The following is a 57,671-nucleotide window of genomic DNA, read 5'->3' as shown; positions in this document are numbered from 1 at the left end:
AACCTCTGTATGTCCTGTGAAAGCTGAAGGGGCAGCGCGGCAGATGGAAGCGCTGAACCGGGGGCTTGTAGCGGTCAAGACGGACGGGGGCATTTTTGTCAGCTGGCGGTTTCTTGGAACCGAAAACGCATCTGTTTTGTTCAATGTGTACAGAGACGGGCAAAAACTGAATGCTGCGCCTGTCAAAACCACGAACTATGTGGATAAAAACGGATCGGCGGGCTCAACGTATACGGTTCGTGCTGTTGTAAACGGTACCGAACAGCCGGCTTCTGAAAAAGCCTCCGTATGGGCGCAGCCGTATCATTCCGTCCCGCTGGATAAACCGGCTGGCGGCACGACGCCAAAGGGTGAAGCTTACACGTACAGCGCTAATGACGCAAGTGTTGGCGATGTGGATGGTGACGGGCAATACGAGCTGATCCTGAAATGGGACCCGTCCAACTCAAAAGACAATTCACAGGATGGCTATACGGGTGACGTGCTGATTGACGCGTATAAACTGGACGGCACAAAGTTATGGCGGATCAATCTCGGCAAAAACATCAGAGCGGGCGCGCACTACACCCAGTTTATGGTGTATGACCTTGATGGTGACGGAAAAGCAGAAGTGGCAATGAAAACGGCAGACGGGACAAAAGACGGCACGGGCAAAGTAATTGGAAATGCCAATGCAGATTACAGAAATGAACAGGGGCGTGTGCTTTCAGGCCCTGAATATCTCACTGTGTTTCAAGGTTCAACCGGGAAAGAGCTTGTCACCGCAAATTTTGAACCGGCGCGCGGCAATGTGTCGGATTGGGGAGACAGCTACGGCAACCGTGTTGACCGTTTTCTCGCCGGCATTGCCTACCTTGATGGACAGCGGCCGAGCCTGATCATGACCAGAGGGTATTACGCTAAAACCATGCTAGTTGCCTATAACTTCAGGGACGGAAAGCTGTCAAAGCTTTGGACGCTGGACTCCTCAAAGTCAGGAAATGAAGCGTTTGCCGGACAGGGGAATCACAACCTGAGCATCGCGGACGTTGACGGGGATGGAAAAGATGAGATTATTTTCGGCTCAATGGCTGTTGATCATGACGGGAAAGGCATGTACTCGACCGGCTTAGGCCATGGGGATGCCCTCCATACAGGAGATCTTGATCCGGGCCGGCCGGGGCTTGAGGTGTTTCAAGTACATGAGGACAAAAATGCAAAATACGGCTTATCTTTCCGGGATGCTGCAACCGGAAAAATCCTTTGGGGCGTTTATGCCGGCAAGGATGTAGGCCGGGGAATGGCTGCTGATATTGACCCGCGTTATCCGGGACAGGAGGTGTGGGCAAACGGTTCTCTCTACTCAGCGAAAGGGGTCAAAATCGGAAGCGGGGTTCCGTCCTCGACCAACTTCGGCATCTGGTGGGACGGCGATCTGCTCCGGGAACAGCTGGACAGCAACCGAATTGATAAGTGGGATTATCAAAACGGCGTATCGAAAAATGTGCTGACTGCATCAGGCGCAGCGGCTAACAACGGCACAAAAGCAACACCGGCGCTTCAGGCTGATCTGCTCGGTGACTGGCGCGAGGAAGTCGTGTGGAGAACGGAGGACAGCAGTGCTCTGCGCATTTACACGACGACCATTCCGACTGAGCACAGGCTGTATACGTTGATGCACGATCCGGTGTACCGGCTTGGCATCGCCTGGCAAAATGTCGCCTATAACCAGCCGCCGCACACAAGATTCTTTTTAGGAGACGGCATGGCGGAACAGCCAAAACCAAATATGTATACGCCTTAACTGAAAGGGGGAAGGAACGGGCTGCGCGCAGCCCGTTCCCATCAAATGAAACCAAAAAAGAGGCAAATGGAATACTTGACCAGAGGTTTGATTGCGGTAAAGACAGATCAGGGCGTGTTTGTCAGCTGGCGTTTTCTCGGAACAGATCATGAGACGACGGCTTTTCACCTTTATCGGGATGGAAAGCGGATCACCCGCGATCCAATCGCTGAAAGCACTAATTTTCTCGATCAAAACGGAACGGCTGACTCTGTTTATCAAGTGGCGGCTGTCAATAAAGGACGGGAAGAAAAGCTTTCCAAGGAAGCTCGTGTTTGGCAGGAAAATGTTCTGGAGGTTCCGCTTACCAGACCGGAAGGCGGTGTGACGCCGGACGGAAAGCCGTACACTTACAGAGCCAATGATGCCAGTGTCGGGGATGTAGACGGGGATGGAGAATATGAAATGATCCTGAAGTGGGACCCATCCAATTCAAAAGACAACGCTCATGACGGTTATACCGGGGAGGTGCTCATAGATGCCTATAAACTGGACGGCACCTTTTTGTGGCGCATCAACCTCGGCAGAAACATCAGGGCGGGCGCTCATTACACGCAATTTATGGTGTATGACCTGGATGGTGACGGAAAAGCAGAAATCGCCATGAAAACAGCTGACGGCACAACAGACGGGAAAGGACATATCATCGGTGATGAGCATGCCGATTTTAGAAACGAACAGGGCAGAATTTTGTCCGGTCCGGAATATTTGACGGTGTTTAAAGGAGAAACCGGTGAGGCGCTCACAACCGTGGAATATGAACCGCCCCGCGGCAAGCTGGAGGATTGGGGAGACGGCTATGGAAACCGGATGGACCGTTTTCTCGCCGGGATCGCTTATTTGGATGGGGAGCGGCCGAGCCTTGTAATGGCACGCGGCTACTATACGAGAGCCGTGCTCGTGGCATACGATTTCAGAAACGGAAGGCTCAAAAAACGCTGGGTATTTGACTCCAACCAGCCGGGACATGAAGCGTACGCAGGACAGGGGAACCACAGCTTAAGCGTGGCGGATATCGACGGAGACGGAAAAGATGAAATCATATACGGCGCAATGGCTGTCGATCATGACGGAACCGGCCTGTACTCAACGGGGCTCGGGCACGGAGACGCGATGCATGTAGGGGATCTGGACCCGTCACGAAAAGGGCTTGAAGTGTTCCAGGTGCATGAGGACGCCACGAAGCCGTACGGACTGTCGCTGCGAGATGCCGGAACCGGTGAGATATTATGGGGCGTCCATGCTGGAACTGACGTTGGCCGGGGCATGGCGGCTCATATTGACCCAAGCTACAAAGGGTCGCTCGTCTGGGGAATTGATCCGCCGGGCAATGATGGCATGTCGTATGGGCTTTTTACGAGCAAAGGCGAAAAAATCAGCGACAAAGCGCCCTCTTCAGCCAATTTCGCCATCTGGTGGGACGGTGATTTGGTCAGAGAACTGCTTGATCATGACTGGGACGGAACGATCGGCAGGCCAAAGATTGAAAAATGGGATGCTGAAAACGGCTGTCTGAAGACGATATTTCAGCCGGCCGGCGTGCTGTCCAACAACGGCACGAAAGGAAACCCGGTTCTTCAGGCCAACCTGTTCGGAGACTGGCGGGAAGAAGTGATATGGAGAACGGAAGACAGCAGCGCGCTCCGTATCTATACAACGACACATCTCACCCGCCACCGCTTTTACACGCTGATGCATGATCCGGTTTACAGGCTCGGCATCGCCTGGCAGAATACCGCCTACAACCAGCCGCCGCACACGAGCTTTTACCTCGGAACGGGAATGAAAAAACCGCCGAAGCCCGCCCTGTACATAGCGGGAAGCAAAGCGGAGGCGCCGCTGTAGGAGGACTAAGGGATAAGACGTAAAGGCTGAACGCTACGACAAGATGATTAGAGAACGGGCAGGACGAACCAATGCACAAACGCTGTACGCACCGGTTTTTTCAAGGGAAGAGCTATCCGTGATGGAAGCTGTATAAAAACGAGGGGGAATGAAAAATGGCAAATCATATTTATCTTGCCGGCGATTCGACTGTTCAAACGTATGGAGACAGCACAAATCAAGGGGGCTGGGGGCAGTTTCTCGGCTCGCATCTGCCGGAGCATATTCAGGTGATCAACAGAGCGATCGGGGGAAGAAGCTCGAAAACATTTGTGGAAGAGGGCAGGCTTCAGGCAATCCTTGATGTGATCGAGCCGGATGATTGGCTGTTCGTGCAGATGGGCCATAATGACGCGTCGAAAAATAAGCCGGAGCGCTACACCGAGCCCTACACTACTTATAAACAATATTTAAAGCAGTATATCGCAGGCGCGCGGGAAAAAGGCGCCCATCCGCTTCTCATTACCCCCGTAGCCCGCTTTCATTACGAAAACGGCGTGTTTTTGAACGATTTTCCAGATTACTGCATTGCCATGAAGCAGACGGCTGAAGAGGAAAATGTCCAGCTCATTGATCTGATGGAGAAAAGCCTTGCTTTCTTTACTGAGAAGGGCGAGGAAAAAGTATACACCTATTTTATGATTTCAGAAGGGATTAACGATTACACGCATTTTACAAAAAAAGGCGCAAATGAAATGGCGAAACTTGTGGCAAAAGGCATAAAGGAGCTCGGCCTGCCATTGACAGAATCGATCATCAAAGAAAGGTGAAAATATGATGAGAAAACTGTATCATGGCGCTTGCTATTATCCGGAATTATGGGATGAAGAGACGATTCAGCAGGACATTGACATCATGCGTGAAGTTGGCGTAAATGTTGTGCGGATCGGCGAATTTGCCTGGTCTGTCATGGAACCTGAAGAAGGAAAAATTGACGTCGGTTTTTTCAAAGAAATCATCGCCCGGCTGTATGATAGCGGGATCGAAACGATTATGTGCACGCCGACGCCTACACCGCCGATTTGGTTCTCACATGGCCGGCCCGAACGCATGCATGCCAATGAAAAAAGAGAGATCATGGGGCATGGCTCCCGTCAGCATGCCTGTACGAACAACCCGTATTTCCGAAAAAAAGCCGCCATCATCACCACAGCCATCGCCAAGGAGCTTGGCCGGCTCCCGGGGCTGATCGGCTGGCAGCTAGACAATGAGTTTAAATGCCATGTTGCAGAATGCATGTGTGAGACATGCTTGCGCCTATGGCATGACTGGCTCAAAAATTGCTACGGGGTAATTGAGCGCTTGAATGAAGCTTGGGGAACCGATGTGTGGAGCGAGACCTATCAGACGTTTGAGCAAGTCCCGCAGCCGGGACCGGCCCCGTTTCTGCATCATGCCTCTCTACGCACTATGTATCAGATGTTTTCGATGGAGATGATCGCTTCGTTTGCGGATGAACAGGCCAAAATCATCCGCTGCTATTCAGATGCGCCGATCACGCATAACGGATCAGTCATGTTCAGCGTGGACAATGAGCGAATGTTTCAGAATCTCGATTTTGCCTCCTATGACACGTACGCTTCGCAGGAAAACGCCTCTGCCTTTTTATTGAACTGTGATTTATGGAGAAATCTGAAACAAGGGCGCCCGTTTTGGATTTTGGAAACGAGTCCGTCGTATGCCGCCTCGCTTGAAAGCTCCGCTTACCCGCACGCAGACGGGTATTTGCAGGCCGAAGCCGTATCGTCCTACGCCTTAGGGAGCCAGGGGTTTTGCTACTGGCTATGGCGACAGCAGCGTTCAGGCAGCGAGATTTCCCACGGTTCGGTTCTCAGTGCCTGGGGCGAACCCACCATCGGCTATCAAAATGTGCTGGCGGTTGAGCGGGCAAGAAAGGAAATCGAGCCTATTATTCTATCGACTGAACCCGTTCAAGCCGAGGCGGCGATGACTTACTCTGACAGAGCAAAAGCATTTATTAAAACTGAGCCTCACCGGGGACTCCGGCATCGTTCGCTTGTGACGCATTTTTATGAACGTATTCTCAACACGGGGATTCACCGTGACCTTATTCCGGAAGGCGCTCCACTGGACGGCTATCGCTTGCTGTTTACGCCATTTGTGCCGTATTTGTCTTCTGAATTTATCAAAAAAGCTTCGGCATTCGCTGAAGCGGGCGGCATCTGGATCACCGGGCCGCTGACAGGAGGGCGCACATGCGAGCATACCATTCATACCGATTGCGGACTTGGCGAACTTGAGAAAACGTCAGGGATCAAAACACTTTTTACCTTTCCGATGAATGAGAACGTGAATACAGGAAAAGCGTTTGGCATCACGGCGCCGCTCGGACTATGGAGCGCGGTGTTTGACACAGAGAGCGGAAACACCCTTGGCACGGTTGAATCAGGACCGGGGGCGGGCCATGCATTTCTGACGGAACGGAATTACGGCGAGGGGAAAATTGTCATGCTGGGCTCGCTTCCATCCGGGAAAGAAGGGGATGCGATGCTGGAGGCGCTTGTCAGGCATTACGCCGCTGAGGCAGCCATTTCTGTCCGCTCGGATGTAACACCCGGCACGATCGTTGCCCCGCGCAAAGGCGATAACGGCCTTGTGTGGATCATCGTGAATATGGATGGAAAAGGAGGAAGTGTGACACTGCCGGAAGCGGGAACAGATCTGTTGACGAACCGTTTGGAAAAGGCGGGGAGGCTGGCGGTCGGACCGCATGAATACCGTGTGATTCAATTTGACAATCACAGCTGATTCTTTGCATCGAATCAGCTTTTTTCTATGGAGGGAGAGACCGATGAAAAAGATCAAATGGTTATCAGAACAGCCAAAGTTGACAAGCGGCGTGACGTGGGGCGTGCCATGGAAAAAAGGAGAATTAAAAAAGGGAGACCGTCTGGCGCTTATGAATGAAAACGCGGAAACGCGATATGTGCAAAGCGAACCGTCGGCCTATTGGCCGGACGGGAGCATCAAGTGGACGAAGCACGCGGCGGTGTTTGGCGGTCAGGAAAACCAAAGCTTTACAGTTCGCAAAAGAGAAGTGCCGCAGCCAACTGAATCGCTCAGCATTCTTGAGACAGAGCATGACATCCAAGTGAATACAGGAGCACTCGTTTGTACCATTCATAAAACAGGATCTGATTTCATTCAATCATTGCAGATCAACGGAAAGCCGATCGCCGCAGGCGGGAGGCTCGTTGCAATAAGAGAAACGAGAAAAGAGTCGGCGGCGGAAACGGTTTTTTTGCATGAAAGGTCTGCCAGCTTTATCAAACGGGCGGCGATTGAGCAGAGTGGTCCTGTCAAAGCAGTAGTCAAAATCGAGGGAGTGCATGTGCTCCATAAAACGTATGAGGAATGGCTGCCGTTTGTCATCCGATTAACGTTTTATGCCGGGCTGTCTGAGATCGGCCTTGTGCACACGCAGCTGATTGACAGGAGCGGTAAACTAGAATTCGTTAAGGGGCTCGGCATCGAATTCGACCTTTTTTTGGAGGGAGAGCCGTACAACCGCCATTTCCGCTTTGCGGGAGAGAAAGGGATGTACAAAGAACCCGCCCAACTGTTTGGCACACGTAAATTCAATGAACGATATCCGCTTTATGAAAAACAAATCAATGGCGAAATGCTGTCTCCAGATGAAGAGCATAAGGAATGGTTTGCACATGGCACACAGAATGCGGTTTGGGACGATGTCAAGCTCGTGCAAGATTCCAGCGATCATTACAGCCTGTCAAAACGGACCGGAAAAGATTATGCGTGGGTTGGAATGCTGCATGGCAGCCGGGCGAAGGGGCTCTGCTATGCGGGCGGAAAAAATGGCGGTGTGGCTCTCGGCCTGCGGTATTTCTTTGAGAAATATCCTTCAGCACTGGAAATCACAGGTCTTGCCGGCAGCCGCCCCAAAATGACTATCTGGCTTTGGCCTCCGGACGGCGAAGCGATGGATTTGCGGCATTATACAGGAAACACCCACGTGGCCAGCGCGTATGAAGGCTTTGATGAAATGCGCTCTGATCCGACAGGCATTGCGAACACAAATGAAATCAGCCTGGCGTGCTTTTCGCACATGCCGTCTGACGAAGTCCTCAATGCGCTGGCTGACAAATGGCAGGCGCCGCCGCTTATTGTATGCGAGCCGGACGTCTATTACGAATCAAAAGCACTCGGAGTATGGAGCATCATTGACACATCCCATCCGCTCAAAAAAGAGCTGGAAGAACAGCTTGATGCGGCCTTTCTGTTTTATAAGAAGGAAGTAGAGCAACGCAGATGGTACGGTTTTTGGCATTATGGCGATGTCATGCATACGTATGACCCGATCCGGCATATGTGGCGGTACGATCTCGGCGGATACGCATGGCAAAACAATGAGCTCGTTCCGACCCTATGGCTGTGGCAGGCGTTTTTCCGCTCAGGCAGAGAGGATATCTTCCGAATGGCAGAAGCCATGACCCGCCATACGAGTGAAACGGACAGCTTTCACCTCGGTGAATATGCCGGGCTTGGCTCACGGCATAATGTTGTACACTGGGGATGCGGCTGCAAGGAAGCGAGAATCAGCATGGCCGGGCTTCATAAATTCTATTATTATCTGACGGGTGATGACCGGACGGGAGATCTTTTGACAGAAGTGAAGGATGCCGATTATGCCCTCGTCAAAACCGATCCGATGCGCGCTTTTTACGAGAAAGGCAAGCACCCGACTCACGCCAGAACGGGACCGGACTGGGCGGCGTTTTGCTCGAACTGGCTGGCGGAATGGGAGCGGACCGAAAATTCGGAATATCTCAAAAAAATCGAAACGGGAATCAACTGTCTGAAGCGGCTGCCGCTCCGCTTATTATCTGGCCCGACATTTGAATATGATCCGGCGACCTCGATGCTTCATCATATGGGAGACGGCATTGCGGGCGGATATCATATGATCATTGCCTTCGGCGCGCCGCAAGTGTGGATGGAGCTGGCTGAGCTTCTTGATGACTGGGAATGGGAGGATATGCTGAGTGAATTCGGCGAATTTTACACACTCAGTGATGAGGAAAAACGAAAAAAAAGCGGAGGCGCTCTTCATGACGGGCATTTTCACTGGCCGATGTTCGCCGCCGGTATGACAGCCTACGCCGCAAGAAAAAAACAAGATCCTCATCTCGCCGCCAAAGCGTGGAATCTTTTGCTAGAAGATAAGCTCAGCCATACGCCGCTTCCGATCAAACCGGAGCGCATCGAGACATGGACGCAGCTAGAGGAGCTTCCATGGGTGACAACGAACACTGTCTCTCAATGGTGTTTAAATGTCATAGCGGCGCTGGAACTGATCGGAGATTCCCTTCCGGCAAAAAAAGAAACATCGGGCAAAAAAGGATAACAGCCGGAATTTCATAGGAGAAATGGTGCAAAAAATGAAGATTGCAAGAATTTATGTAAGCGCTTTATATTGAGAGGGGCAAAGGGGAAATGCAAATTGAAAAAAGGGGGACTTACGCAACATGAAAATAAGAATGCGAAAAAAATGGATGGCCTTGCCGCTTGCTGCCATGATGATCGCCGGATGCAGCCATTCGGAAACATCCAATTCAGCAAGCGGTTCGAAAGATACGATCAAAATTATGGCGCCGCTTTTATCGCCGGAAAGCCCGAGTGATAAAAGCCCTTCATTAAAAGCGCTCGAAAAATACACAGGCAAAGAGATTAAGGTCACATGGGTGCCTGATTCATCCTACAACGACAAATTCAACATCGTCATGGCTTCAGGAGAGATGCCTCACGCGATTGTCATTAAAGATAAGTCAGCCGGCTTTATCAAGTCTGTCAAAGCAGGTGCGTTTTGGGAACTGTCTCCTTATTTAAAAGACTACAAGAATTTAAGCCAGGCAGATGAAAAGATTTTGAAGAACAGCTCGGTGAACGGCGAGGTGTACGGAATCTACAGAACGAGGGATCTGATCAGGGCGTGTATGATCATCAGAACCGACTGGCTGAAAAATGTCGGTCTGGATATGCCGGAAACGCTTGATGATTTCTATGAAGTGCTGAAAGCCTTTAAGGAAAAAGATCCTGACGGAAACGGCAAGGATGATACGTACGGCATGGTCGTGCCGAAATGGATGGGACTCGGCAACGGAAGCCCATGGGATGTTCTGCAAATCTGGTTCGGCGCTCCGAACCGCTACGGTGTTGAAAACGGAAAGCTGATTCCAGATTTTACAACGAAGGAATACATGAATGCGCTCACGTTTTTTAAAAAGCTCTATGATGAGGGATTGATCAATAAGGATTTTGCTGTCATGGATTCTGCGAAGTGGAATGATCCGGTTGTAAAAGGAAAAGCGGGTGTCATCGTTGATACAGGCTCAAGAGCGTCTCAAATCCAAAGCGCGATGGAGGAGGCGGATGAGTCGAACAAGGATATCATTGATATCGTCGGCTCGCTTGAGGGACCGAATGGCAAGCGCACTTTCCCGACATCTGGTTATTCAGGCATGATCACGATACCAAAATCAAGCGTCAAAACCGAAAAAGAGCTGAAAGAGGTGCTGTCCTTCCTCGATAAGATGAATGATAAGGAAGCGCAGATTCTCACGAACAACGGAGTGAAGGGCCGCAATTACGAGCTCAAGGACGGCGTATTCACCTCACTTGAAAAAAACAACAAATCTCTCCTGTATGAGCATGAAGGCTTGGCACAGTTCAGCATGTCGATTCCGAAAAGTGAGTATTACATCGAAGACCAGAAAACCAAGCTCTTCCAGCATCGCAAGGACATCATAACCGAAGGAGAAAAAATAGCCGTCTTTAACCCGGCTGAGTCGCTTGTATCTGATGTCTATACCCAAAAAGGAGCCCAGCTTGACAACATCATCCTCGACGCGAGAACACAATTTATCATTGGAGAAATTGATGAAAAAGGGTTCGCTGATGCAGTGGAGCTTTGGAAAAAAAGCGGCGGCAATGACCTGATGAAGGACTTGAACAAATTGTACCAATCGTCAAAATAAACCGATGCGCCTGCCTTTCGGCGGGCGCCCCGGTAACACGAAAGGAGAACAGATATGGAAACAGTGCCGAAGAAGGGAGATTCACCTGTTCTCACCGCTGGAAAAGGCATCAGCTGGATGGCTGCGCTCAAACGGGACAAATGGCTTTATCTTCTTCTTATTCCCGGTCTGCTTTATTTTTTGATTTTTAAATACTTGCCGATGTGGGGCGTGCTGATCGCTTTTAAAGACTACTCGCCATATCTTGGCTTCTGGAAAAGCGAATGGGTCGGCTTTGATTATTTCAAAGACTTTTTTATGAATCCGGATTTTTTCCGGCTGCTGCGCAACACCCTCATGCTGGCGAGCCTGGATCTTTTGTTTGCCTTTCCCGCGCCTCTCATTTTAGCCCTGCTTTTGAATGAGGTAAGAAAGGCCGTGTATAAAAGATGTATCCAAACCTTCATTTACGTACCCCATTTTGTATCATGGACAATTGTGGTCAGCATCACCTTCGTTTTCTTTACTGTCGATACAGGTGTGATCAACAAAATGATCATGAGCCTGACAGGTGAGCAGATTTCTTTCTTGTCGGATGCAGACTGGTTCCGGCCGATGATTGTGATGCAAAGCATTTGGAAGGAAACAGGCTGGGGAACGATTCTATTTTTGGCAGCGCTTGCTACGGTTGATCAAGAGCAGTATGAAGCGGCCATCATGGACGGAGCGGGGCGGTTCAGGAGAATGTGGCATATTACGCTGCCGGCGATCAGAAGCACCATTATCGTTTTGTTGATTTTAAGAATCGGCAGCTTTTTGAATCTTGGCTTTGAACAGGTGTATTTGATGACGAACTCACTCAACCGCAGTGTGGCTGACATCTTCGACACGTATGTGTACATGATGGGGATTACCCAAGGGGCGTATAGCTACAGCACGGCGGTCGGTTTGTTTAAATCAGTTGTCGGGATTATCTTGATTTTTGGCGCCAATTACATTGCGAAAAAGTTTGATCAGGAAGGATTGTTTTAGAGGAGGGAGAGGTATGGCTGAAATTCACACGATGCACAACACCAAAGCCGGACGGGTGTTTGACGTCTGCAACATTCTGTTTCTCGGCGGTGTCGGCGCGGTTACCATTTTGCCGTTTTTATATATTATCGCCGGTTCCTTTGCGACAGAAGCGGAACTCGCCCAGCGGAGCTTCTTTATTTTCCCGAAAACCTTTACACTTGATGCTTACAAGTATGTGTTTTCGACACCAACGTTCCTTCGAAGCATGGGTGTGTCCATCTTCATCACGGTGGTCGGGACGGCTGTACAGCTGTTTTTCACCTTCACGATGGCATATCCGCTGGCGAAGCGGCATGTGAAGGGACGGAATCTGCTGTTGAATCTGGTGATTTTCTCCATGCTGTTTTCAGGCGGCATGATTCCGACGTACCTTGTCGTAAAATCACTTGGCCTTTTAGATACGTATTGGGCATTGATTCTGCCGATGGCGATTAATCCGTTCAACCTTATTATTATCAAAAACTTCTTTCAGCAGCTGCCGCGCGAGCTGGAGGAATCAGCAAAAATTGACGGCTGTTCCGAAATCGGCGTCTTCTGGCGGATCGCCCTGCCACTGTCAAAGCCAGTTATTGCGACCTTTGCGCTGTTTTATGCGGTCGGGATTTGGAATGATTTCTTCCACGCTCTCTTATATATCAATGACAGTGCAAAATGGCCGCTGCAAATGGTGCTTCGCCAAGTCACAATTTTATCGGATTTAACGGCGACCAATGGTGATACGATGCAAAATGCAGTTCCGCCGGAGCAGGGAATTAAACTCGCTGTCATTGTCATTGCGACGCTGCCGATTTTGGCGGTCTATCCATTTTTACAAAAACACTTTGCAAAAGGAATGCTGATCGGTTCGGTGAAAGGCTGAGAAAGGGAGTGTTTCATATCAGTACATTAGATCAGATTAAGATTGCCTATATCGGCGGGGGGTCCCAAGGCTGGGCCAGAAGCCTGATGAGTGATTTGTCGATTGATGAACGGATGTCAGGCACGGTGGCGCTCTATGATCTTGATTTTGAAGCCGCTCAGAAAAATGAAGTGATCGGCAATCACAGCGGGAACGGCAGATGGAGATATGAGGCTGTTTCTACTTTGAAAAAGGCGTTATCAGCCGCTGATATCGTCATTATTTCCATTTTGCCGGGATCACTGGATGATATGGAAGTCGATGTCCACTTGCCTGAGCGCTGCGGTATTTATCAGTCTGTAGGTGATACTGTCGGGCCCGGAGGGATCATCAGGGGCTTGCGTGCTGTGCCGATATTTGCGGAAATTGCCCGGGCAATAAGAGACTACGCACCTGAATCATGGGTCATTAATTATACAAACCCGATGTCTGTCTGTACAAGAGTGCTGTATAAAGTGTTTCCCGGAATCAAAGCGATTGGCTGCTGCCACGAGGTATTCGGGACGCAAAAGCTATTGGCGGAAATGGTCACGGAAAGGCTGGGGATAGAGGTGCCGCGGCGTGAGGATATCCGCGTTAATGTGCTCGGCATTAACCATTTTACATGGATCACAAAAGCCTCTTACCGCCATATTGACCTGCTGCCTATATTCCGTGAATTCAGCGCGCACTATGGGGAATCAGGATATGAGCTGGAGGGAGAAAGCTGGAGGGACAGCGTCTTTTGTTCGGCACACCGTGTTGCGTTTGATTTATTTGAAACGTATGGCGCCATCCCTGCTGCGGGAGACAGGCATCTGGCAGAGTTTCTTCCCGGTCCATACCTCAAACAGCCTGAAGTATGGAAATTTCATCTCACACCTATATCATTCAGAAAACAAGACAGAGCAGAGAAACGACAAGAAACAGAACGGTTGATCGTGCAACAACGGGGCGTTGCTGAGAAAGCTTCGGGAGAAGAAGGCGTGAACATCATAGCGGCTCTTCTCGGATTGGGTGAACTCGTCACAAATGTAAATATGCCGAATCAAGGCCAGGTCTCAAACCTTCCTATACAAGCCATTGTCGAAACAAACGCATTCATCACAAGGAACCGTGTCCAGCCGATTTTTTCCGGAGCGCTTCCGAGAGGTGTGGAAATGCTGGCGGCTAGGCATATATCCAATCAAGAGGCAGTGTCGGAAGCAGGTCTAACAAAGGATACTGGCCTCGCGTTTCAAGCTTTCCTCAATGACCCGCTTGTCAGGATTGACCGCAGTGATGCAGAGCAGCTTTTCAATGACATGCTCCAATGCACCATGCAACGTTGAGCGGAGCTTTTCCGGTTTAGAAAAGAAACCATTGACCATACTGATAGTATAATCAAGAAGTAGGTGCTATCAATATGGGAGATTATTTAAGTGTTGCGGTAGAATTGGTCTGCGGTTTAGGCATTTTATTTATTATCTTAAAGCTTCTCGGGAAAACCCAATTTTCTCAAATTACGCCGTTTGACTTTATTTCTGCTTTAATTTTAGGAGAATTGGTCGGAAATGCCGTCTACGATCATGATATCAAAATCAAAGAAATCATTTTTGCTTCGCTGCTGTGGGGCGTGCTGATTTATGTTATTGAATTTATCACGCAAAAAATGAAATCATCGCGAAAGTTCTTGGAGGGTGAGCCGAATATCGTCATCCGCAAAGGAGAGCTTCAATATAAAGTAATGAAGAAAAATAAGATAGACATTAACCAGCTGCAAAGCCTATTGAGGCAAGCGGGGAGTTTTTCGATCCAAGAAGTAGAATATGCGATTCTTGAAACAAACGGGATGGTCAGCGTGCTTCCAAAATCAGACTTTGACAAACCGACAAATAAGGATTTGCAGATTCCTTCGAAGTCCGTTTCTCTGCCGATCACGTTAATCATAGATGGAGAGATTGTGCGGGATAATTTGAAGGAAGCAGGTGTGGATGAACAGTGGCTGAAACAAGAATTGAAAAAGAAGAACATTGATAAGACAGAGGACGTGTTATTTGCAGAATGGCATAAAAATAAGCCGCTGTATACTGTAACGTACGAACAAAGCAGATCAACATGACTCTTAGAAAAAAGCTTGCAGCAAGGCGCAAGCTTTTTATTGATTGTATGTCCCTTGTTTGACAGCACGTACATGGTACATGCTCACTTCAGTGCTGATCAGATAGTCAGGCTTTGGTTTGCCTTTGTTTGCTTTATGGCCGGCGATATGCGCATCGCTTTTTTCCCATTGCTTCCAGTGATCCTCTGATTCCCAGCGAATCATGACAACAACTTCTTCATCACCGCGGCGCACATTTTTCTCAAGCACTGTCACATCAATTAAACCTTCTTGTTTTTCAATGATTCCTTCAGCGCTGAAACGTTCTATGACTTTATCTGCAAAGCCTTCTTTAACCGTCATTTTTCTCAACTGTACAAACATTTGTCTCACTCCAATCATTCTCACATATGAATAATTGTAAATGAAATTCATTCTCAATGTCAAAGAAAGCGCAGGGCGGAATCGAACCGCCGTGCGCAACAGTTTATTCTTTTAATAAAAACACATTTCCGTCTTCGTCCTTAAATTGAACGAAGGTGCCCCACTCCATTTGATTGGGCTCACCGAGAAATTCTACACCGTTTGTCTTCATTTTCTCGTATGTACCAAAGATGTCTTCGCATTCAAACACAATAGAAGCCTTCATTTGCTCTGAGCCTTTCATCATGGCTTTCGGGTAAATGACTAAACGAGTCTCGGCCCCTTTTGGCGCAACCTCCAGCCAGCTTGCTTCAGGTCCCATTGGGTGGTCCGCTGCAATATCAAAGCCTACCTTCTCTGTCCAAAATTGCTTCGCTTTCTGCTGGTCCTCGACATATACAGCAACAGTGCCAATTTGTTTGATCATAGGGAAACCTCCAAGTTGAAAAGATAATAATACTATAACCTGTTTACGGCCGAAGTAACATAAAAAAATCAGCCGGGAAACCGGCTGATTTTTAAAATGAGCAGCTTACAACATCGATGTGATTTGTGTCTAAGGCGAAATAAACCCAGCGGCGCCGTGAGGAATCCCAATAAAAGCCGCCGACAGACCTTCTGCCAAGGATGATCGGGTAAAACCAAAAGGAGCGGCCATTGGTTAACCAAACATAGGTAAATCGGAAAAGGCAAGGACGAATGGTGATTGGTTCAACTAACAAAACGGCTCCTTGAGAACCCTGCGGTTTTGGGGGTTTCGCTGGTATTTGGGAAGGAGGAGGTCCCTGCGGCGCACCGCCGAAGCCTGGGCTAGCACCGCTGCCAATACCAGGGCCGGAGCCGCCGCCAAAGCCTGGAACAGCGCCACCGCCAATACCAGGGCCGGAGCCGCCGCCAAAGCCTGGAACAGCGCCACCGCCAATGCCAGGGCCGGAGCCGCCGCCAGAGCCCGGAACAGCGCCGCTGCCAATGCCAGGCCATGGATATCGGTATTCATATTCAAAAGCAGGCCAAGGCTCATAAAAATGCCCCGCAAACATATAAGGATCAACATAATACATGTGATAACGTCCTTTCTCATTGTAAACTGTACATTGCAGTTTATGCGGGCGGACTCTTATTGGTGCATTCGCCTAAGGATATGAAGCAGGAATGCTCTCAGAGAGCAGAATCAATTGATTTTTCTCTAGTCTTATTCACAATTCCGATTTATCATTTTATAATGAAAGTGCTTCTATTACGAAAAAGGAGACAGACCGTGAATATCGATCAATTATTATATCAATATATCATAGACAACACTGCGGATATTACTGAGAAATGGTTCAGTTTGCGTTGCCAGCTAAAAGGCGAGCTATATTCCGCCAGCCATTTAAGTGAAGAAACGAAAACACTTTTAACCGAGCAGCATACATTTACCAATATAACAATCGCAAGCGCATTTCTGGAGGATCAAACCGATTTTCAAGAAAACATGACAAAATGGGCGCAAAACGTTGCGAAAAACAGGGTAGAGCAGGATGTTCAAGTTCATGAGGTCGTAGAAGCCATATCCAATTCAAGAATCTCATTCTGGGACGCAGTCGTCACATTTATAAAAGAGAATCAGGAGATTGTGACAAATGAGGATGCAGACCGATGGAACCGCATTGTGAATCAGTCGTTCGATAAGCTGATTATTGAATTCTCCGAGCAGTACCAAAAATTCATGCTGATGAGGCTCACATCTCAGCAGGAATTGATCTCAGAGCTTGGCTGCCCGGTTATTTCCATTGCCGATGGAATCGGGATATTGCCGCTTATCGGCTCAATTGATACAAAACGGGCACAAGTCATTTTAGAAACAGTGCCGGTCCGCTGTGTCGAGAGAAAAATCACAAGCCTCGTCGTTGATCTTTCGGGTGTTCCGATTGTGGATACCATGGTGGCTCAGCAATTGTACAATCTGTCTAAAACGCTTTTCTTATTAGGCGTCAAAGCCGTATTTTCAGGGATTCGCCCGGATGTGGCCCAAACATCGATTCAATTGGGGCTTGATTTTAGTGAATATGAAACGTACGGTACGCTGAAGCAGGCATTAGAAAACATGGGTGTCCGCTGTATTGTTGAGGAATTGGAAGAAAACAAATAGGAAGTTTCCAGGCATATGATTGTCCGTCACCGGGTGATCATATGCCTTTTTGATTTGAACAGAAATCACCATTGATTTATCGAAAAAAACATAATATTATAATTCTTATAAGAATACTGTGAATTAAAACCTATTCAACAGGGGGGAAGGTCTTTTGGTTTCAAAATCAACGATTGATCCGGAAGTGATTGAAAAAATCATCAGCTCGCTGGAAACACTCGATTTCGGCACCGTTCAGATTACGGTTCATGATTCTCAGATTACCCAAATTGAGAAAATAGAAAAGCACCGTTTTTCGCTGAAAAGGAAAGAATCAAAATGATAATGTAAAGGGCGTTTGTTTTCATTAAATTCTCCTTAAAACATATACATATTTCATCCAATTTTTATATAATAGACCTTTAAGATCATTTTTTAGGAGGATTTTTGACATGCAAGCTACGGTTCACGAGAGTAAGCAATCGATCATGCAACGCATTTTGACAGTCTTTGTCTTCACATTGCTGATCGCGACTGTCGGCCTTTTTATCGGCCAATTTGTTCCTGTCGCTTTGATGCTGCCGCTTTCTATTCTTGAAGTGGCGATGATTATTCTGGCCTTCTGGATGCGCAGAAGAAAAGCGGTCGGGTATGCGTTTGTATATACATTCGCGTTCGTTTCCGGCATTACCTTATTTCCGATCGTCAGCCATTACGCTTCCATCGCCGGCGCCTATGTCGTGCTCGAAGCCTTTGGTTCTACATTTGTCATTTTTGCCGTCTTAGGCACAATCGGCGCAAAAATGAAGAAGGATTTATCCTTCCTGTGGTCGTTTCTGCTGGTTGCGGTGCTCGCACTCGCAGTGGTAGGGATTTTCAACATTTTCAGCCCGTTAAACTCAGCGGCGATGATGGCGTATTCCGTGATCGGAACCATCGTCTTTTCCCTTTACATTTTGTATGATTTGAACCAAATCAAACACCGCCACATTACGGAAGACTTGATTCCCGTTATGGCGTTATCGCTGTACCTTGACTTTATCAACTTATTCATCAACCTGCTCCGCTTCTTCGGCATTTTGAGCAGTGATGATTAATGAAAAAGCGCCTGTCTTTGGATAGGCGCTTTTTGCTATACATCAAAAAGGCAGGTGGAGTCGTGCGTCTGTCATGTTGTCAGGCGTGCTATTGAAGGAGCCGTTTGAGCTTGTGCACATTGCATGTGTCATCGGCGGCATATTTGTGACGGCCATAAAGAAAAAACAGCCAATGCGTATCCAGCTGCAGAAAGACGCTGTAGCCTGTCCAGATCGGACGGGTTTTTTAGTCTTTAAACACGCTCAGCCTTTCAAAAAGATCACCAAGCATCTTTACGAACATGCCTTTTTCCTCGTCGCTGTAGTTTTCCATGACCGCTGAGATTTTGCTGAAATGGCCGGGCAGAAATTCCTCAAGGCGTGCTTTGCCTTCCGTTGTCAGTTCAATGCTGATTTTTCGTTTATCCTCTGTGTGATGCCTGCGGCTGACAAAACCGTCCCTCGCCAGCCCGTCCAGCAGGCCTGTAATCGTCGCTTTCGTGACGTTTGACTGTTTGGCAAGCTCTGTCGGACTTAACCTATGATCCTTGGCATCAAAGAGCAGCATCAGGATTTTGAATTTTCCTTCTGACAGCCCTCGGCCAGCAAAGTAATGCTCCATCACATGATTCATTTTTTTTGAAATATCAAAAAGAGATAAAAACAATTCAAGAGAGCCGGCGTCAATATTGGCATACGTTTCGGCGTGCTCTGTTATATGCTTATATTTCGGTAAATGTTTTAATTCCATCGCAAGTAGCTCCCGTACATTCGTTGTGACACGATTATAAAGGAGGGAAAACCATAACGCAACTTGGCTTGGAGATGATTGACAGATTTTCTTGGGACATAGTAAGGTAATGTAGTTAGGCGCCTAACTAATACATATAGAGCTGAAAAGGTGGTTATTGATATGAAACATATGTTAATTGCAGGAGGCGGCATCGGCGGCTTGTCAGCGGCCATTTCTCTCCGTAAGGCAGGTTTTTCCGTCACCTTATGTGAAGCGGCTTCAGAAAACCGAAAAACAGGTGCGGGGATTCTTCAGCCGCAAAACGCACTGGCGGTGTTGAAAGAACTGGGCGTATTCGAAGAGTGCTGTAAGCACGGCTTTCAAACAGAATGGTTTAAAACGTTTGATGAACAGGGGAATTTGCTGTTTCAAGTCAGTGAATCCTTTTTAGACGATTCACTTCCGGGACGCAATAATATCCTGCGCAAAACGTTAAATGACATTCTCATGAAGCATGCCGAGGCAGTGGGTGTAGACATCAAGTGGGGGAAAAAGGTTGTCGCTTATGAAGAAACAGCTGAATCGGTCACTGCCGTATGTGAAGATGGGGAAAAGATGCAGGCTGACATTCTGGCGGGCTTTGACGGCATTCACTCCGTTGTTCGCGATAGAATGCTGCAAAAGGAAACAGAAAAAGAGTACCTCGGCATGGGGGCGTGGCGCTTTTATATCGAACTTCCTGATTTTACATTTGAGGACGCGACATTCATGTATAGAAGCGGGGATACACAAATTGGCGTCGTGCCATTGGCAGAACACGCTGGCTATGTCTTCGTCCTCCAGCCTTGCACGAGCGATTACTGGGATGAGGAAGATACCCGGTTTGATAGAGTAAAAGAGATTCTTTCTGGTTTTCGGGGGCTGGATTTTGTCACAAAGCACATGTCAAAACAGCATCCTGTCATCTTTAACAAACTGGAGCAGGTCGCCGTGCAGGAGCCATGGCACAAAGGCCGCGTCGTCATCGGAGGAGACGCTGCCCACGCCGGCGCGCCGACCCTGGCGCAAGGAGCGGCAATGGCGATCGAGGATGCCATCGTCCTCGCCGAAGAACTCCAAAACCACGCCGACCACGAAACAGCATTACAGGCGTACTACAAAAGAAGAGCCCCACGAGCGCTCAAAGTCCAGAACCTATCATCGGAAATCGTCCGCCGCGGGCTGAAAGGAGAGCCGGGAGCGGAAGAACTGATTGGGGAGTGCTATGCGGTGTTGAGGGAAGGGTATTAGAAATGTCATACGTTTGCCACTTATAGATGAACACAGTATTTTTAAACATTTTAAGTGCTGTGAAATGAATTCTTAGGAAGGGGAAATTTGTATGCCATGTAATACTTATTATTCAGATTATGTGTTGAAAATTTGTACAGATGCTGATTCTTATTCAGAGAAGGCCACATCGATTGATTGTGTAGCAAAATATGGTGGAGGTTCTATTGCAACATTTGATTACTCAATGAGAGTAGAAGTGTGGAATGGTCATGATTGGGTTGTAAATGAAGTGAAAAAGGGTTCCTTTAGCCACTCAACTCCAGCAAAGGTGTTTAAGTTGAAAAATCAGAAGTCACTAAAAAAGGGGAAAAATAGTGCCCGAGTAAGACTTATAGCTACTAATAGAGCCTCTGGCGCAAAATTTAACATTAAAACCCCAGCTTTTATAGTCAAACGATAAATTAAAACGCTGCCTGCATTTATACTGCTGGCAGCGTTACTCTAAAATATTCAGTATTTCTAACTTTAAAAGTAATAAACAAATATTATTACCTGCCTTTTTTAAAAATACATAAATCTAATAGACTATGTTTTCTTTAAATAATTTGAAAAATTTATATCACTACTGCTCTATGTTCCTCTGTTGTATCCGCTCAATCACCTCATGCAGTCCCTCAGGCTTATAAAACTCCACCGGTGAACTGCCTTTCTCAAACGAAATCGTCTCGGCTTCAATCAGCGCGACATAGCGCCCGTTTACTTTTGCGAGATGAATAGAATCGCCAAAATCCGCTAGCAATCCCTTAATCTCTGTTTCTCCGACTTTCATTTTCAGCTGGGCCTCTGGCGTGTGCTCGATGATTTGGGCGGAGGCTTCAATCACTTGATGGGTGTCGAGGCGCTCTTGGATTTCCCGCTTTTCGCTTGCTTCCCAAATCTCAATGTCGTGCTCGAACTGCTTGAGCTCTTCGCTGTTGTCTTCAAATGTCTCGTAGACGTGCTCCTGCACCATGTTCATGACCTGGTTTTTCATGATTTCCGGCATCGATTCGCCGTACTCGACGAATTTCAGAAAGTCCTCAAAATAGCGGGCGTGCGAGGCCTGGTGGATTTTCAGCTCGCCTTCCTCGACCATTCCTTCCTCGGGCATGTATGGATATTGGATGCTTTTCATGTTTTTTGTCGTGATCGCCATTTCGACTTTTTTAATGAGAGAAGACGCGTCAGAGATGCGGGCGACCTTCGGCTCAAAATCACATTTCATAATGAAGACAAATGACTCGTCAAAGTATTTTCTCGGCACGGCCGAAGCGACGAGAAACACGCCGCCGCGAACCGCGCTTGTGTCAAGGTACGTGCGGACGAACTGCTCGCTCAGCTCATTGAAGTCTTCTTTTGTTTCCGCCAGACGCGCGCGGTTGAACATGTTGTAGTTTGGGTTGGAATCAAGCTCGTGGCCGGGCTCGACGATAAAATGGCCGATTTTCGTCGGCACCTGCTCGGACTGCGGATGGCGGTCTGCTTTCCGTTTGACGATTTTTTTCAGTTCCCCGTCGAGAAAGTCCTTCAGCTCGCTTTCTTCAAATTCGCCCGTATCAAGGGTCTGGAAGTGCTTGAACTGCTTGTTCGCCTGCTCATCTTTGCCTTCCACCTGTATGACATAAAAGGATAAAAACCGAATTTCAAAATCCATATATAAACTCACCTTATTCGCGTATTGTACAGCTTCTCAAGTATAGAAAAAACAGCAATCATGCGTCAATTGGGAGAACGGAATAATCATGACCATGAAAGGGAAATGTAGTCAAATAGAAGGCATCTCATACGGAAAGGAATGGTTCGATGAAGGAAACAAGCCCGATTCCTCAGCCGAAGACGTTTGGGCCGCTCGGCAATTTGCCTTTAATCGATAAAGACAAGCCGACGCTTTCGCTGATCAAACTGGCGGAAGAACAGGGCCCGATTTTTCAAATCCATACACCCGCGGGCACGACCATTGTAGTGTCCGGCCACGAATTGGTGAAAGAGGTTTGTGATGAAGAACGGTTTGATAAAAGCATTGAAGGCGCCTTGGAAAAGGTTCGCGCATTTTCCGGTGACGGATTGTTTACGAGCTGGACGCATGAGCCTAACTGGAGAAAAGCGCACAACATTCTGATGCCGACGTTCAGCCAGCGGGCCATGAAGGACTATCATGAGAAAATGGTCGATATCGCTGTTCAGCTCATTCAAAAATGGGCAAGGCTCAACCCGAATGAAGCAGTCGATGTCCCGGGAGATATGACCCGGCTGACGCTCGACACCATTGGGCTATGCGGGTTTAACTACCGCTTTAACAGTTACTACAGAGAAACGCCCCACCCGTTTATCAACAGCATGGTGCGGGCGCTGGATGAAGCGATGCATCAAATGCAGCGGCTTGATGTTCAAGATAAGCTTATGGTCAGAACAAAGCGGCAATTCCGCCATGATATTCAAACGATGTTTTCTTTAGTCGACAGCATTATTGCAGAGCGCAGATCGAATGGAGACCAGGATGAAAAAGATTTGCTCGCCCGCATGCTGAATGTGGAAGATCCGGAAACGGGTGAAAAGCTCGACGACGAAAATATCCGTTTTCAGATCATCACGTTTTTGATTGCCGGCCATGAAACAACGAGCGGCCTGCTTTCCTTTGCGACCTACTTTTTATTGAAGCACCCTGACAAACTGAAAAAGGCGTATGAAGAGGTCGATCGGGTGCTGACAGATGCAGCGCCGAGCTATAAACAAGTGCTGGAGCTTACATACATACGGATGATTTTAAATGAATCACTGCGCTTATGGCCGACAGCTCCGGCTTTCAGCCTTTATCCAAAAGAAGACACAGTCATTGGCGGGAAATTTCCGATCACGACGAAAGACAGAATTTCTGTGCTGATTCCGCAGCTTCATCGTGATCGAGACGCTTGGGGAAAGGACGCCGAGGAATTCCGGCCGGAACGGTTTGAGCATCAGGACCAAGTGCCTCATCATGCGTACAAACCATTCGGAAATGGACAACGGGCCTGTATCGGCATGCAGTTTGCCCTTCATGAAGCCACACTTGTGCTGGGCATGATTTTAAAATATTTCACGCTGATTGATCATGAGAATTATGAGCTTGATATCAAACAAACCTTAACACTTAAGCCGGGCGATTTTCACATCAGGGTTCAAAGCCGTCATCAGGAAGCCATTCATGCGGACGTTCAGGCAGTTGAAAAAGCCGCGTCTGATGAGCAAAAGGAGAAAACGGAAGCAAAGGGCGCATCGGTCATCGGCCTTAACAACCGCCCGCTTCTCGTGCTGTACGGCTCAGATACCGGCACTGCAGAAGGCGTCGCCCGGGAGCTTGCTGATACTGCCAGTCTTCACGGCGTAAGGACAGAGACAGCACCTCTGAACGACCGGATTGGAAAGCTGCCGAAAGAGGGAGCGGTTGTCATTGTGACCTCGTCTTATAATGGAAAACCGCCAAGCAATGCCGGACAGTTCGTGCAGTGGCTTCAAGAAATCAAACCGGGTGAGCTTGAGGGCGTCCATTACGCGGTATTTGGCTGCGGCGACCACAACTGGGCGAGCACGTATCAATACGTGCCGAGATTCATTGATGAGCAGCTTGCAGAAAAAGGCGCGACTCGGTTTTCTGGGCGCGGGGAAGGAGATGTCAGCGGTGATTTTGAAGGGCAGCTTGACGAGTGGAAAAAAAGCATGTGGGCGGACGCCATCAAAGCATTCGGACTTGAGCTTAATGAAAACGCTGATAAGGAACGAAGCACGCTGAGCCTTCAGTTTGTCAGAGGGCTGGGCGAGTCTCCGCTCGCTAGATCGTACGAAGCCTCTCACGCATCCATTGCCGAAAATCGTGAACTCCAGTCCGCAGACAGCGATCGAAGCACTCGCCATATCGAAATTACATTGCCGCCGGATGTTGAATATCAAGAGGGCGACCATCTTGGCGTATTGCCAAAAAACAGCCAAACCAATGTCAGTCGGATTCTCCACAGATTCGGCCTGAAGGGAACCGACCAAGTGACATTGTCGGCAAGCGGCCACAGTGCGGGGCATCTGCCATTGGGCCGGCCTGTCAGCCTGCATGATCTTCTCAGCTACAGCGTCGAGGTGCAGGAAGCAGCCACAAGAGCGCAAATACGTGAACTGGCGGCATTTACAGTGTGTCCGCCGCATAGGCGCGAATTAGAAGAACTGTCAGCAGAGGGTGTTTATCAGGAGCAAATATTGAAAAAACGAATTTCCATGCTGGATCTGCTTGAAAAGTATGAAGCGTGCGACATGCCGTTTGAACGATTTTTAGAGCTTTTACGTCCGTTAAAACCGAGATATTATTCAATTTCAAGCTCTCCAAGAGTGAATCCGCGGCAAGCATCGATCACAGTCGGTGTCGTGCGCGGCCCTGCGTGGAGCGGCCGTGGCGAATACAGGGGCGTGGCTTCAAATGATTTAGCTGAGCGCCAAGCCGGTGATGATCTCGTGATGTTTGTCCGCACACCGGAATCTCGGTTTCAGCTTCCAGAAGACCCTGAAACGCCAATCATTATGGTCGGACCTGGCACGGGAGTCGCGCCATTCCGCGGTTTCCTTCAAGCCCGCGAAGTTTTAAAGCGGGAGGGGAAAACGCTCGGTGAAGCTCATCTCTATTTTGGATGCAGAAACGATCGTGATTTTATATACCGCGATGAGCTTGAGCAGTTTGAAAAAGACGGAATCGTCACTGTCCACACAGCCTTTTCCCGTAAAGAAGGCATGCCGAAAACGTATGTCCAGCATGTCATGGCTGACCATGCAGAAACGTTAATATCGATCCTTGACCGCGGAGGCAGGCTTTATGTATGCGGTGACGGCAGCAAAATGGCCCCGGATGTGGAGGCGGCACTGCAAAAGGCGTATCAGTCTGTTCATGGCACCGGGGAGCAAGAAGCGCAAAACTGGCTGAGACATCTGCAGGATACCGGTATGTACGCTAAGGATGTCTGGGCAGGGATATAGATAAAGAAGACTGGAGACATCCAGTCTTTTTTGTCCTTTAGAAAAAATGGTGATCGCGCTAAACATTGATGCATACAATAACTTCAGTCCGCCGGAAGGGCGGGCTGTCTGCAAAACCTATTTTTCGTTTTTGCTAGTTTATGTTATTCTTATACTCGGTATCTATTTCTTTTTTCAAAGGCACACATGACAAAAGAAATCCTTTTTTTATTTCTGAGAAAAAAATGTGAAACGAAATGAAGGTTTCTTTCGTCCAGTGATTGGTTTCCAAATGGTTGTAATAAAAATGATATGGTGCGAAACATAAATATTCCGGCTTGCCGCGGTGTATTTATTGTTGTGTGATGCCTTGATTTTGTTTGGAAAGAAGGAATTGGAAGGCAGGATATAAAGAGCAGGTAAATATGAATGAAGAACTTAAAGTGTTTAAGAAAGTAGAGGTTGCCATGAAGAAACTTTTTTCTTACAAACTTAGCTTTTTTGTGCTGGCTGTTATACTGTTTTGGGCAAAAACGTATTTATCCTACAAGACTGAGTTTAATCTTGGGGTAAAAGGCACAACTCAGGAGATCCTCCTGATATTTAACCCATTCTCAAGCGCCGTCTTCTTTTTAGGACTGGCTTTGCTGGCGAAAGGGCGTAAATCAGCCATTATTATGCTGATTATCGATTTCTTGATGACATTTGTGTTATATGCAAATATTTTATTCTATCGTTTCTTTGACGATTTCTTGACGTTCCCGAACATTAAACAGTCCGGAAACGTTGGAAACATGGGAGACGGGATTTTCAGTATCATGGCCGGTCATGATATTTTCTATTTCTTAGATATTATCATTTTGATTGCGGTATTGATCTGGAGACCTGAATTAAAAGAATACAAAATGAAAAAACGCTTTGCGTCTTTAGTGATCCTTTCTGGGATCGCACTGTTTTTCATCAACCTGCACTATGCGGAAAAAGACCGTCCGCAGCTGCTGACAAGAACGTTTGACCGCAATTATATCGTGAAGTATTTAGGTCTGTACAACTACACCATTTATGACGGTGTGCAGACGGCTCAAACAGAAACGCAACGGGCCTATGCAAGCAGCGATGATTTAACAAGCGTCGAGAATTACACGACGTCTCATTATGCGAAACCAAACGCCGAGTACTTCGGCTCTGCCAAAGGCAAAAATATCATTAAAATTCACCTCGAAAGCTTCCAGTCATTCCTGATTGACTACAAGCTAAACGGTGAAGAGGTGACGCCTTTCTTAAATAAACTTGCGCACGGCGGGGAAGATGTGACGTATTTTGATAACTTCTTCCATCAGACAGGCCAGGGAAAAACATCTGATGCCGAGCTGACAATGGATAACTCGATCTTCGGTCTTCCTGAAGGCTCCGCGTTTGTGACGAAAGGCGAAAACACTTACCAATCGCTTCCTGCGATTTTAGACCAGAAGGAAGGCTATACAAGCGCCGTCCTGCATGGTGATTACAAATCGTTCTGGAACCGTGACCAGATTTACAAACATATCGGATATGACAAGTTCTTCGACGCAAGCACGTATGATATGTCAGATGAAAATGTGATTAACATGGGACTTAAGGATAAGCCGTTCTTTACAGAATCGATTCCAAAGCTTGAGTCTCTTAAACAGCCGTTTTACGCGCATTTGATTACTTTGACAAACCATTATCCGTTTAACCTGGATGAAAAAGACGCGTCTCTTAAAAAAGCGACAACTGGCGATAACACAGTTGACAGCTACTTCCAGACAGCGCGTTACCTTGACGAAGCGCTTGAGCAATTCTTCAAGGAGCTGAAGGAAGCCGGCCTGTATGACAACTCAGTCATCATGATTTACGGTGACCATAACGGTATTTCTGAAAACCATAACCGAGCGATGAAAGAGATTCTTGGAAAAGAGATCACAGATTATCAAAACGCACAGAACCAGCGTGTGCCGCTGATGATCCGCGTTCCTGGCAAAAAAGGCGGAGTGAACCATACGTATGGCGGCGAAATTGACGTCATGCCGACACTTCTGCACTTAGAAGGAATTGATTCTCAGAAATACATCAACTTTGGTACTGACTTATTCTCTAAAGACCACGACGATACAGTGGCATTCAGAAACGGAGACTTCGTAACGCCGAAGTACACATCAGTCGACAATGTCATTTATGATACGAAGACTGGTGAAAAACTGAAAGCGAATGAAGAAACGAAGAATCTGAAAACAAGAGTGAACCAGCAGCTGAGCCTTTCAGACAGTGTCCTGTACAAAGACTTGCTGAGGTTCCATAAACTAAATGATTTCAAAGCCGTTGATCCGTCAGACTATCATTACGGCAAGGAGAAAGAAATCAAATAAGATGAAAAAGAGCCTTGAGCGGGCGCATTGCCTTCGCTCAAGGCTCTTTTTTTTGGTTATACAACCAACTTGAAAAAATAGATTCCATTTGGTCACCAAGGCTGGCTTTCTCTCATATCATTACAGTAGATTTTGAAACCGGTATTGAAATCGGACAAATTATCGGGGAAATGCCTTGATAGATTGTGAAGATGTACCAGGTTTCGAACTCAATATTCATAGAGATGAGGGGTAGAGATGAAAGCGGTCATTCTCTGCGGCGGAAAAGGAACGAGAATGAGTGAAGTCACGAATGACATTCCTAAACCGCTCGCCATGATAGGCGGCAAACCGATTCTATGGCATATTATGAAAATTTATCAGTACTACGGAGTAAACGAGTTTATTCTGCTGTTGGGCTATAAAGGAGAAAAAATCAAGGAATACTTTCTCGACTATGAATGGAAGCACAACAGCCTGACACTCGACAGCTCTACGGGAGAGGTACAGATCCTGGGGCAGCCTGAAACGTGGAAAATTACGTTTTTGGAGACTGGGGAAGATACGCTGACAGCCGGAAGAATCTTGCAGGCGAAAGACTATATCGGTGATGAAACATTTCTGCTCACCTATGGGGACGGGCTGGCCAATATCAATCTTTTCCATCTCATCAGCTATCATCAGACAAAAGGTGTTGCCGCGACTGTCACCGGCATTGACAAAGTCTCGCAGTTTGGCACCTTGACGGTTGAGGACGGCATGGCGAAAACATTTTCTGAGAAGACATCAAGTGACGGAATCATCAACGGCGGATTCTTCGTTCTCAGTCCAAAGGTTTTCGAGTATTTGCCGAAGGACGGGAACGCGATGTTCGAAGATGAACCGCTGAAGAACCTTGCCAAAGACGGGGAGCTTGCTGTGTACCGCCATTATGGATTTTGGACGGCCATCGATACGTATAAAAATCTCTTAGAAGTCAACAAAATGTGGAATCAAGGACAACAAGTATGGAAGGTATGGTGAATCGATTTGAGTTTCTGGAAAAATAAAAACGTATTTGTCACGGGATGCACAGGTCTTTTAGGAAGCTATTTGGTGAAAGAGCTGATCGATCAGGGCGCAAATGTTACGGGGCTTGTCAGGGATCATGTGCCTCAATCCAATCTTTATCAGGGAGAACATATCAAGAAAATGAATATCGTGCGGGGCTCTCTTGAGGACTTGGCTGTGATTGAACGCGCGCTTGGCGAGTATGAGATCGACACTGTCTTTCATCTCGCTGCACAAGCGATTGTCGGCGTAGCAAACCGCAACCCGATTTCTACCTTTGAAGCGAATATCCTCGGTACCTGGAATATTCTCGAAGCCTGCCGCAAGCATCCGTTAATTAAGCGGGTCATTGTCGCTTCAAGTGATAAAGCTTACGGCGATCAAGAAAACCTTCCATACGATGAAAACATGCCGCTGCAAGGCAAGCACCCGTACGACGTCTCAAAAAGCTGTGCAGATCTGATCAGCCACACCTATTTTCACACGTACGGGCTTCCGGTCTGCATTACGCGCTGTGGAAACTTATACGGCGGCGGAGATTTGAACTTCAATCGCATCATTCCTCAGACGATTCAGCTTGTGCTGAACGGGGAAGCGCCGGAAATCCGAAGCGACGGCACATTTGTACGGGACTATTTCTATATTGAAGACGCCGTTCAGGCTTATCTGCTTCTTGCAGAAAAAATGGAAGAAAACAATCTTGCCGGAGAGGCCTTTAACTTCAGCAATGAGATCCAGCTGACCGTACTTGAACTGGTAGAGAAAATATTAAAGAAAATGAACAGTAATCTGAAACCTAAGGTGCTGAATCAGGGAAGCAATGAAATCAAACATCAATATTTATCCGCGGAAAAAGCAAGAAAGCTGCTGAATTGGACACCGGCCTACACCATTGATGAGGGACTTGAAAAAACGATTGAGTGGTATACGGAATTCTTCAAAAAGTAATGTGAAACGAGGTGAACAAGACTGTGACCAGCGCGTATTGCACCGTTTTATCAAAAGGAAGATTATATCAGGCAGTCGCTTTGTTTAAGTCGTTAGAGCTAGTTGATCAAGACAGTCCCATTTTTATACTTTGCATGGATGAAGATACGCACCGCGTGTTACAGAAGCTGAAGATGAAGCAGCTGAACCTTGTGCCGGTGGCCGCTCTTGAAAATGAATTGCTATTGAAGCTGAAGGAAACTAGAGATCAAAGTGAGTATTGCTGGACGATGAAGCCGATCTTTCTGCAAGCTGTGCTGAACAGCAATCCCGGGCTGGAGCGTGTGACGTATATTGACGGGGATCTCTTTTTCTATGCAGATCCATCGCCGATTTTTGAAAACCAGCCGGACTGCTCGGTGCTGCTTTCACGGGGGGATATTGTAATCCCTTCTTTTGAGAAAGAGCAGATTGACATGCTGCAGCGTCTTTTAGGCAGATATAATTCCGGGTTTATCAGCTTCAAGCATGATGATGCAGGCACGGATTGCTTGGAGTGGTGGAAGGAACGCTGTCTTGAGGAATGCAAAAATGCACCGGGTGAAGGAAAATTCGGTGATCAGGGCTATTTGGATTATATGTCTGAGCTGTTTCCGAATGTGTGTGACATTACAACACCCGGCGTGAACATCGGGCATTGGAATTATGGGCAGCATACGTTTTCCTGGAAAGATGGCCGGATCGTGCTGGAGGATGGCAGTCCGCTGATCTTTTATCATTTCAGCGGATACCGAATCGTCAGCATCAATGAAATCAAACAGATTCATGAAACAACCCGCACAGATCTGCCGTTTGTGCATGAACTGTATCAAGAGACACTGCCGCATATCATTCAGCACATCAAAACGTTAGACCCTGAATTTAACGGTTTTGCTTCAAAAGATGACAACAAATAAATGAGTAAATACAGGAAGTGAAAATGAAGTGAAAGCAAGCGTTATTATTCCTGCATATAATTCGAAGGAGCGTCTTTACAACAGCCTTCTGTCATTAAACCAGCAGGAGTGCGATGAAGAATTCGAAGTCATTGTAGCGGACAATGGCTCTGAGGACGGGACGCTCTCGATGCTTGAGTCATTTCAAGCTGATTTTCCGCTGATCTTTACACGGATTAAAGAAAACAGGGGCATTGCGTACGGACGAAATCAGGCGCTTCGCAATGCCAGAGGAGACATCCTGATTTTCCATGACAGCGATATGCTTGCGGCAAAGGACCTTGTGGCAAAACATATTAAAGCCCATGAGAACGAAGAGAATCTCGTCGTGTGCGGGTTGTTTTGGAAACGGATCTACAGTTTTTATTATGAACGGTTTGAAGAAGAACATAAGGAACAGCTCGCAAAGCTCACAGGTGAAATGCCGAAGAAAGACAAACAAAAGCTGCTGGAGGAGGCGGACATCAAAAACGGAAGCTTTCTTGATAAAAGCTTTGACCTCGATACCGACTTTATAGACGTGCTCAAGAAGATTTTAGATGAGTACGGCGATGACTTGAAAGGCTATCATATGCCATGGCGCTTTTTTATCACGAATAATTCCTCTGTGAAACGCAAGCATGTGGTTGACCTCGGTTTATTTGACGAAGGCATTGTGCGGTACGGGTTTGAGGATTATGACCTCGGGATCAGGCTTCATCAGGCCGGATTGACCTTCAGGCTTCGCCGCGATATTGTCAGTGTTCATCAGGAGCATCCAAGCAATTGTAAATCTGTAGATGATATTCGGGCCAACATTGCCTATATGTGCGATAAATACAATAACATCCGCTCTTTAGACGTCCATCTCGCTTTTAACGGGCCGTTCCCGCCTGACATGACGAACAGAATCATGACTGATATTCAAAAGCTGCTGGAGTCTCAGAAATATGATATGCTGCTGAATCTGTTTCTTGAGCTTCTGCATGTTGTTAAAGAGCGCAACATTGATCCAGATTGGCGAAAGAAAGCCCCAAGGGTGACGGCAAAAAGCTTTGATTTACAAACTGTCCGCAAGCTTCTGCCAAAAGCGAAGAAAAAGCTAGGCGTAAACGATTTCGCCAACGCACTGTATGCGCTTGTCAACGATTTGCTGCACGTGGATCTTAGATCATTGGATGTGGTATAAGTGAGTACATTTCATTTTTCAACGATAGTGTCAAGGACACATATCTTTAAGCTCATGCCTATGATTCATTCTCTCCATGAGCATTGCGATGATTTTCATTTATTTGTGCTGTGTGTCGACCAGAAAGCGTATGAATTGCTTCAGCACGTGCCATGGGAGCATGTAACCTTTGTGCAGCTGCATGAAATGGAAGACCCGGAGCTGTTGAAAGCGAAAAGCAACAGAACGTTTCATGAATATTGCTGGACGTTAAAGCCCGCCTTTTTGTTTCATGTGATGAGCAAGTGGGATGACGCTGAGTACTTTGCCCATATGGATACGGATCTATTTTTCTTTTCTGATCCGGCGCGTATTTTTGCAGAAAACCCAACGGCGTCTCTGTATTTGACTGATCATCGTAATTCGCCGCGCTTCATGTCCTACTACGACCGAACCGGACGCTTTAATACAGGCTTTGTCGGTGCCGGTAATACAAAGGAAGCATATGAAGCGGTGTGGCAGTGGAGACAGGACTGTATTGAATTTTGCACGGTCGAAATGGATACGGAACGAAAGACATACGGTGATCAAAGATATGTGGAGAAATGGCCGGCGCAGTTTAAAGGTGTTCATGTTGTCAAATCAATAGGAGCCAATACAGCGCTTTGGAATATCGAAAACTATAAGGTCGGGCAAAAGGACGGCCGCGTGTATATAGATGAAACGCCGCTGATTTTCTATCATTTCTCTGGGTTTACACTGGTGACAGAAAAAGAGTTTAATCTTTGCTGGTACTATCGGATTGAAGACGAAGCGACAATTGAGATGATTTATATGCCGTATATATTAAATCTGAAAAGATGGATTGATGAAATACAGTCGGCGTTTCCGGACTTTGCGGATGGCTTTATCCCGAAGCACGCAGTGCCTGACACTCATTTTATCCAGCTGGATTAAAAAACCCCTGCCGCCTGGCAGGGGTTTTTTCAGCTATGCCATTCTCTCAGCTTCTGGTCACTTGGCAATAGGAAGGCAAGGATGCCGAGAACAGGGAGAAAGGCAATGGCGATCATCGTCGGGGTCAGTCCCGCTGCGTCAATCAGAGCGCCCAGCGCCACAGCGCCGATCGCGCCCATCCCGAAGGCAAGCCCGACGGTTAAACCGGACATTGTGCCGATTTTTCCAGGAACTAGCTCCTGTGCGTAGACGACCGTTACAGAAAAGCTCGACATCAGAACCAAGCCAATCAATGCGAGCACGCCATAGGCGAGAACCGGGCCGGCAAATGGCAGCACAATCGCCAGCGGCGCCGAGCATAACAGCGAACCGAGGATAACGAAGCGTTTTCCAAAACGGTCTGCAAGCGGGCCGCCGAGAAACGTGCCGATTGCACCGAACAGCAAGAAGACAAAAATATAGCTTTGTGCCTGCTGAATGCTTACGTGATAGGTATCCATCGCGTAAAACGTGTAAAAGTTACCGATCGCACTCGTATACCAAGAACGAGCAAAAATGAGAAATATAATAATAATAAGAGCAGATACAACAGATTTGGTGATGGCCGTGTTTTCAGCCGTTTTCTTTTGTTTGCCTGATTTCTGGGCAAGGCTGCCGAGACGTGAGGCGTACCATTTCGCAATATACATGAGAAACATAACAGCAAGCGCGGCGACAAGCGTGAACCAAACAGCGCCGAATTGCCCGAGCGGTACAAGGATCAGCGCGGTGATCAGCGGCGCCATCGCCTGGCCTGAGTTTCCGCCCACCTGATAAATCGACTGGGCGAGCCCGCGTTTTGTGCCGGCGGCCATATACGCCACACGGGAGCCCTCCGGGTGGAAAATGGCCGAGCCTAATCCAATGAAAAACACACAGCATAAGATCGTTATGAATGACGGGGCAAATGCAAGGCCTAAAATGCCAAGCATGCTAGCGGTCAAACCGACTGGCAGCGCATACGGCCGCGGCCGTTTATCGGTATACCAGCCGACAACAGGCTGCATGACGGATGACACCATGTTTAATGTGAAAGCGATGATGCCGAGCTGTGTAAACGTCAGGCTCATGGAGCGTTCCAAAATAGGGAACATGGCCGGAATCACAGCCTGAAGCGAATCGTTGAGCATATGGCAAATTCCGATAATAATCAAAATCGGATACACCGTGGTGCCTGGTTTTTGAACTGTTTTTTCTTTTAACGGGGCGGCGATAGCCAATTGAGTCTCCTCCTTACATATATAACCAAAGCATACCACCATATTATTCATAAGGTGAAGAATTTATCAAGAGGAAAAAAGATTCTTATGAAAGAAATACCGTCAGCCTGATTAGGAGCTGACGGTATTTTCGATATTCAAAATGTGATATAGCTCTTCAAGCTTACGAATCTCATAGGTTGGTATGATCTCTGGCACATTCGGCTTCATGTCAGGGTTCATCCAACAAGTGTCAAGTCCGGCGAGCTGTCCGCCTTTGATATCAGCAGTCAGTGAATCCCCAATGATTAATGTGTGCTCTGCTGAAAATTGAGGAATCCGTTCAAATACGTAATCGAAATATTCCTTCATCGGCTTTTGGAAGCCTGTGTCTTCAGAAACGAAAATGTCCTTGAAGAATGGAAATAATCCTGAATCACGGAGACGCTTATATTGTGTGTTAGACACGCCGTTTGTCACGATGTACAAATCAAACTGTTGCTGCAGATTTGAGATGAGATCAAATGCACCGTCAATAAGCTGATGTCCTTCTTCAAGAAAGCGGCGGTATTTTTGCTCAAGCAAAGCGCCGTCCGCTTCGTAACCGTACTCCTTGAGCAAAGCGGAAAAACGCGTGTTTACGACTTCATCCCGTGTCATCTTACCTTCTTCAAAGGCTCTCCAGAGACCTTGATTGATGGTTTTATACTGCGCCTTCATGTCATTTGTTAAAGGAATGTTCTGATCTTCAAACAGCAAACGGAGGGCTAAAGCTTCTGCCGCTTGAAAATCAAGGATGGTATCATCTACATCAAATAATAAAGTGCGGTATCGTTTCATCTGTGTGTCTCCCTTTCTCATATGTATTCAAAGTATAGCACATAAAAAAAGGAAAAAGCCGGCGGGTGAGGCACCGCCGGCTGAAAAGAGATTATTTGTTTAATAAGCTGTGTTTTCTCGAATATAGGAAGTAAACCAGTGTTCCGACAGCGATCCAGATGACAAATGAAAGCCATGTGACGCCGGGAAGGCTGTACATGAACCAGAGGCAGATGCCTGCGCTGATAATCGGCACAACCGGAACGAACGGCACTCTGAAGGACGCCTTGATTTCAGGATGTTTCTTTCTTAGCACAATGACAGCAATAGATATGACTGTAAACGCGGCAAGTGTTCCCATGTTCACCAGATGGGCCAGCGTTCCGAGGTTAATAAAGCCGGCGATTCCCGCTGCAACGATCCCTGTCAGCCATGTGTTGCGGAACGGGGTTTTAAATGACGGATGAACCTTTGCGAACAATCCAGGCAGAAGGCCGTCTCTGCTCATGGCAAATGTCAAGCGGACCTGTGCGTACAGCAAAGCGAGCATCACCGTCGTAATCCCGATAATCGCACCGACAGAAATAATTCCGGCAACAGCGTCCTGTCCGACGAATTTCAGCGCAAAGGATACAGGATCTCCGACATTCAATTTGGCATAAGGCATCATGCCTGTCAGCACAAGCGATACCGCGATGTACAGAACCGTACAGACGGCTAGAGCTGAAATAATGCCGACGGGCATGTTTTTTTGCGGATTTTTCACTTCCTCTGATGCGTTAGAAACCGCGTCAAACCCAAGGTACGCGAAGAATACAGTGGCAGCGCTAAGTATGACGCCTTTCATCCCGAATGGCATAAAAGGAGACCAGTTATCCGGTTTCACATAGCCGATGCCGACAATAATGAACAATAATATGATCGCGATTTTCATCAGTACGATGACGTTGTTAAAGCGTGTGCTTTCCTTGACGCCTCTGCTGACAATCGCAGTGATGAGGAGAATGATCACCGCAGCCGGAAGGTTAAATACGGCGCCCGCCGTGCTTCCCGGCGCTCCTGTCAGTGCAGCCGGAATATGAAGATTAAAGCCGGCAAGCAGTGATTGAAAGTATGAAGACCAGCCGGTGGCAACCGCCGACAGTGCAATGACATATTCAAGCATGAGATCCCATCCGATCAAAAAGGCGAGCAGCTCTCCAAGTGTCACGTATGAGTATGAGTACACGCTTCCCGAAATCGGAATGGAAGACGAAAACTCAGCATAACAGAAAGCAGCCAGCGCACAGGCGAGCCCCGCTAAAATAAACGATATGATGAGGGCGGGACCTGCACCGGTCGCTGCCACTGTTCCTGTAATGACAAAAATCCCTGTACCGATGACACAACCGATACCGAGCAAGGTTAAATCAAATGCGCTTAACGTACGGGCAAGGCTTTTTGACTTGCTCTGCGCACTCAATGTTTCAATCGGTTTTTTTCTAAATAATGAACTCATCAAAAGTTCCTCCTAGAAATATTCAAAATATTCTAATCATTATATGCAGTTCTTGTTGTATTATATTGTCGAAATTTGACGCAGTCAATAAAATATTTTTCTGCTTTAAATGATAGAAGCAAAACAGCGTTGTCGTATCATAGGATAGTAATTTTTACTAATCGTATATTCAATTTTATGCAAGATGAACCGATAGAAAAAATAGATTCGCCCATATTTTGATTTGCGGTTATAAAGGAGATGCTGACCATGTTTCAATATGAAGAGTTGAATAAACAGTTTATCGGCGGGAAATGGCAGGAGGGCAGCAGCCCAAATGTATTGGAAAACAAAAATCCTTATACTCAAAAAACATTCACAACATTCCGTAAAGCGACTGCTGACGATGTAGATGAAGCGTATCGGGCAGCGGCGCTGGCAAAGAAAAAATGGGATGCGGTCAACCCGTTTGAGAAAAGAACCATTTTAGAAAAAGCCGTCACGTATATTGAAGAAAATGAAGAAGCCATTATTTATTTGATTATGGAGGAGCTAGGCGGTACAAGGCTCAAAGCGGCTTTTGAAATCGGACTTGTCAAAAACATCATGAAGGAAGCGGCAACGTTCCCAATCCGCATGGAGGGGAAAATTCTTCCGTCCACAATAGATGGCAAGGAAAACAGATTATATCGCGTGCCGGCAGGCGTTGTCGGTGTCATCAGCCCGTTTAACTTCCCATTCTTTTTATCTATGAAATCAGTGGCGCCTGCACTCGGAGCCGGCAATGGCGTTGTGCTAAAGCCGCATGAGGAAACGCCGATTTGCGGCGGAACATTGATCGCGAAAATTTTTGAGAACGCGGGAATTCCAGCGGGGCTGCTGAATGTTGTTGTCACAGACATTGCTGAAATCGGCGACAGCTTCGTTGAGCATCCAGTGCCGCGGATCATCTCATTTACCGGTTCTACGAAAGTCGGCAGCTACATCGGACAGCTTGCGATGAAGCATTTTAAAAAGCCGCTTCTTGAGCTTGGCGGGAACAGCGCCTTCATCGTACTTGAGGATGCAGATATAGAATATGCGGTCAATGCGGCGGTGTTCAGCCGATTTACACATCAAGGACAGATTTGCATGTCAGCCAACCGCGTGCTAGTTCATTCTTCTATTTATGACAAGTTCCTTGAGCTGTACCAGGCAAAAGTAGAATCGCTGAAAGTCGGCGACCCAATGGATCCTGATACGATTATCGGGCCATTAATCAACAGCAGACAGACGGACGGGCTGATGAAGACTGTTGAGCAAGCAATTGAAGAAGGCGCTGTACCAGTGAAGCTTGGCGGATTTAACGGGACGATCGTGGAACCGACGATCTTAAAAGACGTCAAACCGTTCATGAGCATTGCCAAGGAAGAGCTGTTCGGACCAGTTGTCTCCTTTATGAAGTTTGATTCAGAAGACGAAGCGGTGGATATCGCAAACGAAACCCCGTTTGGCTTGAGCGGTGCTGTACATACGTCAAATCTTGAGCGCGGCGTGGCTTTTGCGAAACGCATTGAAACAGGCATGATTCACGTCAATGACACGACCATCAATGATGAACCGAATGTAGCCTTCGGCGGTGAAAAGCAATCAGGCCTCGGCCGTTTAAACGGTGAGTGGAGCCTCGAAGAATTTACAACGCTGAAATGGATCTCGGTCCAGCACGAAAAACGCAGCTTCCCTTATTAATGAAAAGGAGTGAATGGAATTGACCATAAATACGGAAAAAGAAACCGCAGATATTCTGGACGCATTTATCAAAGTAGCCCCTTATTTAAACAGCCTGGTTCAGGATGATATTACAATCGGCATTTATGATACGGAAAAACTGCTCGTGAATATACCGGCCAAAACCTTTTCGCTGAACGTAAAAGCCGGCGATCCGCTGCAGGAAGGGGATATCATCACAGATGCCATCCGAAGCAATCAGAAGAAGACGAGCATGGTTCCGAAAGAATTGTTCGGCTTCCCATTGATCGCGCGTGCCATCCCGCTGCACGACGAGAATGGAAGAGTCATTGGAGGCGTCGGCCTCGGAACGAGCCTTGAGGAGTCGTCAAAGCTGCATGATGTCGCGGAAAGCTTATCAGCTGTCGTTGAACAAACAGCCGCGGCTATTTCCGACATTTCTGAATCAATTAACGGGTTTTCAACTCAAATGTCGGGCATTTCCTCTCAGGCGAAAAAAGTAAGCGAAAGCGCCGGTGAAATCGCCGATATTTCAGTAACTGTTAAAGGCATCTCTGACCAAAGCAATCTGCTCGGCTTGAACGCCGCGATCGAAGCGGCAAGAGCAGGGGAGTCCGGAAAAGGCTTCTCTGTCGTCGCAGATGAGATCAGAAAGCTAGCAACGCATTCAAAAGAAAATGTCGGCCAAATTGACCAGATTACGAAAAAAATCCACAGCCTGCTGAAAGGGCTGGAGGAATCCATTGAGTCGATTAACCAGCATACAGACGGACAAGCCGCTGCTGTTGAACAAATTTCCGCCACAATGCAGGAGATTTCAGGAAGCGCACAGCATCTTGCAAAAATGGCCGAAAAAGCGCTTGAGGAAGAGTAAAAGACCGGGGACAAATGTCCCCGGTCTTTTTCTATCCTGCATTTCCATGAAATTCGTCTGACGTTTTACTAGTTTTATTCCAGCGGCTGATTTAAAATGTACACATGAACTTACGTGAGGATTGATAGGAACCATGAGCATATTAAAAGCGGAAAATCTTTATAAAACATACGGAGATAAAACATTATTTGACCATATCTCCTTTCATATTGAAGAGAATGAGAGAATCGGATTAATCGGGCCGAACGGAACAGGAAAATCAACGCTGCTGAAAGTGATTGCCGGCTTGGAATCTATCGAAGAAGGAGAAATCACGAAATCTGGAAGCGTGCAGGTCGAATTTCTTCATCAAGACCCGGAGCTGCCTGCGGGGCAAACAGTGCTGGAGCATATCTATTCCGGTGAATCGGCTGTGATGAAAACCTTGCGTGAATATGAAAAAGCGCTGTATGAACTGGGGAAAGATCCCGAAAATGAACAGCGCCAGAAACACCTGCTGGCAGCACAAGCGAAAATGGACGCAAACAATGCATGGGATGCAAACACCTTGGCAAAAACCGTATTGTCTAAGCTGGGCGTCAACGACGTAACAAAACCGGTCAATGAGCTCTCAGGCGGCCAGAAAAAACGGGTAGCCATTGCCAAAAACTTAATTCAGCCCGCTGATCTGCTCATTTTGGACGAGCCGACAAACCATTTGGATAATGAAACGATTGAGTGGCTTGAAGGGTATTTAAGCCAATATCCCGGCGCCGTCATGCTGGTGACGCACGATAGATATTTCTTAAACCGTGTCACCAACCGCATTTATGAGCTTGAAAGAGGCAGCCTCTACACGTACAAAGGCAACTATGAAGTGTTTTTAGAAAAACGCGCGGAACGGGAAGCGCAGGCTGAGCAAAAGGAAACGAAGCGGCAAAACCTGCTGCGCCGCGAGCTGGCCTGGCTCAGACGAGGAGCGAAAGCCCGCTCAACAAAACAAAAGGCGAGAATTGACCGGGTAGAGTCGCTTAAAGAGCAGAAAGGCCCTCAGTCATCAGGTTCACTCGATTTTGCCATTGGCTCGCACCGTCTCGGAAAACAGGTTATTGAAGCGGAGAACGTCATGATCGCTTATGACGGCCGCATGCTCGTCGACCGTTTTAATGAACTTGTCATACCAGGTGAACGGATCGGGATCATCGGGCCGAACGGCATCGGGAAAACAACGCTGTTAAATGCCCTTGCCGGCCGTCATACGCCGGACGGAGGCGATATTACGATCGGACAGACGGTCAGAATCGGCTACTATACTCAGGATCATAGTGAAATGAACGGTGAGTTAAAGGTCATTGACTATATAAAAGAAACGGCGGAGGTCGTAAAAACGGCAGATGGCGATATGATTACAGCTGAACAAATGCTCGAGCGTTTCCTCTTCCCGCGTTCGATGCAGCAGACGTATATCCGCAAGCTGTCCGGCGGGGAAAAACGCCGTTTATACTTGCTTCAGGTTCTCATGCAGGAGCCGAATGTCCTGTTTCTCGATGAGCCGACGAACGATTTGGATACTGAAACATTAAGCGTTCTTGAGGATTATATTGACCAGTTCCCTGGCGTCGTCATCACCGTATCCCATGACCGCTATTTCCTTGACCGCGTCGTCGACCGTTTGATTGTATTTGAAGGAAATGGCGTCATTTCCCGCTTTCAAGGCTCCTATAGCGACTATATGGAGGAGTCAAAAGCGAAAAAAGCGGCCCCAAAACCGACAGCTGAGGAAAAAACGGCTGAAGCCGAGCCGAAGAAAAAACGGAAAAAGCTTTCTTACAAAGACCAGCTGGAATGGGATGGCATCGAAGATAAAATTGCCCAGCTGGAAGAAAAGCATGAGCAGCTCGAAGCTGACATCGCCGCAGCAGGCAGTGATTTTGGCAAAATCCAAGAGCTGATGGCCGAGCAGGCGAAAACTGCTGAAGAGCTTGAGGCTGCGATGGACCGCTGGACAGAATTGTCCCTCATGATCGAAGAACTGGAAAGCTAAAAAGCGCGGCCGCAGCAGGCCGCGCTTTTTTTCACATAATGGACAAAAACGAACCGGCCTGCTTATGTTAGGATAAAATTGTGTGTCAGCGGCACATGGAAAACTAACGGAGATGATGAAGTATGACATGGGCGATCGTGATGTTAATTCTCATGAGTCTGGTGAAAATCGTATTAACCTGTCTTCCTACAGGCGTCATAGAATGGCTGCTCAGCAAATTTGAAGTGCACGCCAAGCTGAGTGGCGAAAATGCGAGTCTCTCTCTAGATGGAAAACGTCTCGAGGGTACAGAGAAGCAGAAAGTGATTGATCAATTTAACGAAGCTGTCTTCCTGGAGAAATATTATATCTATCCAGGTGATGAAGAGCGTTATTTACATCCGGAAAACGGCGGCACGCCGCTGGTGATAGATACAAAAAAAGGAAAAAGAGACGTGAAGCTGTTCGTGTACCGCTACGACGACCATATCGACGTCGTGAAACAGTACAAGAAGAAAGTGATCGCGTATCGAGTGCTTTCTGAAAGCCTTCAAAAAGAGTCTCTGTCAGTGGCGGGAAGTTTAGCTTAAACAGGAAAGTGAAAGACGGGTGCTGTATGCTACTCGTCTTTTTTATTGTTTTTTAAAACTTAACGTTTACGTTAAGGTTCAAAAGGTGTATAATGGTAACAGAAACGGCGAAGGGGGATTTACCTTGGAATGGATGAAGATTGATCAAGTGGCCAAAAGAAGCGGACTGACAAAGCGGACCATCCGGTTTTATGAAGAAATCGGCTTGATTCCGGCGCCGAAACGGACAGACGGCGGCGTAAGGCTTTATTCAGAGGATGATATGGAGGAGCTTGAGAAAGTCATCAGCACAAAAGAGGTGCTCGGTTTTTCCCTTCAGGAGCTTCAGCATTTCATGGAAACCAGCCGCCAGCTAGAGTTAAACAAAGAGGGGTATTTGTTGTCACTGGATCCTAAGGAACGGAAAGAAAAACTGGAGGAAATTCAGGAAACCCTGAATCACCAGCTGAGTTTGATTGATAAGAAAATCCGCACATTCCAAAGCTTTAAAGAACGCCTTCAAGGCATGAAAGGCAAAGCGGAACGCGCCATTCAATCAATCGAATGAAAAGTTTGTTAAACGCTATTTTTGTAGCGTTTCTTTTAATGGAATAAAGATGGAGGTTAGGTCAAATGGATAAGACAACACAAGTGAATCAGAAAACGGGTTTGCTCAGCCAGCCAAAAGCGGTATGGGCTGTCGCATTTGCCTGTGTGATTTCCTTTATGGGAATCGGGCTGGTCGATCCAATTCTTCCGGCCATTGCCGCACAACTACATGCTTCACCTAGTGAAGTATCACTCTTGTTTACAAGTTATTTGCTTGTAACCGGATTTATGATGTTTTTCTCAGGAGCCATTTCCAGCCGCATCGGCGCGAAATGGACATTAATTCTCGGACTTATTTTTATTATTGTGTTTGCGGGGCTTGGCGGCAGTTCAAGCTCAATCGCTCAGTTAGTCGGCTATCGCGGCGGCTGGGGATTAGGGAATGCTTTGTTTATTTCAACAGCACTTGCGGTCATCGTTGGTGTATCAGTCGGAGGAAGCGCCCAAGCGATTATTTTGTATGAAGCTGCGCTCGGTCTTGGGATTTCCGTCGGGCCGCTTGCAGGCGGAGAGCTTGGAAGCATTTCATGGCGCGCACCGTTTTTTGGGGTATCTGTCCTGATGTTTATTGCGTTAATCGCGATTTCTTTCATGCTGCCGAAATTGCCGAAACCGGCGAAACGCGTCGGTGTGTTTGATGCGATGAAGGCGCTCAAATATAAAGGTCTGCTGACGATGGCGGTATCTGCGTTCTTATACAACTTTGGATTTTTTATTTTGCTTGCTTATTCTCCGTTCGTACTGGATTTAGATGAACACGGTCTCGGATATGTCTTCTTTGGCTGGGGTCTTCTGCTGGCTGTTACGTCAGTCTTTACTGCGCCGCTCGTGCACAAAGCGCTGGGCACAGTGCGTTCCTTGGTTGTTCTCTTTATCGCCTTTGCAGTCATTCTCATGATCATGGGGATCTGGACAGAGCATCAGACATTGATTATTACATGTATCGTTGTCGCTGGTGCTGTCCTCGGTATGGTGAATACGATCATGACAACCGCTGTGATGGGTTCTGCGCCGGTTGAACGTTCAATCGCGTCTTCAGCCTACAGCTCAGTCCGCTTCATCGGCGGTGCGCTCGCTCCGTGGATTGCGGGAATGCTGTCAGAGCACTTCACCGCAAGCACACCATATACAGTAGGCGGGATCGTCGTTTTTGTCGGCATGCTTGTCCTTCTCATGGGACGTAAACATCTTGCCGGAATTAAGGCGGGTCATTAAAAAGGAATAGTTATTCCTGTCAAGTAGGCAGGAATAAAAAGGTTTTAAACGACCTGAGTCCTATATGTACATGACGGGCTCAGGTCGTTTAATTTCTATTGGAATCACGATATTAAAGTACCTTTTACACGTCTGTAACTATTGCTCCCTTTCAGTTTCCGGGGGCATCGTTCAGGATATTTTTAATCCTGGGCTTCCAATGTTTTCTCCGAAGGCATTCCAATCTTTCCACCACTTATAAAAGCCACCTCTTGAGACTTTCATGACCTCGCATATTCCCCAGCGGCCATCTCTTGTATAATGGGAACTTCAGGATTTACCTACAGGTCTTTTCTTTGGGGATCCTTGGCTTACCTCTTCTTTCCTCTAAAGCAGCTTTTACCCAACAAAGCCTATGGAGGTATTGAATTCCTACGACGATGTTTGTACCTTTCTCTTCTTCATTCAAAATCTCTGTGCCAATCTTTCTCTTAAACGAGATTTCACCATAAGGTTATTCCCTTAAAAACATTAAAAGCTTTTTAAATCAATCTATCTGAAGAAGGGAATTATATCACTCGTGAGGTTCTATTTAATTTTTATAACAAGAGAACGTTCTGGGGGTTTAATGAGTTTATTTAACTATTTTTTCTCTTGTATTTTTATATTTATGGGAAATATATATTGAGGGAGATTACATTTTGTAGTAGAATACTATTGGAAAAAGGAGGTGTAATTAACTGAAAAGGTATATTTTTATTTTTATTTCCATATTATCCATTATAATATTACTATTTTTCATTGATTTAAATCAATCCCAAGGGAGTAAAGTGCTAAGAAAAAAGGGGCAAGAAACAAAAGATTATAAGACTCAACAAGTCGAGTCTTGGGGATTAAGGCTAATTGGGAAGAATGAAAAAATAGAGAAAAAATCCAACATATCTATAGCCATTCTTGATAGTGGAATAGATTCAAATCATGAAGATTTAAAAGGTGTTGTAAAGAAAGAATATAATGCTCTTGAACCTAGTAAAGGTGTTATCGAGGATAAGTTTGGCCACGGAACTGCAGTAGCTGGAATCATAGCTTCTAATGATAATAAGATTGGTACATTAGGAATAGCTCCCTATGCAGATATTTATTCGGTCAAAGTATTGGATGATAAAGGACGTGGTAGTGTAGAGTCTATTGTTAAGGGGATTGAATGGTCAATAGATAATAATGTAGATATTGTTAACATTAGTGTTGGATTGAAAAAAAGTGATCAAAAATTAAAAAGAGTTATAGATGAGGCTAACGAAAAGGGAGTTATTGTAGTAGCTGCTGCTGGAAATAATTATGGATTAAATGCTGATTATCCTGCAAGATATCAAAATGTAATTTCAGTTGGAGCTATAAATAAAAAAATGAAAAGAGCAAAATACTCTGCAAGGGGAAAAATAGATTTTGTTGCTCCAGGTGAAGATATTCTTACAACTTCTCCTAAGGATAATTATATCAATGTTAGTGGAACATCCATGGCAACTCCTTTTGTTAGTGGAGTTATTGCTAATATAATAATGCAAGAACCAGTTAAATATAGTAAAACAAAGAGCCGCTTTACTTCCATTTATAAAACTTTAAAAAAATACTCAACGCTTTATTTATCTGAAAAGTCAGATATGAAATCTTTGGGGAATGGCTTAATTAGTCTAAAAAAGGAGACGAACAATGAAAAAATCAATTAAATTTATAGCGATTTCACTAATATTCGCCATAATTGTATCTATTATCCCTGAAAAAAATGTAGCGAGTGCAGGTGCTGAAACACCAGTAGAGATTACAAATGAAGACCTACAAAGAGCATTGGTGGAAAATGGAGATATAGTGGATCCGGATTCAGTTGAAATAGTTAAAAATAATGAAGACACGATTAAAGCTGAAGTGGACGTCCAAACAGATGATTTCGGAATTGATCAAGATTTAGATGGGAGTGACTCAGAATCACTGATTGATGAAGATTTAGATGAAAGTAGTTCTGAAACAGTAACTGCAGAAGTTGATAAAGAGGACGCGACAGCTATTGTAACATCTGTGGAAAAAGATGAAGATGGAAAAGATATCGAAAAAAAATATGAAGTTGATATCGAAGAAGCTGATGGCGATGATATTGTGGCTACTTTCAAAGACCTTGATACCAATCAAGTTTATGATGTAAATACTAAAGAAGCACAAGCGTCTTTCGCTTTTTTAGTTCCAATTGCTGTTGTAGTTGGTGGCGCTTTAGTTGAGCATTTGGTTGCTGCTTCTTTGGCTATAGTTATAGCGGGTGTAACGTATACTGTTGCTACTAAAGTAAGAAGCAAATTAAAGAAAAAGAAAAAGTACTATTATTATGCTGCGACTCTAAATAAGAATAAAACAAATATGTATATTGGACCAGCACTATCGAAAAAACAAGCAGTTTCTAGACTAAGAAAGGGAGACGTATGGTCAGTTTCTAAAAGCAAAGCAAAAAATGTTGCACAAACTGCGGGCGGTGGAAGAAAACCTGTTGGCCCAGAAATTCATAATAAGAAAGATGGTAAAATAAAGAAGGGTACTTATTATTATCATTACCATACATACAATAGAAAAGGCGGACATTCATTCTATTGATATGGGGGTATGCGGTTGATAATTTTTTCGAAAACAGATAATTAAACGATTTGAAAGTACTAATATTCCATTAGCTCTTAATATTAAACAAGCTAGTCAAGTCTTAATTGATAAATATAATGCAATTGAATTTAATAAAGAAGAAATCGCCGACTTAAAAAAGATCATATAGTTAATTTTAAGAAAATAATAAAATGTTTTGCTATTCAAGACGAAGCTTTATTAAAAAGTTTACGAAGTAAAAGAGAAGAATTTGAAGTTCAGGAAACCATCTCTGAGTCTCGCCATGAAAATATTCAAAGAAGTGAGTACAATAATAATAAGGATTACAGAAGAGCTTTAATGTGGGAATCAATTCAAAATGGTAAAAGAGTAAACAAAATTTTTGAAAGTAAAGATGGTAACTATATTAGTAATTTTACAGTACAAGGTAATGTAGAAAAAATTGAGAAAGAATTAGTGTTTATTAGAGGGATTCTTGAAAAAGAAAAAAATAACTAATCAAAAATTTCAATATTACTTAGATACACTAGTTGACCTAAAATATATTTTAGTAAATAGTTGACAAGGCATTAGTTTTTTGGCACATTTATTTTGCACAATGGATTAATGTCTATTTTATGAATAGTTGATGTCATTAATTTATATTATAGTATTAAAACAGGAAGGAAAAGAGAAAAAATGACTCAATTTTATTACCTAGCTGCAAAAAAACCATTAAAAACAGGTTTTTTTGGTCATACAAAAGCTACAACTAATAAAGGTCATCCAGTAAGGACAGGGCCTGAGGCAGCTGGTATTTATGTTGAAGAAATCGGAAATGTTTCTAATAATCTCACTTTACCTTATCAAGTACAAATTCATGAATATTTAGGCACTTTTGCAATGGACAAACCAGTACCTACAGAGTTAGATTTAAAATGTTTAGAAACGCTCTATCAATACATACACAGCGTCATGAAAAACAGCTTTTCGGTTGAATGGTTCACCGCATGGGCTGATGAGGAAGACTTTGAGCTGTCTGCCAAAAGAGAGCTGACACTTGATGAATTCACATCTCCATTGCAGCTCATTTTAAAAGACAGAGAGCTCCTGAGAATCGTTCAGAAAAAATGGCAGTAAAAAAACCCGCCCTTCAGCAGGCGGGTTTTTTTATAAATTAAAGCACTTTCGTCGTCCAAGACTCGCAGTTCCACGTTTCTGTCGCGATATCCATATAAAAATCTGGCTCATGAGAAATGAGCAGAATGGAACCTTTGTATTCTTTGAGTGCGCGCTTAAGCTCTTCTTTCGCATCGACATCCAAGTGGTTTGTCGGCTCATCGAGCACCAGCAGGTTTGTTTCCGAATTGATCAGCTTGCACAATCTGACTTTCGCTTTTTCGCCCCCGCTTAATACGGAGACGCGGCTTTCGATATGCTTTGTCGTCAGTCCGCATTTCGCCAGAGCGGCCCGGATTTCATACTGCGTATACGAAGGGAATTCGCTCCATACCTCTTCGATGCACGTATTGTTGTTTGTTTCCTTGACCTCTTGCTCAAAATAGCCGGTAAAGAGATGCTCGCCGCGTTCAACCGAGCCTTCAAGCGGCTGGATTTCGCCAAGCAGGCTTTTCAGCAATGTCGTTTTTCCGATCCCGTTCGCGCCGTAAAGGGCGATTTTTTGGCCGCGCTCCATGCGGAGGTTCAGCGGACGTGACAGCGGGGAATCGTAACCGATCACCAGATCCTTCGTTTCAAAAATCAGCTTGCCTGACGTTCTCGCCGGCTTGAAGTGGAATTCCGGTTTTGGCTTTTCTGCCGCCAGCTCAATCATATCCATCTTATCGAGTTTCTTTTGGCGGGACATCGCCATGTTTCTTGTGCTGACGCGGGCTTTGTTGCGGGCAACGAAATCCTTCAGCTCTGCGACTTCCTGCTGCTGCTTTTTGTACGCCGCTTCAAGCTGCTGTTTCTTCACCTCGTAGACTTCCATAAACTGATGGTAGTCGCCGACATAGCGTGTCAGCTCTTGATTTTCTACGTGATAAATCAGGTTGATGACGCTGTTTAAGAACGGAATGTCATGGGAAATCAAGATGAACGCGTTCTCGTATTCCTGCAGGTAGCGTTTCAGCCATTCAATATGCTGCTCATCAAGATAGTTGGTCGGCTCATCAAGAAGCAGAATTTCCGGCTTTTCAAGGAGAAGCTTGGCGAGAAGAACCTTGGTGCGCTGTCCGCCGCTCAAATCAGTGACATCACGCTCTAATCCGATATCGCTCAAGCCGAGGCCGCGGGCGATTTCTTCCACCTTGGAATCAATGACATAAAAATCATTGTTTGTCAGCGCGTCTTGAATCACGCCGACTTCTTCAAGAAGCTTTTCGAGCTCATCGGGATCGGCTTCGCCCATTTTGTTGTAAATCTCGTTCATTTCTTCTTCCATCGCAAATAAATAATGGAACGCGTCTTTCAGGACATCACGGATGGATTTTCCTTTTTCCAGCACAGTATGCTGATCGAGATAGCCGACACGGACATTTTTTGACCATTCGACTTTTCCCTCATCAGGTTCAAGCTTTCCGGTAATAATATTCATAAAGGTTGATTTTCCTTCGCCGTTTGCGCCGATCAGCCCGACGTGCTCGCCTTTTAACAGGCGGAAGGAGACGTTATTAAAAATGGCCCGGTCACCGAAGCCGTGGCTTAAATCCTTTACAGATAAAATACTCATGTTTACACCTCTATCGTTTATCAAACACGCAGCATCGGCGTGTATTATTCACCCTTTTGATTATAAAGGAGGAAGCGGAATGTTGAAAGGTATAGGAAAGAAAAAGAAAAATTGCGTTCCGGGCGAGGTTTTGAGATACTATGGAGTAGATTTCAGGAATTGAGGAGAACAAAAATGACGCAAACTTGGCCATTTTTACATAATGCACAATCATTTATACAAGAGAATTGGAATGCTTCCGGCTTTCAAAAGCCAACCCCTGTTCAGGAGCAGGCAGCCCAGCTGATCATGGATGGAAAGGATGTCATCGCGGAATCGCCGACAGGCACAGGAAAGACGCTGGCGTATGCGCTGCCGGTTTTAGAGCGGATCAAGCCGGACCAGAAGCATCCGCAGGCGGTGATTTTAGCGCCGTCGCGTGAGCTGGTGATGCAGATTTTTCAGGTGATTCAGGATTGGAAAGCGGGCTCAGAGCTGCGCGCGGCTTCCTTAATCGGCGGGGCGAATGTGAAGAAGCAGGTCGAAAAGCTGAAGAAACATCCGCATATCATCGTCGGCACGCCAGGCAGGGTATTTGAACTGATTAAAGCAAAGAAACTCAAAATGCATGAAGTGAAAACGATTGTACTTGATGAAGCGGATCAGCTTATCCTGCCGGAGCATCGCGAGACGATCAAACAAATTATTAAAACGACATTAAGAGACCGCCAGCTTCTATGTTTCTCTGCCACGCTTAAAAAGGAAACAGAGGATGTGCTCCGCGAATTGGCGCAAGAGCCTGAGGTGTTGAAGGTGCAGCGAAGCAAGGCGGAGGCAGGGAAAGTGAAACATCAATACCTGATTTGCGACCAGCGCGACAAAGTGAAGCTGCTGCAAAAGCTGTCAAGGCTTGAAGGCATGCAGGCACTCGTATTTGTGAGAGACATTGGCAACCTGAGTGTATATGCGGAAAAACTGGCATATCACCACGTTGAACTCGGCGTTTTGCACAGTGAAGCGAAAAAAATGGAGCGGGCAAAAATCATTGCCGCATTCGAAGACGGAGAGTTTCCTCTTTTATTGGCGACTGACATTGCCGCACGCGGTTTAGACATTGAAAACCTGCCATACGTGATTCATGCTGATATTCCAGATGAAGATGGCTATGTCCACAGATCAGGACGAACAGGCCGGGCCGGAAAAGAAGGCAACGTGCTGAGCCTTGTGACAAAATTGGAGGAATCTAAGCTGAAAAAAATGGCGAAGAAGCTTGGTGTTGAGCTGAGTGAAGCTGTGTATGCAGGCGGAAAACTGAAGACGAAATAAAAAGAAGGGCGAAAAGCCCTTTTTTTGTTGTAAAATAATAGAAAAAGTTTCGCACAGGGGGTGGGAAGGTGGTTTCAATAGACAGGTTTCAAGCAGTGAAGGAGTCAGAGCTGAAAATTCTTGAAAGCTGGTTTGAGAATGAGGATACCAGACGGAGAATGGATGGGATGCTGCCATTAGATGAGTGGTATGCACGAGTAAATAAAGATAAACACGATACTGTCATCATGGCGTATGATGGACAGCTGCCGGCAGGGATGGTCGTTATTGAGTTCGGGGAGAAGCGGACATATATTGGATTGATCGTCAATCCTTTGTACCGGCTTCAAGGGTACGGAAAACGGATATTGCAAAAGCTGATGACCGAACCTGATTTTACTAGCGTGCGGGAATGGGTGGCATGCATTGAAGAAGACAATCGAATCAGTTTAGCTTGCTTTCAAGCAGCAGGATTCACTTTGGAAGATACAGAACCTGATGAAGATGGTTTTCTTACGCTGATTCTTCGCAGCTGATCTCATCGAAACATAAAAGGAGGGCAAAAAGCCCTCCCGTTTTCATCTTCATTCAGCTCGGATCACTGACCTTGATCAGCTGTTTCCCTTTATTTTCTCCCTTAAATAAACCGAGAAACGCGTCAGGAATGTTTTCGAAGCCTTCTGTGATGGTTTCCTCGTAATGGAGTTTACCAGCCTTCAGCCATTCGGCCAGCTGTTTTGCTCCCTCAGAAAAACGATCGGAGTAGTCGCTTACGATAAAGCCTTGCATCAGCGACTTCGTTTTAATGAGTTTTGATTGGACACGAGGGCCCATGTCATCTGCTTCGCTTTCTGCGTTATAGGAAGAAATGGCGCCGCACACCGGAATGCGGGCAAATTCATTGAGCAGATTCATCACCGCGTCTGAAATCGGTCCGCCGACATTGTCAAAATACACATCGACACCGTCAGGACAAGCGTTTTGAAGCGCTTTTTGGATATCATCCGCTGTTTTGTAATTGATGGCTTCGTCAAACTGAAGCTCCTGTTTTAAATAGTCGATTTTTTCATCAGAACCCGCGATACCGACAACTCGCGCGCCTTTGATTTTGGCAATTTGCCCGACTGTTGAACCGACGGCTCCCGCAGCTCCGGAGACAACCACGGTTTCGCCTTCCTTCGGGCGTCCGATGTCCAGCAATCCGAAGTATGCTGTTAAGCCGGTCATTCCCAAAATGCCGAGATAGGCCGAAGCGGGAGCAAGGTTTGTATCAATTTTTCGCAAGGCAGACTCGCTCACAGCGGAAAATTCCTGCCAGCTGAGATTTCCGATGACGATATCGCCTTTTTTCAATTGGTCGCCGTCTGACACGACTTCAGCGATAACCCCGCCAGAAAGCGCTTCATCCAAGGCGAACGGCTCAACATATGACTTCGTATCCTGCATACGGCCGCGCATATAAGGGTCAACCGAAACATAAAGCGTTTTGACAAGCACTTCCCCTTGCTGGGGTTCAGGAACCGGAATGGTTTCAAAGCGAAAGTCTTCATGAACAGGAATACCTTGTGGACGTCTTGCTAATTGAATTTGCTGCTGAGATGCTGTCATTTTCATCCTCCTATCACTTGGTTGACACCACTGTAACATGGACAGGAGAGGAAATACAAAAGGTAAGCTGGCATACAAAAAAGGAGAGGGGGCTCCTCTCCTTTTCATTTCGCCCGTAATTTCGGGCACAGTCCCGTCGGCAGGCACATTGGCTTCTGGTCGATCGGGCTTCTCATGATGCAGCATTCCAAGCCGAAGACTTCACGGAAAAATGGCTGGGTGAACACATCTTCCGGTGTTCCGGCGTTGTATATTTTTCCGTCCAGCACACTGATTAGATAGTCAGCATATTGAGCGGCTTGGTTTAAATCATGGAGCACCATGACAACGGTGCGGCCATGGTCGCGGTTCAGCTTTTTCAGCAGTTCAAGCACTTCAATCTGGTGTGAGATGTCTAAATACGTGGTCGGCTCATCAAGCAAAAGCAAATCAGTGCCTTGCGCAAGTGCCATTGAAATCCAGGCTCTTTGTCTTTGGCCGCCTGAGAGGGCATCCAGCGTCCGATCCTTCAGTTCAATCATGCCCGTTGCTTCCAGCGCCCACTCTACCATGTCATGATCCTCTTGGGTATGCTTGGATAACAGCTTTTTGTGAGGATGTCTGCCAAAATAGCATAATTCCTCTACCGTCAATCCTTCAGGAGCCTGAGGAGATTGTGGAAGAATGGCCAGTTTTTTTGCGACTTCTTTTGATGGCTGGCGGTGGATGTCTTTTCCTTCTAGTAGCACTGTACCGCTTTTCGGGGCCATCAGCCTGGCGAGCGATTTGAGGATTGTTGATTTACCGCAGCCATTAGCGCCGATGAGCGCAGTGATTTTTCCTTCTTCTATCTTTAAGTCGACTCCGTCAATAATCACTGTACTGTCATATGAAAGAGTGAGCTGGTCTGCAGCCAGTTTTCCCATGGTATCCTCTCCCTACTGTTTCCTCGCTTCGAATTTCAATAAATATAAGAAATAAGGCGCGCCGATCACGGCTGTCAGTATTCCGGCAGGTATTTCAACCGGAGGCATGATGCCGCGCCCTAACGTATCTGCAATTAATAATATAATAGCACCAATCAATGCCGATGCAGGCAGTAAATATTTAGCTTTTTCTCCGGTAAGCCGTCTGGCGATATGCGGAGCAAGCAAGCCGATAAAACCGATTGAGCCGACGACGGCTACACAGCTTCCCGCCAGCGCCACCGCGGTGAAAATCAGGATGAATCTCAGCCGGTTTGCGTTTTCTCCGAGACCCTGTGCAAGCTCATCCCCGAGTGACATAAGATCCAGCTTCGGTATGAGTATGCAGACGATCGGAAAAAGAATTAAAAGCCATGGCGCAAGCAGCTTGACTTCTTCCCAGTTTCTTCCCCAGAGGCTTCCTGTCAGCCAAATGAGTGCAGCATTCACGTCGCCCGGAAACTTGACCATCATATATTGCATTCCGGCGTGGCAGACCGCGCCTAAAGCAATGCCTGATAAAGCCAGTGAAGAGGGCTGAATGCTCTTTTTTCGGGCTATCATTAATAATAGTACAGCAATAATGGCGGCTCCGGCAAATGCGGAGAACGGAAGCACGTATACCGGCGACTCAGGAAAGATGAGAATCACAGCCATCGCCGCAAGTCCGGAGCCTTTTGAAATGCCGACAACGTCCGGGGAAGCGAGCGGATTTCGGATCACACCCTGTAAAATCGCTCCGGCAGCGGCAAGCCCTGCACCGGCCAAAATTGCTAATATGATGCGGGGAAGGCGATATTGCTGGATGATAAATTCAAAGGAATGATCCAGTCCCAGCAGATTCGTCACTACCGCATCAGGTGAAATGTATAATGCACCGATTCCCATGCTGATGACGGACAGAACGATCAAAATCACGGCCAATATGATTATCGCCAGTAAGGGGCGTTTTTGTTTTCTGGTTGTTTTCTTCATTTCAGGTTTCGCCCTTTCCTTGCCAAATATAAGAAAAACGGCGTTCCGATAATCGCGGTGACAATGCCGACCGGTGATTCATAAGGAAATGCAATCCATCTGGCCAGAACATCTGCGTACACCAGCAAAATGGCACCGAACAGTGCCGAAAACGGAAGCACGTATTGATAATGTTCTCCGATCAGCTTGCGAACAATATGCGGGACGAGCAGCCCGACAAAGCCAATCGGCCCGGCGACGGCTACGGAAGCGCCGGAAAGGATTAAAATAATCAAACTGATCAGAATCCGGATGCCGTTCATATTTTGTCCAAGCCCTTTTGCTGTTTCGTCTCCGAGACCGAGAACAGAAACAGAACCGGAAAATACGAGGGCAAGCCCGATGCCAATGACAGAAAACGGAGCGATGGTTATGACATCCTGCCAGTTGCTGCCGTCGATTGCGCCTGTCATCCAGTACAGAACATCCTCACCTGACTCATTTAAAATAATGATGGCCTGTGTCATAGAGGAGAGGAACAAATGCACGGCCATTCCTGACAGCGCCAGCTTAACAGGTGTCATTCCGCCGGATGAGGCAATCATATACACAATCGCGCCGCCTGCTGCCGCACCCGCAAAAGCGAATATAACAGATGAATAGGGCGATGCCGGCAGAATGACGAGAGAAGCAACGACAAAAAGCGATGCACCCGCATTCACACCGAAAATTTGGGGTGAAGCCAGAGGATTTCTGGTCATAGCCTGCATCAGCGCCCCTGCTACAGCTAGGCTGGCGCCGACAAAAACGCCGATTAATGTGCGGGGAAGGCGAAGAGTAGAGATGATGAGCTGTTCCTTTGAACCGTCCCATACAAAAAGATATTTCAATGAATCTATGATGCCGATGTCTGAGGCTCCTACTGAAAGATTCAGCCCAAGCCCAAATATAAAAATAATCAGTGCAATGATGAACATCATCAGTCTTGATGATGAGCGCCGTTTGGCTGAATGATACAACAGTCTCACTTCCTTACTGCGTCTGGTTGCAAAAACGAAGAAGCAAGGATTTCCCCTCGCTTCTCATTTGTCCTATTTATTATACACTTTTTTAAGCACATCTTTGGCGCTTGTTTCACTAGACTTGATGCCTCTGAATCTTGTCCAAGTGTCACGGTCCGCATCATAGACTTGTCCATTTTTCACCGCTTTGAGATTTTTCCAGAGCGGGTTCGTTTTCCACTCGTCTACAATGGTTTTGCCTTCGTTGGCTGAGATGAACAAAATATCAGGATCGATTTTGCTCAATTGCTCGAGGCTGACCTCTTGATAGGCGTTATCTGACTTCACGGCGTGTGTAAAGCCGAGCATTTTAAAGATTTCTCCGTCATAGGATGATGATGTATGAAGCTGGAAGGAATCCGCTCTTGCAACGCCGAGAACGATGTTGCGGTTTTCATCTTTCGGAAGTTCGGCTTTTAGATCGTTGATGACTTTTTTGTGCTCGGCAAGCTTTTCTTTTCCTTCATCTTCTTTATTTAATGCTTTAGCAATGGTCGTAAAGCTGTCGATCGTTTCGTCATATGTCGCTTCACGGCTTTTTAATTCAATCGTCGGAGCGATTTGTTTCAGCTGTTTATAAATGTTTTTATGGCGCTCAGCGTCAGCGATGATTAAATCAGGCTTCAAGGAACTGATAACCTCAAGATTGGGTTCGCTGCGTGTGCCTACAGATGTGTAATCAATGGAGCTGCCGACAAGCTTTTTAATCATATCTTTTTTGTTGTCATCGGCTATGCCCACCGGCGTAATGCCGAGATTGCGAACGGCATCCAAGAATGAAAGCTCAAGCACAACCACCCGCTTAGGTGTGCCGCTTACTGTCGTTTTTCCTTCTTCGTTATGGATCACTCTGGAATCCTTAGACTCACTTTTGCCGCTTCCGTTGTTATTCTGGCTTGATGAACAGCCAGATACAATGAGGCAGGCGAGCAATAAAACACTCATGATGGCAATCAACTTGTTAGAATAGGTGCGCATGTCATTCTTCCTTTTTTAAGATTTAGTAATGAGAATCATTATCACATGTAACACTATAATAGCATGGCTTATCATGTCAATATTTTTTTAGTAAAGAAAGATGCGTTTTTACTGCTTTCTCATGAAAGCATCATCAGACACAAATAAGTGGTATGCAGCGTTACCGTGTCTTCGAGACAAAAACGCATGGGCGTTGGCTTTAGAGGTTTCGAACATATCAGCAGTGACATAAGGAAGGAGAGTGCTGAGATAACCGGACAATTTCTTTTCTATTTCATCTGTTAGTGCAAATTCAATGTCGCCGATATTCATGATAATCGAGAAAACAAAGTCGATATCGATATGAAAATGTTCCTCGGCAAAAACCGCAAGCTCGTGAATTCCTGGTGAACATCCGGCACGCTTATGGAAAATCTGTTTGACTAAATCACTCACAATCCAAGCATTGTATTGCTGTTCTGGTGAAAAGTATTGCATTAGACATACCTCCTGCTCGTACGGATAAAGGCAGCGTTTCATGGTCGTGTGCTCCGTGCAGCGGCTTCTCTTTAATTTTGATTTTTCTGAAAATAGGTCCCGTTCCTATCACTTTACCATGGACGGAAAACAAATAGCTACTACCATTCCTCCTGTTTTTCTCTTTAATGTTCTGGAATCTGTTTCAGGTACAGACGATCGGGTATGAAAGAAATATAGAAAACATGAAGGAGGAATATCGACATGAAACCAGTTGTAAAAGAGTATACAAATGACGAACAGCTCATGAAGGATGTAGAGGAATTACAGAAAATGGGTGTTGCGAAAGAGGATGTATACGTCTTAGCTCACGACGATGACAGAACGGAACGCCTGGCAGACAACACGAATGCTAATACGATCGGAGCCAAAGAAACAGGTTTCAAGCACGCGGTGGGAAATATCTTCAATAAAAAAGGAGATGAGCTCCGCAATAAAATTCACGAAATCGGTTTTTCTGAAGATGAAGCCGCTCAATTTGAAAAACGCTTAGATGAAGGAAAAGTACTTCTCTTTGTGACAGATAACGAAAAAGTGAAAGCTTGGGCATAAAGCAAGGAAAAAACCAAAAGGCTATGACGGCCTTTTGGTTTTTTTGCGGTCTTTGCGGTGGCATTTTGCAGAATGCCGCAATAGGATAGCGGAACATTTTCGGTTCTGAATGTCCCTCAATTTGCTATTATATTTTTGTGATAAATTGGAATAAAATCTCACAAAATAGAAAATGGGGGTACATAGTGGATGAAAAAAGTGATGTTAGCTACGGCTTTGTTTTTAGGATTGACTCCAGCTGGCGCGAACGCAGCTGATTTAGGCCACCAGACGTTGGGATCCAATGATGGCTGGGGCGCGTACTCGACCGGCACGACAGGCGGGTCAAAAGCATCGTCCTCAAATGTGTATACCGTCAGCAACAGAAACCAGCTTGTCTCGGCATTAGGGAAGGAAACGAACACAACGCCAAAAATCATTTATATCAAGGGAACGATTGACATGAACGTAGATGACAATCTGAAGCCGCTTGGTCTAAATGACTATAAAGATCCGGAGTATGATTTGGACAAATATTTGAAAGCCTATGATCCTAGCACATGGGGCAAAAAAGAGCCGTCGGGAACACAAGAAGAAGCGAGAGCACGCTCTCAGAAAAACCAAAAAGCACGGGTCATGGTGGATATCCCTGCAAACACGACGATCGTCGGTTCAGGGACTAACGCTAAAGTCGTGGGAGGAAACTTCCAAATCAAGAGTGATAACGTCATTATTCGCAACATTGAATTCCAGGATGCCTATGATTATTTTCCGCAATGGGATCCGACTGACGGAAGCTCAGGAAACTGGAACTCACAATACGACAACATCACGATAAACGGCGGCACACACATCTGGATTGATCACTGTACATTTAACGACGGTTCGCGTCCGGACAGCACATCACCGAAATATTATGGAAGAAAATATCAGCACCATGACGGCCAAACGGATGCTTCCAACGGCGCTAACTATATCACGATGTCTTACAACTATTATCACGATCATGATAAAAGCTCCATTTTCGGATCAAGTGACAGCAAAACCTCCGATGACGGCAAATTAAAAATAACGCTGCATCATAACCGCTATAAAAATATTGTCCAGCGCGCGCCGAGAGTCCGTTTCGGGCAAGTG

The 57,671-nt window shown here is 46.3% G+C and carries 50 protein-coding genes and 2 pseudogenes (2 of these 52 cut by a window edge); 37 read left to right on the top strand and 15 right to left on the bottom strand.

The genetic code is table 11. The features are described 5' to 3' along the window. The 10 genes from rhgW to M1D94_RS17395 form a co-directional block, all read left to right on the top strand. Positions 1 to 1,783, top strand: the 3' portion of a protein-coding gene (gene rhgW / locus M1D94_RS17440) for a rhamnogalacturonan lyase (protein ID WP_456270294.1). Its footprint begins 62 nt before the window's first position; 1,783 of the gene's 1,845 nt are visible here — the last part of the coding sequence; its start codon lies beyond the left edge, outside the window; the stop codon is at positions 1,781 to 1,783. Between the two features lie 45 nt (positions 1,784 to 1,828). Then, positions 1,829 to 3,667 (top strand): rhamnogalacturonan exolyase, encoded by a 1,839-nt coding sequence (rhgX, locus tag M1D94_RS17435; protein ID WP_424935165.1) that lies wholly within the window; start codon positions 1,829 to 1,831, stop codon positions 3,665 to 3,667. A gap of 155 nt (positions 3,668 to 3,822) precedes the next feature. Then, a complete protein-coding gene (locus M1D94_RS17430) occupies positions 3,823 to 4,476 on the top strand; it encodes a rhamnogalacturonan acetylesterase (RefSeq protein ID WP_003233813.1) in 654 nt (217 codons plus the stop codon). 7 nt (positions 4,477 to 4,483) lie between these two features. Continuing rightward, the gene (gene yesZ / locus M1D94_RS17425) at positions 4,484 to 6,475 is read left to right on the top strand and encodes a beta-galactosidase YesZ (RefSeq protein WP_128747340.1); all 1,992 of its coding nucleotides are present in this window, start codon (positions 4,484 to 4,486) and stop codon (positions 6,473 to 6,475) included. A 43-nt stretch (positions 6,476 to 6,518) separates the two neighbouring features. Then, positions 6,519 to 9,092, top strand: coding sequence for an exo-rhamnogalacturonan lyase family protein (locus tag M1D94_RS17420; RefSeq protein ID WP_326243320.1), 2,574 nt, complete (start codon positions 6,519 to 6,521; stop codon positions 9,090 to 9,092). 121 nt (positions 9,093 to 9,213) lie between these two features. Then, entirely contained in the window at positions 9,214 to 10,722 is a 1,509-nt protein-coding gene (locus M1D94_RS17415) for an extracellular solute-binding protein (RefSeq protein WP_029726637.1), read from the top strand. A gap of 54 nt (positions 10,723 to 10,776) precedes the next feature. Next, complete coding sequence (locus tag M1D94_RS17410; protein ID WP_003233808.1) at positions 10,777 to 11,733, top strand: ABC transporter permease; 957 nt, start codon at positions 10,777 to 10,779, stop codon at positions 11,731 to 11,733. A gap of 13 nt (positions 11,734 to 11,746) precedes the next feature. Next, on the top strand, positions 11,747 to 12,634 hold the full coding sequence (locus M1D94_RS17405) for a carbohydrate ABC transporter permease (RefSeq protein ID WP_038827808.1): 888 nt from the start codon (positions 11,747 to 11,749) through the stop codon (positions 12,632 to 12,634). A gap of 8 nt (positions 12,635 to 12,642) precedes the next feature. After that, positions 12,643 to 13,983, top strand: a complete 1,341-nt coding sequence (lplD, locus tag M1D94_RS17400; protein ID WP_038827807.1) for an alpha-galacturonidase LplD — start codon at positions 12,643 to 12,645, stop codon at positions 13,981 to 13,983. Between the two features lie 74 nt (positions 13,984 to 14,057). Next, complete coding sequence (locus M1D94_RS17395; protein WP_032726686.1) at positions 14,058 to 14,753, top strand: DUF421 domain-containing protein; 696 nt, start codon at positions 14,058 to 14,060, stop codon at positions 14,751 to 14,753. Positions 14,754 to 14,789: 36 nt separating this feature from the next. Here M1D94_RS17395 and hmoA read toward each other — a convergent pair whose 3' ends face one another. The 3 genes from hmoA to M1D94_RS17380 all read right to left on the bottom strand — a co-directional run bounded on the left by hmoA (position 14,790) and on the right by M1D94_RS17380 (position 16,216). Then, positions 14,790 to 15,116 (bottom strand): heme-degrading oxygenase HmoA, encoded by a 327-nt coding sequence (gene hmoA / locus M1D94_RS17390; protein ID WP_003243958.1) that lies wholly within the window; start codon positions 15,114 to 15,116, stop codon positions 14,790 to 14,792. A 103-nt stretch (positions 15,117 to 15,219) separates the two neighbouring features. Beyond that, on the bottom strand, positions 15,220 to 15,582 hold the full coding sequence (locus M1D94_RS17385) for a VOC family protein (RefSeq protein ID WP_003233803.1): 363 nt from the start codon (positions 15,580 to 15,582) through the stop codon (positions 15,220 to 15,222). Positions 15,583 to 15,673: 91 nt separating this feature from the next. Next, positions 15,674 to 16,216 (bottom strand): hypothetical protein, encoded by a 543-nt coding sequence (locus tag M1D94_RS17380; RefSeq protein WP_064671886.1) that lies wholly within the window; start codon positions 16,214 to 16,216, stop codon positions 15,674 to 15,676. Positions 16,217 to 16,413: 197 nt separating this feature from the next. Between M1D94_RS17380 and M1D94_RS17375 the strand changes: the two genes are divergently transcribed. The 4 genes and pseudogenes from M1D94_RS17375 to M1D94_RS17360 form a co-directional block, all read left to right on the top strand. Beyond that, positions 16,414 to 17,286 (top strand): STAS domain-containing protein, encoded by an 873-nt coding sequence (locus M1D94_RS17375; protein WP_029317447.1) that lies wholly within the window; start codon positions 16,414 to 16,416, stop codon positions 17,284 to 17,286. Positions 17,287 to 17,440: 154 nt separating this feature from the next. Then, positions 17,441 to 17,608: a YezD family protein gene (locus M1D94_RS17370; RefSeq protein ID WP_003244522.1), complete on the top strand. Its 168-nt coding sequence runs from the start codon at positions 17,441 to 17,443 to the stop codon at positions 17,606 to 17,608. Positions 17,609 to 17,717: 109 nt separating this feature from the next. Next, a complete protein-coding gene (locus tag M1D94_RS17365) occupies positions 17,718 to 18,362 on the top strand; it encodes a Bax inhibitor-1/YccA family protein (RefSeq protein WP_003244397.1) in 645 nt (214 codons plus the stop codon). Positions 18,363 to 18,426: 64 nt separating this feature from the next. Then, positions 18,427 to 18,599 (top strand): annotated as a pseudogene (locus tag M1D94_RS17360) (hypothetical protein); the annotation flags it as partial. Here M1D94_RS17360 and yetL read toward each other — a convergent pair. Continuing rightward, complete coding sequence (gene yetL / locus M1D94_RS17355; RefSeq protein WP_038829581.1) at positions 18,589 to 19,092, bottom strand: transcriptional regulator YetL; 504 nt, start codon at positions 19,090 to 19,092, stop codon at positions 18,589 to 18,591. The pseudogene M1D94_RS17360 and the gene yetL overlap by 11 nt on opposite strands. 162 nt (positions 19,093 to 19,254) lie before the next feature. Between yetL and M1D94_RS17350 the strand changes: the two genes are divergently transcribed. Then, a complete protein-coding gene (locus M1D94_RS17350; RefSeq protein WP_041851197.1) occupies positions 19,255 to 20,364 on the top strand; it encodes an FAD-dependent oxidoreductase in 1,110 nt (369 codons plus the stop codon). Between the two features lie 91 nt (positions 20,365 to 20,455). After that, positions 20,456 to 20,806 (top strand): hypothetical protein, encoded by a 351-nt coding sequence (locus tag M1D94_RS17345; RefSeq protein WP_038829579.1) that lies wholly within the window; start codon positions 20,456 to 20,458, stop codon positions 20,804 to 20,806. Positions 20,807 to 20,968: 162 nt separating this feature from the next. Here M1D94_RS17345 and M1D94_RS17340 read toward each other — a convergent pair whose 3' ends face one another. Next, complete coding sequence (locus M1D94_RS17340) at positions 20,969 to 22,039, bottom strand: DUF3900 domain-containing protein (protein WP_038829577.1); 1,071 nt, start codon at positions 22,037 to 22,039, stop codon at positions 20,969 to 20,971. A 149-nt stretch (positions 22,040 to 22,188) separates the two neighbouring features. Here M1D94_RS17340 and cypD point away from each other — a divergent pair, with 149 nt between their 5' ends. The 7 genes from cypD to M1D94_RS17305 all read left to right on the top strand — a co-directional run bounded on the left by cypD (position 22,189) and on the right by M1D94_RS17305 (position 32,795). Continuing rightward, positions 22,189 to 25,374 (top strand): bifunctional P-450/NADPH--P450 reductase, encoded by a 3,186-nt coding sequence (gene cypD / locus M1D94_RS17335; RefSeq protein WP_167568665.1) that lies wholly within the window; start codon positions 22,189 to 22,191, stop codon positions 25,372 to 25,374. Between the two features lie 446 nt (positions 25,375 to 25,820). Further along, positions 25,821 to 27,740: a lipoteichoic acid synthase LtaS1 gene (gene ltaS1 / locus M1D94_RS17330; RefSeq protein ID WP_031315513.1), complete on the top strand. Its 1,920-nt coding sequence runs from the start codon at positions 25,821 to 25,823 to the stop codon at positions 27,738 to 27,740. 237 nt (positions 27,741 to 27,977) lie between these two features. Next, a complete protein-coding gene (locus M1D94_RS17325) occupies positions 27,978 to 28,742 on the top strand; it encodes a glucose-1-phosphate cytidylyltransferase (RefSeq protein WP_041851194.1) in 765 nt (254 codons plus the stop codon). 6 nt (positions 28,743 to 28,748) lie between these two features. Then, positions 28,749 to 29,717, top strand: coding sequence for a GDP-mannose 4,6-dehydratase (locus M1D94_RS17320; RefSeq protein ID WP_003233783.1), 969 nt, complete (start codon positions 28,749 to 28,751; stop codon positions 29,715 to 29,717). A gap of 23 nt (positions 29,718 to 29,740) precedes the next feature. Beyond that, on the top strand, positions 29,741 to 30,652 hold the full coding sequence (locus M1D94_RS17315; RefSeq protein ID WP_038829570.1) for a putative nucleotide-diphospho-sugar transferase: 912 nt from the start codon (positions 29,741 to 29,743) through the stop codon (positions 30,650 to 30,652). A gap of 28 nt (positions 30,653 to 30,680) precedes the next feature. Then, a complete protein-coding gene (locus M1D94_RS17310; protein WP_038829569.1) occupies positions 30,681 to 31,859 on the top strand; it encodes a glycosyltransferase family 2 protein in 1,179 nt (392 codons plus the stop codon). Further along, positions 31,860 to 32,795 (top strand): putative nucleotide-diphospho-sugar transferase, encoded by a 936-nt coding sequence (locus tag M1D94_RS17305; protein WP_282627497.1) that lies wholly within the window; start codon positions 31,860 to 31,862, stop codon positions 32,793 to 32,795. A 29-nt stretch (positions 32,796 to 32,824) separates the two neighbouring features. Here the strand turns inward: M1D94_RS17305 and M1D94_RS17300 are convergent, their stop codons facing one another. The 3 genes from M1D94_RS17300 to M1D94_RS17290 all read right to left on the bottom strand — a co-directional run bounded on the left by M1D94_RS17300 (position 32,825) and on the right by M1D94_RS17290 (position 36,350). Beyond that, complete coding sequence (locus tag M1D94_RS17300) at positions 32,825 to 34,054, bottom strand: MFS transporter (protein WP_003243467.1); 1,230 nt, start codon at positions 34,052 to 34,054, stop codon at positions 32,825 to 32,827. Between the two features lie 111 nt (positions 34,055 to 34,165). Beyond that, positions 34,166 to 34,873: a YjjG family noncanonical pyrimidine nucleotidase gene (locus tag M1D94_RS17295; RefSeq protein ID WP_282627496.1), complete on the bottom strand. Its 708-nt coding sequence runs from the start codon at positions 34,871 to 34,873 to the stop codon at positions 34,166 to 34,168. Positions 34,874 to 34,964: 91 nt separating this feature from the next. After that, complete coding sequence (locus M1D94_RS17290) at positions 34,965 to 36,350, bottom strand: amino acid permease (protein ID WP_424935163.1); 1,386 nt, start codon at positions 36,348 to 36,350, stop codon at positions 34,965 to 34,967. 249 nt (positions 36,351 to 36,599) lie between these two features. Between M1D94_RS17290 and yfmT the strand changes: the two genes are divergently transcribed. From yfmT to M1D94_RS17240, 10 genes and pseudogenes are all read left to right on the top strand, one after another. Beyond that, on the top strand, positions 36,600 to 38,057 hold the full coding sequence (gene yfmT / locus M1D94_RS17285; RefSeq protein WP_014479141.1) for a benzaldehyde dehydrogenase: 1,458 nt from the start codon (positions 36,600 to 36,602) through the stop codon (positions 38,055 to 38,057). A 13-nt stretch (positions 38,058 to 38,070) separates the two neighbouring features. Continuing rightward, entirely contained in the window at positions 38,071 to 38,931 is an 861-nt protein-coding gene (locus M1D94_RS17280) for a methyl-accepting chemotaxis protein (RefSeq protein WP_003233767.1), read from the top strand. 133 nt (positions 38,932 to 39,064) lie between these two features. After that, positions 39,065 to 40,954, top strand: a complete 1,890-nt coding sequence (locus M1D94_RS17275) for an ABC-F family ATP-binding cassette domain-containing protein (protein ID WP_128441441.1) — start codon at positions 39,065 to 39,067, stop codon at positions 40,952 to 40,954. A 122-nt stretch (positions 40,955 to 41,076) separates the two neighbouring features. Beyond that, positions 41,077 to 41,523, top strand: a complete 447-nt coding sequence (locus tag M1D94_RS17270; protein WP_032726672.1) for a YfmQ family protein — start codon at positions 41,077 to 41,079, stop codon at positions 41,521 to 41,523. A 124-nt stretch (positions 41,524 to 41,647) separates the two neighbouring features. Continuing rightward, complete coding sequence (locus M1D94_RS17265; protein ID WP_133953933.1) at positions 41,648 to 42,070, top strand: MerR family transcriptional regulator; 423 nt, start codon at positions 41,648 to 41,650, stop codon at positions 42,068 to 42,070. Between the two features lie 65 nt (positions 42,071 to 42,135). Continuing rightward, positions 42,136 to 43,326, top strand: coding sequence for an MFS transporter (locus M1D94_RS17260; protein WP_021481228.1), 1,191 nt, complete (start codon positions 42,136 to 42,138; stop codon positions 43,324 to 43,326). An 809-nt stretch (positions 43,327 to 44,135) separates the two neighbouring features. Further along, a complete protein-coding gene (locus M1D94_RS17255) occupies positions 44,136 to 45,032 on the top strand; it encodes a S8 family peptidase (RefSeq protein WP_180960802.1) in 897 nt (298 codons plus the stop codon). Further along, on the top strand, positions 45,016 to 45,942 hold the full coding sequence (locus M1D94_RS17250) for an SAR2788 family putative toxin (RefSeq protein ID WP_021481226.1): 927 nt from the start codon (positions 45,016 to 45,018) through the stop codon (positions 45,940 to 45,942). Before M1D94_RS17255 ends, M1D94_RS17250 begins: the two co-directional genes overlap by 17 nt. 342 nt (positions 45,943 to 46,284) lie before the next feature. Then, the gene (locus tag M1D94_RS17245; RefSeq protein WP_021481224.1) at positions 46,285 to 46,443 is read left to right on the top strand and encodes a hypothetical protein; all 159 of its coding nucleotides are present in this window, start codon (positions 46,285 to 46,287) and stop codon (positions 46,441 to 46,443) included. A 384-nt stretch (positions 46,444 to 46,827) separates the two neighbouring features. Then, a pseudogene (locus M1D94_RS17240) lies at positions 46,828 to 46,981 on the top strand (hypothetical protein). A gap of 120 nt (positions 46,982 to 47,101) precedes the next feature. Here M1D94_RS17240 and M1D94_RS17235 read toward each other — a convergent pair. Continuing rightward, positions 47,102 to 48,658 carry an ABC-F family ATP-binding cassette domain-containing protein gene (locus tag M1D94_RS17235; RefSeq protein WP_021481222.1) on the bottom strand — a complete coding sequence of 519 codons (1,557 nt, stop codon included), beginning with the start codon at positions 48,656 to 48,658 and terminating at the stop codon, positions 47,102 to 47,104. A gap of 174 nt (positions 48,659 to 48,832) precedes the next feature. On the opposite strand from M1D94_RS17235, the gene M1D94_RS17230 reads away from it, so the two are divergent. Together M1D94_RS17230 and M1D94_RS17225 are read left to right on the top strand one after the other, a co-directional pair. After that, on the top strand, positions 48,833 to 49,963 hold the full coding sequence (locus M1D94_RS17230; protein WP_021481221.1) for a DEAD/DEAH box helicase: 1,131 nt from the start codon (positions 48,833 to 48,835) through the stop codon (positions 49,961 to 49,963). 68 nt (positions 49,964 to 50,031) lie between these two features. Beyond that, positions 50,032 to 50,478: a GNAT family N-acetyltransferase gene (locus tag M1D94_RS17225; protein ID WP_021481220.1), complete on the top strand. Its 447-nt coding sequence runs from the start codon at positions 50,032 to 50,034 to the stop codon at positions 50,476 to 50,478. 52 nt (positions 50,479 to 50,530) lie between these two features. Here the strand turns inward: M1D94_RS17225 and M1D94_RS17220 are convergent, their stop codons facing one another. From M1D94_RS17220 to M1D94_RS17195, 6 genes are all read right to left on the bottom strand, one after another. Continuing rightward, on the bottom strand, positions 50,531 to 51,550 hold the full coding sequence (locus M1D94_RS17220) for an NADP-dependent oxidoreductase (protein WP_101501754.1): 1,020 nt from the start codon (positions 51,548 to 51,550) through the stop codon (positions 50,531 to 50,533). A gap of 104 nt (positions 51,551 to 51,654) precedes the next feature. Then, positions 51,655 to 52,455, bottom strand: a complete 801-nt coding sequence (gene yfmF, locus M1D94_RS17215; protein ID WP_003233737.1) for a Fe(3+)-citrate ABC transporter ATP-binding protein YfmF — start codon at positions 52,453 to 52,455, stop codon at positions 51,655 to 51,657. Between the two features lie 12 nt (positions 52,456 to 52,467). Further along, complete coding sequence (yfmE, locus tag M1D94_RS17210; RefSeq protein ID WP_041851185.1) at positions 52,468 to 53,469, bottom strand: Fe(3+)-citrate ABC transporter permease YfmE; 1,002 nt, start codon at positions 53,467 to 53,469, stop codon at positions 52,468 to 52,470. After that, entirely contained in the window at positions 53,466 to 54,467 is a 1,002-nt protein-coding gene (gene fecD, locus M1D94_RS17205) for a Fe(3+) dicitrate ABC transporter permease FecD (RefSeq protein ID WP_014476116.1), read from the bottom strand. The genes yfmE and fecD overlap by 4 nt, the downstream gene beginning before the upstream one ends. Before the next feature lie 72 nt (positions 54,468 to 54,539). Next, entirely contained in the window at positions 54,540 to 55,487 is a 948-nt protein-coding gene (yfmC, locus tag M1D94_RS17200) for a Fe(3+)-citrate ABC transporter substrate-binding protein YfmC (protein WP_021481217.1), read from the bottom strand. Positions 55,488 to 55,595: 108 nt separating this feature from the next. Next, positions 55,596 to 55,964, bottom strand: coding sequence for a YfmB family protein (locus M1D94_RS17195; protein ID WP_003233730.1), 369 nt, complete (start codon positions 55,962 to 55,964; stop codon positions 55,596 to 55,598). A gap of 243 nt (positions 55,965 to 56,207) precedes the next feature. Here M1D94_RS17195 and M1D94_RS17190 point away from each other — a divergent pair, with 243 nt between their 5' ends. After that, the gene (locus tag M1D94_RS17190) at positions 56,208 to 56,555 is read left to right on the top strand and encodes a general stress protein (protein ID WP_003233729.1); all 348 of its coding nucleotides are present in this window, start codon (positions 56,208 to 56,210) and stop codon (positions 56,553 to 56,555) included. Between the two features lie 189 nt (positions 56,556 to 56,744). Then, a protein-coding gene (locus tag M1D94_RS17185; RefSeq protein ID WP_072173386.1) for a pectate lyase crosses the window boundary here: on the top strand, positions 56,745 to 57,671 show its 5' portion. It continues 336 nt past the right edge of the window; the window shows 927 of its 1,263 coding nt (coding positions 1-927); it begins with the start codon at positions 56,745 to 56,747; its stop codon lies beyond the right edge, outside the window.

This window comes from Bacillus sp. JZ109 (assembly GCF_053903135.1).
This window is presented reverse-complemented; position numbering and strand designations above follow the sequence as displayed.

What these genes read in the sequence shown, in the direction of transcription:
- M1D94_RS17270 (WP_032726672.1), top strand. Translation starts at nt 41,077, where the DNA reads ATGACATGGGCGATCGTGATGTTAATTCTCATGAGTCTGGTGAAAATC.
- M1D94_RS17230 (WP_021481221.1), top strand. Translation starts at nt 48,833, where the DNA reads ATGACGCAAACTTGGCCATTTTTACATAATGCACAATCATTTATACAA.
- M1D94_RS17235 (WP_021481222.1), bottom strand. Translation starts at nt 48,658, where the DNA reads ATGAGTATTTTATCTGTAAAGGATTTAAGCCACGGCTTCGGTGACCGG.
- M1D94_RS17420 (WP_326243320.1), top strand. Translation starts at nt 6,519, where the DNA reads ATGAAAAAGATCAAATGGTTATCAGAACAGCCAAAGTTGACAAGCGGC.
- M1D94_RS17250 (WP_021481226.1), top strand. Translation starts at nt 45,016, where the DNA reads ATGAAAAAATCAATTAAATTTATAGCGATTTCACTAATATTCGCCATA.
- M1D94_RS17415 (WP_029726637.1), top strand. Translation starts at nt 9,214, where the DNA reads ATGAAAATAAGAATGCGAAAAAAATGGATGGCCTTGCCGCTTGCTGCC.
- M1D94_RS17410 (WP_003233808.1), top strand. Translation starts at nt 10,777, where the DNA reads ATGGAAACAGTGCCGAAGAAGGGAGATTCACCTGTTCTCACCGCTGGA.
- M1D94_RS17325 (WP_041851194.1), top strand. Translation starts at nt 27,978, where the DNA reads ATGAAAGCGGTCATTCTCTGCGGCGGAAAAGGAACGAGAATGAGTGAA.
- M1D94_RS17190 (WP_003233729.1), top strand. Translation starts at nt 56,208, where the DNA reads ATGAAACCAGTTGTAAAAGAGTATACAAATGACGAACAGCTCATGAAG.
- M1D94_RS17295 (WP_282627496.1), bottom strand. Translation starts at nt 34,873, where the DNA reads ATGAAACGATACCGCACTTTATTATTTGATGTAGATGATACCATCCTT.
- M1D94_RS17350 (WP_041851197.1), top strand. Translation starts at nt 19,255, where the DNA reads ATGAAACATATGTTAATTGCAGGAGGCGGCATCGGCGGCTTGTCAGCG.
- yesZ (WP_128747340.1), top strand. Translation starts at nt 4,484, where the DNA reads ATGAGAAAACTGTATCATGGCGCTTGCTATTATCCGGAATTATGGGAT.
- hmoA (WP_003243958.1), bottom strand. Translation starts at nt 15,116, where the DNA reads ATGTTTGTACAGTTGAGAAAAATGACGGTTAAAGAAGGCTTTGCAGAT.
- M1D94_RS17260 (WP_021481228.1), top strand. Translation starts at nt 42,136, where the DNA reads ATGGATAAGACAACACAAGTGAATCAGAAAACGGGTTTGCTCAGCCAG.
- yfmT (WP_014479141.1), top strand. Translation starts at nt 36,600, where the DNA reads ATGTTTCAATATGAAGAGTTGAATAAACAGTTTATCGGCGGGAAATGG.
- M1D94_RS17275 (WP_128441441.1), top strand. Translation starts at nt 39,065, where the DNA reads ATGAGCATATTAAAAGCGGAAAATCTTTATAAAACATACGGAGATAAA.
- M1D94_RS17405 (WP_038827808.1), top strand. Translation starts at nt 11,747, where the DNA reads ATGGCTGAAATTCACACGATGCACAACACCAAAGCCGGACGGGTGTTT.
- M1D94_RS17365 (WP_003244397.1), top strand. Translation starts at nt 17,718, where the DNA reads ATGCAAGCTACGGTTCACGAGAGTAAGCAATCGATCATGCAACGCATT.
- M1D94_RS17385 (WP_003233803.1), bottom strand. Translation starts at nt 15,582, where the DNA reads ATGATCAAACAAATTGGCACTGTTGCTGTATATGTCGAGGACCAGCAG.
- M1D94_RS17340 (WP_038829577.1), bottom strand. Translation starts at nt 22,039, where the DNA reads ATGGATTTTGAAATTCGGTTTTTATCCTTTTATGTCATACAGGTGGAA.
- M1D94_RS17380 (WP_064671886.1), bottom strand. Translation starts at nt 16,216, where the DNA reads ATGTATTATGTTGATCCTTATATGTTTGCGGGGCATTTTTATGAGCCT.
- yfmC (WP_021481217.1), bottom strand. Translation starts at nt 55,487, where the DNA reads ATGCGCACCTATTCTAACAAGTTGATTGCCATCATGAGTGTTTTATTG.
- M1D94_RS17395 (WP_032726686.1), top strand. Translation starts at nt 14,058, where the DNA reads ATGGGAGATTATTTAAGTGTTGCGGTAGAATTGGTCTGCGGTTTAGGC.
- rhgX (WP_424935165.1), top strand. Translation starts at nt 1,829, where the DNA reads ATGAAACCAAAAAAGAGGCAAATGGAATACTTGACCAGAGGTTTGATT.
- M1D94_RS17280 (WP_003233767.1), top strand. Translation starts at nt 38,071, where the DNA reads ATGGAATTGACCATAAATACGGAAAAAGAAACCGCAGATATTCTGGAC.
- M1D94_RS17430 (WP_003233813.1), top strand. Translation starts at nt 3,823, where the DNA reads ATGGCAAATCATATTTATCTTGCCGGCGATTCGACTGTTCAAACGTAT.
- M1D94_RS17290 (WP_424935163.1), bottom strand. Translation starts at nt 36,350, where the DNA reads ATGAGTTCATTATTTAGAAAAAAACCGATTGAAACATTGAGTGCGCAG.
- M1D94_RS17195 (WP_003233730.1), bottom strand. Translation starts at nt 55,964, where the DNA reads ATGCAATACTTTTCACCAGAACAGCAATACAATGCTTGGATTGTGAGT.
- cypD (WP_167568665.1), top strand. Translation starts at nt 22,189, where the DNA reads ATGAAGGAAACAAGCCCGATTCCTCAGCCGAAGACGTTTGGGCCGCTC.
- M1D94_RS17245 (WP_021481224.1), top strand. Translation starts at nt 46,285, where the DNA reads ATGTGGGAATCAATTCAAAATGGTAAAAGAGTAAACAAAATTTTTGAA.
- yfmF (WP_003233737.1), bottom strand. Translation starts at nt 52,455, where the DNA reads ATGGGAAAACTGGCTGCAGACCAGCTCACTCTTTCATATGACAGTACA.
- M1D94_RS17220 (WP_101501754.1), bottom strand. Translation starts at nt 51,550, where the DNA reads ATGACAGCATCTCAGCAGCAAATTCAATTAGCAAGACGTCCACAAGGT.
- yetL (WP_038829581.1), bottom strand. Translation starts at nt 19,092, where the DNA reads ATGGAATTAAAACATTTACCGAAATATAAGCATATAACAGAGCACGCC.
- ltaS1 (WP_031315513.1), top strand. Translation starts at nt 25,821, where the DNA reads ATGAAGAAACTTTTTTCTTACAAACTTAGCTTTTTTGTGCTGGCTGTT.
- M1D94_RS17345 (WP_038829579.1), top strand. Translation starts at nt 20,456, where the DNA reads ATGCCATGTAATACTTATTATTCAGATTATGTGTTGAAAATTTGTACA.
- yfmE (WP_041851185.1), bottom strand. Translation starts at nt 53,469, where the DNA reads ATGAAGAAAACAACCAGAAAACAAAAACGCCCCTTACTGGCGATAATC.